Source organism: Prevotella sp. LCP21S3_D2, assembly GCF_052118345.1.
GTDB lineage: Bacteria > Bacteroidota > Bacteroidia > Bacteroidales > Bacteroidaceae > Prevotella.
In genome coordinates this window covers 230,687-288,357 of the sequence record NZ_JBQKHJ010000002.1, presented here as the reverse complement: position 1 = coordinate 288,357, position 57,671 = coordinate 230,687, and the positions used below count along the sequence as shown (strand labels likewise).

54 protein-coding genes, 2 tRNA genes and 2 pseudogenes (1 of these 58 cut by a window edge) are annotated in these 57,671 nt (G+C 43.4%); 35 read left to right on the top strand and 23 right to left on the bottom strand.

Annotated features, from left to right (window positions below):
• The first annotated feature begins 152 nt into the window (after positions 1-152).
• On the top strand, positions 153-1,406 hold the full coding sequence (locus ACTQ16_RS03145; protein ID WP_441936036.1) for a DUF4421 family protein: 1,254 nt from the start codon (positions 153-155) through the stop codon (positions 1,404-1,406).
• A gap of 90 nt (positions 1,407-1,496) precedes the next feature.
• On the opposite strand, the gene ACTQ16_RS03140 is transcribed toward ACTQ16_RS03145, so the two are convergent.
• The gene (locus ACTQ16_RS03140; protein WP_119235770.1) at positions 1,497-1,808 is read right to left on the bottom strand and encodes a HigA family addiction module antitoxin; all 312 of its coding nucleotides are present in this window, start codon (positions 1,806-1,808) and stop codon (positions 1,497-1,499) included.
• Positions 1,809-2,558: 750 nt separating this feature from the next.
• Between ACTQ16_RS03140 and ACTQ16_RS03135 the strand changes: the two genes are divergently transcribed.
• The 24 genes from ACTQ16_RS03135 to ACTQ16_RS03020 all read left to right on the top strand — a co-directional run bounded on the left by ACTQ16_RS03135 (position 2,559) and on the right by ACTQ16_RS03020 (position 23,390).
• A complete protein-coding gene (locus tag ACTQ16_RS03135; RefSeq protein ID WP_040552952.1) occupies positions 2,559-2,780 on the top strand; it encodes a DUF6140 family protein in 222 nt (73 codons plus the stop codon).
• A 15-nt stretch (positions 2,781-2,795) separates the two neighbouring features.
• Complete coding sequence (locus ACTQ16_RS03130; RefSeq protein WP_441936034.1) at positions 2,796-4,088, top strand: hypothetical protein; 1,293 nt, start codon at positions 2,796-2,798, stop codon at positions 4,086-4,088.
• A 173-nt stretch (positions 4,089-4,261) separates the two neighbouring features.
• A complete protein-coding gene (locus ACTQ16_RS03125) occupies positions 4,262-4,396 on the top strand; it encodes a hypothetical protein (protein WP_441936032.1) in 135 nt (44 codons plus the stop codon).
• 90 nt (positions 4,397-4,486) lie between these two features.
• Positions 4,487-5,704 (top strand): hypothetical protein, encoded by a 1,218-nt coding sequence (locus ACTQ16_RS03120; protein WP_441936031.1) that lies wholly within the window; start codon positions 4,487-4,489, stop codon positions 5,702-5,704.
• 48 nt (positions 5,705-5,752) lie between these two features.
• Positions 5,753-8,182, top strand: coding sequence for a GTPase (locus ACTQ16_RS03115; RefSeq protein ID WP_441936029.1), 2,430 nt, complete (start codon positions 5,753-5,755; stop codon positions 8,180-8,182).
• A gap of 1 nt (position 8,183) precedes the next feature.
• Positions 8,184-9,881: a GTPase gene (locus tag ACTQ16_RS03110; protein WP_441936027.1), complete on the top strand. Its 1,698-nt coding sequence runs from the start codon at positions 8,184-8,186 to the stop codon at positions 9,879-9,881.
• A 21-nt stretch (positions 9,882-9,902) separates the two neighbouring features.
• The gene (locus tag ACTQ16_RS03105; RefSeq protein ID WP_256620698.1) at positions 9,903-10,028 is read left to right on the top strand and encodes a hypothetical protein; all 126 of its coding nucleotides are present in this window, start codon (positions 9,903-9,905) and stop codon (positions 10,026-10,028) included.
• Positions 10,029-10,401: 373 nt separating this feature from the next.
• Positions 10,402-10,752, top strand: coding sequence for a hypothetical protein (locus ACTQ16_RS03100; RefSeq protein ID WP_441936026.1), 351 nt, complete (start codon positions 10,402-10,404; stop codon positions 10,750-10,752).
• Positions 10,753-10,756: 4 nt separating this feature from the next.
• Positions 10,757-11,428: a hypothetical protein gene (locus ACTQ16_RS03095; protein ID WP_118201525.1), complete on the top strand. Its 672-nt coding sequence runs from the start codon at positions 10,757-10,759 to the stop codon at positions 11,426-11,428.
• Positions 11,429-11,443: 15 nt separating this feature from the next.
• Positions 11,444-12,538 carry a hypothetical protein gene (locus tag ACTQ16_RS03090; protein ID WP_441936025.1) on the top strand — a complete coding sequence of 365 codons (1,095 nt, stop codon included), beginning with the start codon at positions 11,444-11,446 and terminating at the stop codon, positions 12,536-12,538.
• 11 nt (positions 12,539-12,549) lie between these two features.
• Entirely contained in the window at positions 12,550-14,061 is a 1,512-nt protein-coding gene (locus tag ACTQ16_RS03085; RefSeq protein ID WP_441936023.1) for an AAA family ATPase, read from the top strand.
• Positions 14,062-14,074: 13 nt separating this feature from the next.
• On the top strand, positions 14,075-14,200 hold the full coding sequence (locus ACTQ16_RS03080; protein ID WP_441936022.1) for a hypothetical protein: 126 nt from the start codon (positions 14,075-14,077) through the stop codon (positions 14,198-14,200).
• A 220-nt stretch (positions 14,201-14,420) separates the two neighbouring features.
• Entirely contained in the window at positions 14,421-14,633 is a 213-nt protein-coding gene (locus ACTQ16_RS03075; RefSeq protein ID WP_217745116.1) for a Fic family protein, read from the top strand.
• A 122-nt stretch (positions 14,634-14,755) separates the two neighbouring features.
• The gene (locus ACTQ16_RS03070; RefSeq protein WP_441936021.1) at positions 14,756-15,292 is read left to right on the top strand and encodes a hypothetical protein; all 537 of its coding nucleotides are present in this window, start codon (positions 14,756-14,758) and stop codon (positions 15,290-15,292) included.
• 29 nt (positions 15,293-15,321) lie between these two features.
• Positions 15,322-15,651, top strand: a complete 330-nt coding sequence (locus ACTQ16_RS03065; RefSeq protein WP_441936019.1) for a hypothetical protein — start codon at positions 15,322-15,324, stop codon at positions 15,649-15,651.
• A 24-nt stretch (positions 15,652-15,675) separates the two neighbouring features.
• Positions 15,676-17,850: a hypothetical protein gene (locus ACTQ16_RS03060; protein ID WP_441936017.1), complete on the top strand. Its 2,175-nt coding sequence runs from the start codon at positions 15,676-15,678 to the stop codon at positions 17,848-17,850.
• Between the two features lie 5 nt (positions 17,851-17,855).
• Positions 17,856-18,434 carry a DUF4112 domain-containing protein gene (locus ACTQ16_RS03055; RefSeq protein WP_441936016.1) on the top strand — a complete coding sequence of 193 codons (579 nt, stop codon included), beginning with the start codon at positions 17,856-17,858 and terminating at the stop codon, positions 18,432-18,434.
• A 3-nt stretch (positions 18,435-18,437) separates the two neighbouring features.
• A complete protein-coding gene (locus tag ACTQ16_RS03050; RefSeq protein ID WP_296971564.1) occupies positions 18,438-19,094 on the top strand; it encodes a hypothetical protein in 657 nt (218 codons plus the stop codon).
• 72 nt (positions 19,095-19,166) lie between these two features.
• Positions 19,167-19,340 carry a hypothetical protein gene (locus ACTQ16_RS03045; protein WP_441936014.1) on the top strand — a complete coding sequence of 58 codons (174 nt, stop codon included), beginning with the start codon at positions 19,167-19,169 and terminating at the stop codon, positions 19,338-19,340.
• A 27-nt stretch (positions 19,341-19,367) separates the two neighbouring features.
• Entirely contained in the window at positions 19,368-19,934 is a 567-nt protein-coding gene (locus ACTQ16_RS03040; protein ID WP_441936012.1) for a hypothetical protein, read from the top strand.
• A complete protein-coding gene (locus tag ACTQ16_RS03035; RefSeq protein WP_295025578.1) occupies positions 19,897-20,709 on the top strand; it encodes a hypothetical protein in 813 nt (270 codons plus the stop codon). The genes ACTQ16_RS03040 and ACTQ16_RS03035 overlap by 38 nt, the downstream gene beginning before the upstream one ends.
• Positions 20,681-21,574 (top strand): hypothetical protein, encoded by an 894-nt coding sequence (locus tag ACTQ16_RS03030; RefSeq protein ID WP_441936010.1) that lies wholly within the window; start codon positions 20,681-20,683, stop codon positions 21,572-21,574. The genes ACTQ16_RS03035 and ACTQ16_RS03030 overlap by 29 nt, the downstream gene beginning before the upstream one ends.
• 60 nt (positions 21,575-21,634) lie before the next feature.
• Positions 21,635-22,108, top strand: a complete 474-nt coding sequence (locus ACTQ16_RS03025; protein ID WP_203055486.1) for a DIP1984 family protein — start codon at positions 21,635-21,637, stop codon at positions 22,106-22,108.
• Between the two features lie 298 nt (positions 22,109-22,406).
• A complete protein-coding gene (locus ACTQ16_RS03020) occupies positions 22,407-23,390 on the top strand; it encodes a helix-turn-helix transcriptional regulator (protein WP_441936008.1) in 984 nt (327 codons plus the stop codon).
• Between the two features lie 55 nt (positions 23,391-23,445).
• On the opposite strand, the gene ACTQ16_RS03015 is transcribed toward ACTQ16_RS03020, so the two are convergent.
• The 6 genes and pseudogenes from ACTQ16_RS03015 to ACTQ16_RS02990 form a co-directional block, all read right to left on the bottom strand.
• A complete protein-coding gene (locus ACTQ16_RS03015) occupies positions 23,446-24,651 on the bottom strand; it encodes an ATP-binding protein (protein WP_441936007.1) in 1,206 nt (401 codons plus the stop codon).
• Between the two features lie 146 nt (positions 24,652-24,797).
• Positions 24,798-25,019: a hypothetical protein gene (locus ACTQ16_RS03010; protein WP_441932696.1), complete on the bottom strand. Its 222-nt coding sequence runs from the start codon at positions 25,017-25,019 to the stop codon at positions 24,798-24,800.
• A 157-nt stretch (positions 25,020-25,176) separates the two neighbouring features.
• Entirely contained in the window at positions 25,177-25,587 is a 411-nt protein-coding gene (locus ACTQ16_RS03005; RefSeq protein ID WP_441932695.1) for an FMN-binding protein, read from the bottom strand.
• 99 nt (positions 25,588-25,686) lie between these two features.
• Positions 25,687-26,019, bottom strand: a pseudogene (locus ACTQ16_RS03000) (nitroreductase family protein); the annotation flags it as partial.
• A gap of 103 nt (positions 26,020-26,122) precedes the next feature.
• Positions 26,123-27,217: an FMN-binding protein gene (locus ACTQ16_RS02995; RefSeq protein WP_441936005.1), complete on the bottom strand. Its 1,095-nt coding sequence runs from the start codon at positions 27,215-27,217 to the stop codon at positions 26,123-26,125.
• A gap of 649 nt (positions 27,218-27,866) precedes the next feature.
• Positions 27,867-29,042 (bottom strand): annotated as a pseudogene (locus ACTQ16_RS02990) (glycoside hydrolase family 3 protein); the annotation flags it as partial.
• Between the two features lie 310 nt (positions 29,043-29,352).
• Here ACTQ16_RS02990 and ACTQ16_RS02985 point away from each other — a divergent pair.
• Positions 29,353-29,493 (top strand): glycoside hydrolase family 97 C-terminal domain-containing protein, encoded by a 141-nt coding sequence (locus ACTQ16_RS02985; RefSeq protein WP_441936073.1) that lies wholly within the window; start codon positions 29,353-29,355, stop codon positions 29,491-29,493.
• Positions 29,494-29,559: 66 nt separating this feature from the next.
• Entirely contained in the window at positions 29,560-31,287 is a 1,728-nt protein-coding gene (locus tag ACTQ16_RS02980) for an alpha-amylase family glycosyl hydrolase (protein ID WP_441936071.1), read from the top strand.
• Between the two features lie 256 nt (positions 31,288-31,543).
• On the opposite strand, the gene ACTQ16_RS02975 is transcribed toward ACTQ16_RS02980, so the two are convergent.
• The 3 genes from ACTQ16_RS02975 to alaS form a co-directional block, all read right to left on the bottom strand.
• Entirely contained in the window at positions 31,544-32,053 is a 510-nt protein-coding gene (locus tag ACTQ16_RS02975; protein WP_089544874.1) for a gamma carbonic anhydrase family protein, read from the bottom strand.
• 60 nt (positions 32,054-32,113) lie between these two features.
• Positions 32,114-33,238 carry an AAA family ATPase gene (locus ACTQ16_RS02970; RefSeq protein ID WP_441936003.1) on the bottom strand — a complete coding sequence of 375 codons (1,125 nt, stop codon included), beginning with the start codon at positions 33,236-33,238 and terminating at the stop codon, positions 32,114-32,116.
• Between the two features lie 346 nt (positions 33,239-33,584).
• Positions 33,585-36,248 (bottom strand): alanine--tRNA ligase, encoded by a 2,664-nt coding sequence (gene alaS, locus ACTQ16_RS02965; RefSeq protein ID WP_441936001.1) that lies wholly within the window; start codon positions 36,246-36,248, stop codon positions 33,585-33,587.
• Between the two features lie 109 nt (positions 36,249-36,357).
• Here alaS and ACTQ16_RS02960 point away from each other — a divergent pair, with 109 nt between their 5' ends.
• Positions 36,358-36,705: a MerR family transcriptional regulator gene (locus tag ACTQ16_RS02960; RefSeq protein ID WP_153125424.1), complete on the top strand. Its 348-nt coding sequence runs from the start codon at positions 36,358-36,360 to the stop codon at positions 36,703-36,705.
• A gap of 48 nt (positions 36,706-36,753) precedes the next feature.
• Here the strand turns inward: ACTQ16_RS02960 and ACTQ16_RS02955 are convergent, their stop codons facing one another.
• From ACTQ16_RS02955 to ACTQ16_RS02930, 6 genes are all read right to left on the bottom strand, one after another.
• Complete coding sequence (locus ACTQ16_RS02955) at positions 36,754-37,743, bottom strand: pectinesterase family protein (RefSeq protein ID WP_294970656.1); 990 nt, start codon at positions 37,741-37,743, stop codon at positions 36,754-36,756.
• Positions 37,744-37,832: 89 nt separating this feature from the next.
• On the bottom strand, positions 37,833-40,115 hold the full coding sequence (locus tag ACTQ16_RS02950) for a RelA/SpoT family protein (RefSeq protein ID WP_294970658.1): 2,283 nt from the start codon (positions 40,113-40,115) through the stop codon (positions 37,833-37,835).
• A 21-nt stretch (positions 40,116-40,136) separates the two neighbouring features.
• Entirely contained in the window at positions 40,137-41,501 is a 1,365-nt protein-coding gene (locus tag ACTQ16_RS02945; RefSeq protein ID WP_294970660.1) for a lytic transglycosylase domain-containing protein, read from the bottom strand.
• A 63-nt stretch (positions 41,502-41,564) separates the two neighbouring features.
• Complete coding sequence (locus ACTQ16_RS02940) at positions 41,565-42,293, bottom strand: DUF5683 domain-containing protein (RefSeq protein WP_441936000.1); 729 nt, start codon at positions 42,291-42,293, stop codon at positions 41,565-41,567.
• Positions 42,294-43,205, bottom strand: coding sequence for a ParB/RepB/Spo0J family partition protein (locus ACTQ16_RS02935; protein WP_295346031.1), 912 nt, complete (start codon positions 43,203-43,205; stop codon positions 42,294-42,296).
• Positions 43,206-43,267: 62 nt separating this feature from the next.
• Positions 43,268-44,032, bottom strand: coding sequence for a ParA family protein (locus ACTQ16_RS02930; protein ID WP_153125411.1), 765 nt, complete (start codon positions 44,030-44,032; stop codon positions 43,268-43,270).
• Between the two features lie 99 nt (positions 44,033-44,131).
• On the opposite strand from ACTQ16_RS02930, the gene surE reads away from it, so the two are divergent.
• A complete protein-coding gene (surE, locus tag ACTQ16_RS02925; protein WP_295346030.1) occupies positions 44,132-44,896 on the top strand; it encodes a 5'/3'-nucleotidase SurE in 765 nt (254 codons plus the stop codon).
• 115 nt (positions 44,897-45,011) lie between these two features.
• Complete coding sequence (gene lpxB, locus ACTQ16_RS02920) at positions 45,012-46,319, top strand: lipid-A-disaccharide synthase (RefSeq protein ID WP_441935998.1); 1,308 nt, start codon at positions 45,012-45,014, stop codon at positions 46,317-46,319.
• Between the two features lie 86 nt (positions 46,320-46,405).
• On the opposite strand, the gene ACTQ16_RS02915 is transcribed toward lpxB, so the two are convergent.
• The 3 genes from ACTQ16_RS02915 to rsfS all read right to left on the bottom strand — a co-directional run bounded on the left by ACTQ16_RS02915 (position 46,406) and on the right by rsfS (position 49,820).
• Positions 46,406-47,272, bottom strand: a complete 867-nt coding sequence (locus tag ACTQ16_RS02915; RefSeq protein WP_153125404.1) for a phosphatidate cytidylyltransferase — start codon at positions 47,270-47,272, stop codon at positions 46,406-46,408.
• Positions 47,273-47,283: 11 nt separating this feature from the next.
• A complete protein-coding gene (ftsH, locus tag ACTQ16_RS02910; RefSeq protein ID WP_153125402.1) occupies positions 47,284-49,389 on the bottom strand; it encodes an ATP-dependent zinc metalloprotease FtsH in 2,106 nt (701 codons plus the stop codon).
• A 71-nt stretch (positions 49,390-49,460) separates the two neighbouring features.
• Complete coding sequence (gene rsfS / locus ACTQ16_RS02905) at positions 49,461-49,820, bottom strand: ribosome silencing factor (protein ID WP_153125400.1); 360 nt, start codon at positions 49,818-49,820, stop codon at positions 49,461-49,463.
• Positions 49,821-50,001: 181 nt separating this feature from the next.
• Here rsfS and ACTQ16_RS02900 point away from each other — a divergent pair.
• Both ACTQ16_RS02900 and ACTQ16_RS02895 read left to right on the top strand, forming a co-directional pair.
• A tRNA-Gln gene (locus tag ACTQ16_RS02900) sits at positions 50,002-50,072 on the top strand.
• Positions 50,073-50,107: 35 nt separating this feature from the next.
• Positions 50,108-50,178 (top strand) — tRNA-Gln (locus ACTQ16_RS02895).
• 108 nt (positions 50,179-50,286) lie between these two features.
• Here the strand turns inward: ACTQ16_RS02895 and ACTQ16_RS02890 are convergent.
• From ACTQ16_RS02890 to ACTQ16_RS02875, 4 genes are all read right to left on the bottom strand, one after another.
• On the bottom strand, positions 50,287-52,050 hold the full coding sequence (locus ACTQ16_RS02890; RefSeq protein WP_294970672.1) for a DUF349 domain-containing protein: 1,764 nt from the start codon (positions 52,048-52,050) through the stop codon (positions 50,287-50,289).
• Between the two features lie 147 nt (positions 52,051-52,197).
• A complete protein-coding gene (locus ACTQ16_RS02885) occupies positions 52,198-53,124 on the bottom strand; it encodes a magnesium transporter CorA family protein (RefSeq protein ID WP_153125396.1) in 927 nt (308 codons plus the stop codon).
• 313 nt (positions 53,125-53,437) lie between these two features.
• Entirely contained in the window at positions 53,438-54,901 is a 1,464-nt protein-coding gene (locus ACTQ16_RS02880) for an aminoacyl-histidine dipeptidase (protein WP_294970675.1), read from the bottom strand.
• A 50-nt stretch (positions 54,902-54,951) separates the two neighbouring features.
• Entirely contained in the window at positions 54,952-55,974 is a 1,023-nt protein-coding gene (locus ACTQ16_RS02875) for a lysylphosphatidylglycerol synthase transmembrane domain-containing protein (RefSeq protein ID WP_441932689.1), read from the bottom strand.
• 183 nt (positions 55,975-56,157) lie between these two features.
• Between ACTQ16_RS02875 and rsmA the strand changes: the two genes are divergently transcribed.
• The 3 genes in view from rsmA to rsgA are tightly spaced (at most 39 nt apart) and all read left to right on the top strand, a layout consistent with a single transcriptional unit that may run on beyond the window.
• Positions 56,158-56,967 carry a 16S rRNA (adenine(1518)-N(6)/adenine(1519)-N(6))-dimethyltransferase RsmA gene (gene rsmA / locus ACTQ16_RS02870; RefSeq protein ID WP_153125390.1) on the top strand — a complete coding sequence of 270 codons (810 nt, stop codon included), beginning with the start codon at positions 56,158-56,160 and terminating at the stop codon, positions 56,965-56,967.
• 12 nt (positions 56,968-56,979) lie between these two features.
• Complete coding sequence (gene frr / locus ACTQ16_RS02865) at positions 56,980-57,540, top strand: ribosome recycling factor (RefSeq protein ID WP_294970679.1); 561 nt, start codon at positions 56,980-56,982, stop codon at positions 57,538-57,540.
• 39 nt (positions 57,541-57,579) lie between these two features.
• Positions 57,580-57,671 carry the 5' portion of a ribosome small subunit-dependent GTPase A gene (gene rsgA, locus ACTQ16_RS02860; protein WP_441935997.1) on the top strand. It continues 841 nt past the right edge of the window, so 92 of the gene's 933 nt are visible here — the first part of the coding sequence; it begins with the start codon at positions 57,580-57,582; its stop codon lies off the right edge, out of view.

The following is a 57,671-nucleotide window of genomic DNA, read 5'->3' as shown; positions in this document are numbered from 1 at the left end:
TTTCGGATTCTGATTTTTATCTTCTTTTAAAGTTCTACGAAAAATCAATTCTTTTGATCTTTTCTTTATTTCTTATTTTTTTTGCTTTTTCCTTTTCTGTTTCGAAGTTTTGCCGTACTTTTGTACCGGAATAGGAAAGAAAGATAAATAAGATGAATAGACGAAAAATGAAAACTGGGTCAATGGTGATGGTGAAAGCATCATTTCTTGTGGTGGTATTTTCTATGGGAGTACTTGCTCCTGCTATTGCCCAGAACGGACAGAACAGGAAACCTCGAAAGAAGCTGAAAGAACTACTGATGATGGCAGATAGCCTGCGACTCCAGTTGCGACAGTTTGCTGATAGGGGACGTATGCTCCAATGGGGCGACTCTCTTCTCATGGCAGAATTGGGTAAGAGCAAAATGAGTGAGAAGAAAAAACAAAGGTTCATGAAGCATTATGCCAAGATTCAAAGACAATTGAGCCTATACGACCGCCAATTGTTCAGAGGAGATTCACTGCTGGCAGCCAATTATTACAAGATAAAGTATGATACTACCTACATCTCCCGTCCAAATGCCCGATGGACCATTAAACTAAGAGGCAATCTTTCGGGAGCTGATTTGGAAACTACAGCGAAGACGGATGGAACGGAAACGCATACCAAGGTGATGGCAGACTGCCGTGGAACCCTCTCTATGGCAGTGGCTTACCGGGGATTGGGACTTGGCTTGGCTGTGAACCCAGCCAAGTTGGCTGGCAAGAATCAGGACTACGAGTTCAACCTCAATTCCTATAGCAACCGCTATGGCTTTGATGTGGTCTATCTCTCGTCCAAGACATTCCATGGTCATCAGGAAATGGGAGGTAGCGAGATAGATATCCATAAGGGAGAAATCTCGCAGAAGGCTCTGAATCTTAATTTCTATTATGCCTTCAACTATCGCAAGTTCTCCTTCCCGGCAGCCTTCAGCCAGAGCTACATTCAGAAGCGAAGTGCCGGAAGTTGGATGGTAGGCGCCAGTTTTGATGGTTCCAAGACGAAGGTAAAGGGAATGACCATCCGTCTTAACGAGTTGGCGCTCGGTGCAGGCTATGGATATAATCTCGTTCCATCTTCTCATCTGCTGTTCCATCTGTCAGCCTTGCCAACTATCACGGTGTATTCGCATGACTATACCAAGATGAGGGCTGAAGTAGAGGAGGGGAGTAGTGATACTGAAATCCCAACCGTTCGTAACAGCATGAAATATCATTTTCCGTCTGCCATCATTACCGGTAGAGGTGCAGCCGTGTATTCCTGGCGCAACAAGTTTGCCGGTGCCACTGCGGTTTATAATTTCTCAGTAGCAGGAGATGAGGATCACCTGCAGGTGAAGAGAAACAAATGGCGAGTAAGAATGTTTTTCGGATTCCGGTTCTAGGAACATACTATAGCAAATCGCATAGCAGTTGTTGTGTGGTAACTTTACAAAAACAGAAATGCGGCCGTATTGTGCGGACGCATTTCTGTTTTATAACATGGCTGCAACTCTGCGAATCTGCTTGAGCTTTTCAACCAAAGCATTATCTTTTCGGGCAGTATGCATATTGTATTTCATCTGCAGTTTCAGGAGAGAATCGGCAGGAATATCCAATGCAGCCTCAAACATCAGAGCTGAATTTGTGGTAACAGGACGTTTGCCATTCAGAATTTCGTTAAGTACGGAATATCCCATACCGATGCTTTCCGCAAATTTTCTTTGCGAAATGCCACGCTCCTCTAATTCATCTTTCAAAACCTCACCAGGGTGAGTTGGGTAAAAACCAAAACCTAAGTTTGACATAATCCTATATGTTTTGTTGGTTGCAAAAATAATGCAAACCGAACGCAGAACAACAAGCTTGCTTAATTGTTATGCTGAGGTGCAGCTTATTTTATGCAAAGGTAATACTTTATTATAAACATTCGCTATTTTTGCGAATATTTTAGTCTTTTTTAAGGGATTGAACTTCCTTCTTCATCTTTTCTTCTTTCTATGTCAGTTTTTGACGCATCCGGATTGTAGTTTTGCAGCAGAATTGACAATAACTCTATATAATAAGGTATGAATGCAGAAAGAAAAGGGGTTAGGAGTCCCTGAAAATAAAATATAAGAGGAATCCATAAGATTTCTTGTTAAAAGTTTGGTGGTTCATCAGATTTTTACTAAATTTGCCATTGGATTAGTGACAGGGCAGGGTAAAGTCCTCGCTTGAAGTCGCTATGATGCAGAGAAACAAGATAATCTTGTGGACACGAGCAAACTATTCAGTTCTGTAGGTTGAAATCTGGTAAATTGAAACGTAGAAAGAACGAGAGAAAGTAGGGGTTCGCACCATTTTTTTTCTCTTATGAACCATTATGGACTTGTTTGGTTCGCAGATTTTCCTTATCTTTGCCCCTTGAAAGTAAATGATTTACTGCACTCGGCAATTTGAAAGCAAGCTTTCATTGCGCTCGTTTGCATAATCTTTGCAAAATGAAGTAAACAACTAGCGGTTTCGGCAGAAAAGCAGGAGCAGTTATATATAATGAACTTAAAAACAGAATGCTTATGAGCAAGGTATTTCAAGTAAAGCCTAAGCGCCTTAAACGCTCTAACGGTACAGTCCTCACTCCCGATATGGTAGTGACAGTAACAACCATGCAGCACACCGCCACCCCTTTTTACAATGGAGCCAAGGAGGTGCAAGAAGCCTACATGCGCATCTATGCTTTCGACTATAAGAAAGCATGCTGCAATCCGAATGATTTTGAATTTAAAAAGTTGGACTAAAAACAATATAATATTATGGGTATTATTACAAAAATCGCAACAGATTTTGCAAAAGGCTATGTCAGCGAAAGAGGCGTCAAGGGGACAATGGAAGATGCTGTTAGTCTCATGCAAGGTGTCGGTAAAGTCGGAAAGAAACTCTTTGGTAGCAACGAGGATGAATATGATAGTGACGAGTACGATGAGTATGAAAACGACGAGGCTGAAACGAACTCCTTTGATAAAAAGACATGGAAAGAATTGTGTGATGGAATAGAAGCACTCAAAGAGGAAAGCAACTATGTTGGTGCTTTAAAAATGCTCAATGACTATTATCGTAGATTTCAAGTGGATCTCGATTACTTTTATTTCTACCTCAAAGCTGATATTTTGTTAGCAAAGTATGATGACCCTGGAAGATCGCCTGAAAGCGACTTTAGCTGTAAAACAGAAGTAGATAAAGCTATTGAAGCCTGCGATAAATATGGACTCGAAGCTGATGATGATGAGCTGGAATTAATGACATATGAATTACAGGAAAAATTTGAATCCACTATAGCTAAAGTCAGCTATTGGCGCAAAATGAGATCTCTTCAAGATGAGATAGATGCACTTCGTGATCCCGAGCATGTTGTTACGACCTCCAAGGTAAATGATGTACTAAAGGCTTTGGAATTGGTGGACAATTTCTGGAAAGAAGAGAGTACTGCAGAGGACGGCAGTGTCTACAACATAGACTTTCTCTATCTGTTCAAAGCTCGTATCTATAATGCTTTTTTCTTCTATCTTGCTGAAAACAAGCAAGAATTAGATGCATTGTCAGACGAACAGCTTTCAGAATTTTTTGTGGGCGCTACAGATTGCGCAGATAAAGTTCTTGCTTTCAGCGAATGTGATGATAAGACAGACGAAGAATTTTTGAATAGAAGAATCCCGGAACAAATAGAAGAGTTGAAACAGTTACGCTGTGGGAAAAACACTTCTATGCATTCGTCTTCTTCCGCATCTGTCACATCAGAGGAGCAGGAGTATTTGGAAGAAATAAGAGCATGCCTTGACAATGACGGCGAAATATCAAGCAGAGAACGACGGTTGTTAGACAGGTTGCGCAAGTCTCTTGGTATAACAGAAGCAAGAGCTAAAGAACTCGAAACTTCGGTAAATAATATGAGTGATGATGAAAAAGAATATCAAGAGGAGTTGAAAGCTTGTCTTGAGGATGGGACAATTAGCGACCGCGAACGTCGTCTTTTGGATCGTCTTCGCAAATCCCTTGGAATCAGCGAGGAGCGTGCTAAGGCAATAGAAGACAGACTTCTAAAGCAATAATGCAAATGTTTCTCTATTCCTAATGGCAGGGTAAGAAGAACTGTGCAAAATCACCTTTTATGGTTTGGCACGATTTTGCTTAAATATATACATCTTGCATTCTTGGATTAAGAAATATTATGTTCTTGATTTCAGAAAGAGAACAAATTTTTTAACTTTAAATAAATTCAATTATGGGAAAAATTAAACCGCAAATTAGCAAACTTTCTCAAGGTGAGGCAGACACAATTTCTAATTTTGTAAAATGGGGGTTAGATGTCATTGTAAAGTTGACAGGTGGTAAACCTACTTTTGGAGACAAAAAGTAAAATTACTTTCTTTTAATCATTAGTGTCCCATTAATATCGGGACGCTAATGATTTAGAATATAAAATCTATTATAAGTATAGTATCTGACTATGGGCGTTAATTGGAAGGAAATTAAAAGTATATTGCAGAATTTTAATGCGTTTTATTGGAATTCAGAGATGGTGAATAATATATCTTTGATAAATGATTTACGCCTTTCAACAAACATTCATGAGACAGCACACAGCAGAATTCTATATAAATTGTTATGTGCCCATGGTAAAGAAAAACATCAGTTTTTAAAGATGTTTCTTGAATCTGTGGGGTTGGATATTGAACTTGATATAAATAAGGTTGAGATAAAAGTAGAATCCGAGCATATTGATGTACTTATTTATGATGGGGTGAAATACATCATTGTCGAGAATAAAGTCAATCATGCTTGTGATCAAGATAGGCAATTAGTACGTTATATAGACTCGTTGAACAGCAAAGATATTTATGTTCTTTATCTGGTAAGGTCTGATAATGATAAAGATCCTTCAGAAAATAGTTTGCCAGCAGAAATAAGGCAGGAGCTAGAGGAGAACGGAAAGTATAAAAAAATATCTTATCAAACACATATCTTTAATTGGTTACGTAAGTGTAAAGAAACAGATACAGATAATGAACTCTTAAAATCTGCACTAGTTCAGTATTGTAATTATATAGAGGAATTATTTAAAGGAATGGAAATAATGAATGACAAGGACATTGAAAATTTCGAGAAAGAAGTATTGGATTTTTCTGCAACAATGGACTCCATTGTTAACCCGGTTGCTCTTGTCGAAAAAACTGATGAGCTAAAGCAAAAAATGAAAACCTTAAATGAGGTTATTGAATCTTATGAAAATTATTTGTGTGAACGTTATCTTGAATATTTTAAGGAAAAAACACAAATAACGGAATATCGTTTAAATAGTTCTCGTCAGATAGAATTTTGTATCCAAATAAATGGGGCAAATGTACAATTCATATATGATTTCTTAAAACATTATCAGTACGTTTGGTTTGGAGCTAAATATCCATTGAAAAGATGGAATGGAGAAGAATTTGACTCAAACACAAGTAAAGATATAAAGAAAATCATAGAAGGAAATCTTATGGATGGGTATGGGTTGGATAAGGGCGATAATTACGCGAAGTGTGTAAAAGATGATTTCAAGAATTTTTATAGTGATAAGGATTATTTCTGTAAATACTGTAAAGACAACAAAACTGCAGTTGAAGAAATAAAAAAATATAAAGAAAAGATAAAGTCACTTGGAACAAATAATAATGGGTGTTAATGAAAGCCGTTATCTATTAAAGTCTTGCAGATATCAATAATCAAAGCGATGGATAAAATAGAATATAAAAAGATAGCATATTTGTTAGGATGCTATATGGTAATAGTTGATAAGGAAATCAATCAGATGGAGGTCGATGTCCTTGATAACTATCTGCCATTATCTAAGGAAGATGAACTTTATCATCAGAGAATGCAAATATTCTCTGATGATGAAGAGCGCATGAAGCTTAAAGATTTACTTGACAAGTTGGTTATGGCTAATTGTTCTGCTACTCAGAAAACGGAAATAGTCACCCTTCTTGCTCGAATAGCTTATGGTGACGATTATATGGCAAGTTCAGAATTGGAATTGCTTATTAAGGTTGGTAAACTTTTAAAACTTGATATTGGACAGATAATAGAAGAAACACAGTCTGAGTCAAATAAAAGAATTGACTCTTCTCAACTCTCTTCTTTAAAACGTTTTGTCGGAAAAATGGAGAATACTATCTATCAGAGTTTTGCAAATTCTGATAAGAAAAGTGTTGTAGATATGATGTTGGGTGGTCTTGGTTATTCTGCATCCATAGCGCAAATCACAGAAGATGCTGAGAAGGATCTTGCTCGTGTTACTAGAATAATAGATGACTTGAATAGCATGTTGAATGAAGAGTACAATCATTTAGCAACAATCAAACCTTCTTCGAAGAAAGTCTCTAAGGAAGTTTTGAAGATAGAACAAATTATTCAAGGAATTAGAGGCAGTTTTAATGAAATAATAGATAACAGTTTGACTAGTAATAGAGAGGTATTGGATAAGAAAAGAAGGAATATTCGATACTTTACTATTGCTTTTATGGGTAGGACAAAGGCAGGAAAGAGTACTCTTCATAAAGTCATCACTCAACAGGAAAATGATGATATAGGAGTAGGCAAATTACGTACTACCCGATATAATAGAAGTTGGTATTGGAATAAACTCCGTATTGTTGATACTCCTGGCATTGGTGCGCCTGGTGGTGAAGCCGATACTGAGATTGCCAAATCTATTATAGATGAAGCTGACGTGGTTTGCTATGTTGTGACGAGTGACTCAATTCAAGAAACAGAGTTCGATTTCTTTTCAACTATAAAGGAAAGAAATAAGCCGTTATACATAATCTTAAATGTCAAAAGTAATCTTAATCAAGCCATTCGTTTAAAAAGATTTATAGCAAATCCAAATGATTGGAGACTTGGTGACGGTCCTCAATCTATTAAGGGACATATAGAACGCATTCATGATAAACTTGATGGTAAGTATAACATGGATGCCGTTCGTATTATTCCTATTCATCTGTTAGCTGCGCAAATAGCCCTTTCTGGAGAGCAAGATTCAAAGACTTCTAAGATACTATTTGAGGCTTCTAATATATCTGAGTTTACAAATTCAGTAAAAAAAGAAGTGCAGTTATCAGGTAGTTTGAAGAAAAGTTTGAGCGTTATTGATGGTACTTCTTACCAGATAAATACAATATGGCATAAGATTTATGCTGACTTGAAAAGTCTAAAGGAAGGTAATGAGGTGTTGAAGAAGAAACAATCGAAAAATTATACCTTTTTCAAGAATGAGTTAACTCAAGTTGAACAATACTTAAAGACCATTTTTCAAGTAACAAGAAATGATCTTCATAATCGTGCTTCTGCTTTTGCAAGAGAGCATTATGATGACGAAGATGCAGGAAAAGCATGGAGCAAGGATATGGTTGTGAAGTCTATAAACAAAAGGCTTGAACAACAAATACAGGAGAGATTTAATGATTTAAATGAAAAGATAAAATCAGAATTAGAAGAGATGATTATGGACATGCGTATATCTCTAGCTACAAATAATATCGGTTCTAATGTTTCTGGTGAGTCTGTAACCAATACACGGTTAGCAGCAAATGTGTTTGTTAGTGTAATATCAGCAACTCTATTTGTATGGAATCCGTTAGGTTGGAGCGTTGCTGTGTTAGCTGTTGTTGGAATTATTGGTTCTTTCCTTTCGAGTCTATTTACTTCAAAGTCAGAAAAGATCAGAAAGGCTACAGACAAATTGCGTAAGCAACTATATGATAGTATTGATTCTGGTATTGATAAGAATTTAAAACAAGTTCTTGAGAATACCAGAAAGTCAATAAATGATACATATAAATCTATTGATTCGGTGTTGAAAGCTTATACTAAAAATGCCGACGATATAATAACGGATATGGATAGACTTGTTAAGCAAGTTCAAGAAAAAGAGAATGCGATCAATTCTTTGGTAAGTCTTCGAATTCTTGATTTTGTGGGCAAGAATCCTGTTAAAGAAATAAGTATAAATGAAATGGGTAACCAAGTGTTATGTGATGAATATCCTGTTGAAAGAGATTGGCAAAAGCAATCTATCAAGTTCCTTTATAACACGGGGCTTACAGATAAGAATATTCAAAAGATAGAAAAAGCAACCCAGATGACAATAAAAATAAAATAATATGGCACAACAATTTAATTATGCAGTCTACCAAGAAAGACTTAGTAGATTGGAAGCTAAAACTCGAGCATTGTTGAAAGAAACCAACAATACGGAGTTGACTTGTAAAATGGACTCAGAGCTTGCAGGCTTGCAAGACCGTAAAGAATTACGCTTAGCATTTGTAGGACAGTATAGTTCTGGAAAATCTACCATTATTTCTGCATTGACAGGTAGAAAGGACATCAAGATAGATGCAAATGTCGCTACAGATCATGTATCGGAATATAAATGGAACAACATTGTTCTTATGGACACTCCGGGCATTCTTGCAGGTAAGGTAGAATCGCATGATGAGAGTACTAAGGCTGCTTTAAAAGAATGTGATTTGATATTTTATGTCTTAACCTCCCAACTTTTCGATGATGTGTTATTCAATAATTTCATTGATTTGGCTTACAATCAGCATTTTGCTGACAAGATGTTTATTGTTGTCAATAAGATGGGAATGGAGTCGGGAGAGTTTGACCAACTTGTAGACAACTATACTATCTCGTTGGAAAAAATATTCTCAGAAAGAGGCTATGAACTGAAAAACTTTCCTCTTGCCTTTATTGATGCGGCAGACTATATGGATGGTATTGATGAAAACGACAATGAGTTTGTTCAATTAAGTAATTTTGAACATTTTATAGATATGCTCAACGTCTTTGTCGCTCGCAAGGGAATGATAAAAAAGCAATTTGATACTCCTGTTAGAGTCTTTCAAAGTTATCTTAAGGATATCGCTGTTACTGCCGTAGACAAGACTTTATCTGACATTTTTAATCAGTTTGAGCAGAAATTACGTCATAGTCTGTCTGACCTAAAGCGAGATACAAGAAACGATTTGTCTTCGTTTGCTTCTATGGCTATGAGTAAAGTTATTTCTTTATCTAATGATATTGGAGGCATTGACGAAAATGACTGGAAATATAGGCAAGAGGCATTGAATTCTGAATTGCAGAGCATTATATCTAATACTTCTGCTAAGATAGAAGACACAATCAACTCAAATTATGAGCGATTGATGAATGACGTCAATGATTTCTGTGGTAAGGATTCGTTAGTAAAATACTCAGGAGAAATCGATATGAAATTGGCTTCGCCCAATATCAGCATAGAGGAACAGAAGAATCTGTCTATGCAGAAAAAAGCTTTAGACTTTTTAAAGCGTGGTGGAGTACAGATTGGAAATATGGCTCCTAATGTAACTAAATTAGCAGGTGGTATTAGCCAAGCTTCAGGGTCTGCGCTTCATAAAATGGTGTTAGATGTCGGACATTTCTTTGGAAAGTCCTTCGGACCTTGGCAAGCTGTGAGATGGGCAAGTAATATCGCTAAAGTTGCAAAGTTTGGAATACCGGTAGTTTCTGCTGGTATTGAGATTTGGATGCAGTTTAGAGAAGATTCTAAAGAAAATAAGCGTTTGGAGCAGATAAAAAGCGCAAAGAATCAGTTTGTTTCTACTTATCAGGAAGAAATAAATAAGGTTGCAGAGCAATTTGAAAAGTATTTATTACAGGTATTTGGTAATTATACCAATAAACTTGAAGAGATAAATCACTCTAAGACTGAGTTGATAGAAGCTTCTAATAAGAATGATATTACGATTAAGAAGATCAGTGAGTTGGATGCGGAATATGCAGACTTCATTGAAGCTATAGAAGTAGATGAGTAATTATGTTCAAGTATAATTATTATGGCAAAGAATGAAAATAAAATCTTAGAGGAGTTGAGACGAAGAGGCAAGATTTATGAAGATCCTGCTCCTGAAGTCGGAGGCTTTACTGGCTGGTTGATAAGCTTGTTTACCAAGAAAAAGTAAGCCTCATATACCTTTTTCTTGATGTTCTGTCACCATTTGACACATCTATATAGTTATTTTGCACCCGAAATCGATGTATAACTATATAAGGTAATGTGACAATGGAAAAGAACATCAAGAAACGAGTAGCTAGGGGACGAACGTAGTGTTGGAAATTGTGGCGGATAGTTATTGGTTCTTCTCGGAAGGCTCATGGAATCAGAAGAAGGAGGTTGATAAAAGCTAATGCTTTGACGAAACGAGGTTTTGAGTGGAATGCTACTGTCGAACATTTTCTTATGAATGTGCGGACTAAAGAAACTGTTGTAGGAAATCATTAAAGATTATTTCAACCAGTTGTTTATTTTAAGATTTAATATTGTAAAGATAAAATATGGCAAAGAATTTTGAAGATATTCTAACTTCTATGTTAGAACGATTAGATGAGAATCCAGATCAAGACGTAAATGCCTTGGTTAAGGATGAGTGTGAGAAAATGGGAGTTTCGGAGGAAGGCAAGGCTTTGCTCTCCGAGACTAACGAGTATATTGATGGCTTTGCAGAGAAAATGGCTGCATTGCAAACGGCTAAGGAGGATGGAAAGTCTCGTAAGCAATGGATGCTTGAGGAGATGGACCGAATATTGAAGGGACGTGACGAGCAGGAGAAGGCTGAAATCGTCTCTGCCATTTCTGATGCTGGTGAGAATGTGAACAATGAAACTTTAACTAACGAGGAGGACTAAACTTATGAAGTACACTGAGTATAATGAAGATGCAGGGCGCAATGAGTTTGGTGCTCATTTGGAGAGTGAAAGCAGAAAATATTCTGCCCTTCAATCCTTGTTGGCTGGTAAGCTGTTGGAAAAGGATGAGATAGAGAGTCTTCGAGAGTTTAAGTTTGTTCAGCAATTCTTGGATTCCCCAATTGGTGATGCTTCTGAAGCAAAGTTGAAGAAGGCTTTTGCTGCTGCCGTTATAATGGCACAAGAGCAGGGGACTTTGCCTTTCTCTCTTGCAGACAAAAGTCCAATAGCTATTGCAAGTGCCATTGATGAGGGATTAAATCGTGTTAAGTTTGCATACAAAGTTTCGAAAGAGGAGCTTGATGTCGTTGAGGTGGCGGATAAGTTGATAGATGCTACAGTAGCTCGTGTGGTGACAGTTGCTGACAAAGTGATAGAGAGGGGAGTTCCTGTTGTTTTGGATAAACTTTGTAAAGTAATAGCCAAAGTTTATCCTCCTGCAACAGTTTTTGTTCCTGTTATCAAAGCGGCAGAGAAATATATCGTGCCTATTGCTAAGATGGCGGTAAGAAAGGGATTGTCTGTTGTGGCGGAAGGTGCGAAGTCTTTTATTCGCTCAACGGTTAAAACATTGAAAAATGGGGTTAAGAAGTTTGTTTCTTGGCTGGTGAATTAAAAAGCATTGTTGGTTATGAGAATAATAGCAAAGGCGAAGCCTATACGAATAAGAATAAAGTCTGGTGGGGAGGAACACTCCTCACTTGACTCTTTGCGCCAGAATCTCTGTGTGCAAGACTTGTGGCCTTTGATAACGGATCATCGTTTATCAAGATGGTTGAGGCAGTTGGGTGAAGTGGAATTGGCTCATGATATTGATGCTTTGTCTGAGAGTCAACTTGATTTTCTGACATATTTCAAAGTTTTGGTTATCTTTCTGAAGGATGACCTTGCTGGGCGTCACGTAACGGAACTATATACCTTGTTCTCGTTTTGGCATGATTGCGAAAAGAGAAAGTCCAAGAATTATGATTCTTTGCGTAAGTACTTGCTGAGCACATATGAAGGTGCCAAATTTATATTTAAGCAGTATCCAGAGGAGGTCTCTGATGGTGAATGGTGGGATGTTTTCTGTACATTCGAAAATGTAGTAGATCCTGATTTCTTGTTTGAACAAGGAAAACTTGCATTTGAGGGATTTACTAAAAGTGATGGAAGTAACTTCGACAAAAATCTTGTGCGTGGCAAAAAACTGATAGAAAAGGCAGCAGAGCTTTACAATCAAGAGGCTATAGACTTTGTGAAATCTAATAAATTTGACGTGGCTCGAAAGTTGGCTATGTTGGCTCCTGAAGCAAAAGAAAAAATAGAAAATTTGATTGTTAGATGGAAAGATGAAATGCTTGGCTTTTCAACAAGAAAGACGAACTATGATGAGGAGATAGTACGAGAGGTTAAGCAATTGCTTCAGGAATTTGCATCTTTGAGGAAAACTTACAAAATGTTTAACAGGGAAGCAGTAAGAACTGAAGCTGAGGTAAAATATGAGGTTTTAGACAAATCGAATGTCTTTTACAAGGAACGTAAGTTTGTGTTGGACTTGGCTCAGTATTCTTATGATAAGGAAATACCAGGCTTGTTTGTAGAGTTAGCAGAAGATTACCATTATCCGTTGGCGCAATATATGCTACACCGTCCTGCCGACAATCGAATTGACGGTTTCGCTTTTGCTGCAACCATGTTTCCTAATCAATTAAGGTTTATCGTTGACCATTTGTTTAAATATTAAAACCTTGCGATATGAACAAGAAAGTTATTTCTGATTTTCAGAAGATGATAGATGTCAATACACCTATCATCTATATCAACGACTATGATTTTGTACGTATAGACGAAATTATAGTTGAGATAGTGGGCAATAGTAAGGTATTTGAATGGAATCCTGCAACAGGCACAACCAACTTTAAAACGAAAGAAAGTCAAGGCTTGGGAGAGAATGATACACTGGAGCAATTCTTGCGTGATAAATATACTGTTGATGTCAACCTAAAGGAAAAGTTCTTGGTGTTGAAGGATATTCAAGATTTTATTGAAGAGCCGGCAATCAAGTCATTGCTTCAGTTGATAGCTCAACGTAAGTTGTATGATAGGGATTATAATACAACAGTCATTATAGTTTCCTCTGTTCTTAAAGTACCGCAAGAATTGGAGAAGTATGTGTCCTACTTGGATATTCCAATCCCTGAAGAAAAAGAAATCAATCAGCTTATAGACGAGCATGTAGAGGTGAACTGCTATGACAATTTCAAAGATGAGGACAGAAAGAAACTAATGCCATCTTTGAAGGGTATGACGAGCTTTGAGATAGACCGAATGCTTGATGTGGCGATGAGCAGCAATGGCTCGTTGAGTGCAGAGGATACTGAAATGATACTTCAACAGAAGAAGGCGATGGTTAAAAAGTCTGGACTGCTGGAGCTGATAGATACACCTGAAAAAATGGATGGCATCGGAGGTATGAAAGCTCTTAAGGAATATCTGAAGAATAAGTCGAAAGTGATTTCTGACCTGCCTAAGGCTATGGAATTTGGCGTGTCAATACCTAAAGGCGTATTTATTGTTGGTATGCCAGGCTGTGGTAAGTCGCTTTGTGCGAAGGCATCTGCTGCACTGTTTAATTCTCCTTTGTTGAAACTCGACATGGGAAGTATGATGGGAAAGTATGTGGGTGAGAGCGAAGGCAACTTACGTAAGGCTATTAAGATTGCAGAAGCTGCAGCTCCTTGTGTGCTATGGATAGACGAGATAGAGAAGGCGTTTTCTGGAGTTGGAGGAAATAATGATATTATGACACGAATGTTTGGTTATTTTTTGTCGTGGATGCAAGAAAAGCAGACTAGTGTTTATGTTATCGCTACTGCCAACAATGCCGACAATTTGCCACCAGAGTTAAAACGTAAGGGACGGTTTGATGAAATATTTTGTGTAAACCTTCCTGATAAGGAGGAGCGCAAGGATATATTCAAGATTCATCTGGAGAAAAAGAAAAAGTCTTTGGACGATGCATCCTTGAATAGTATCTGTCAAATAACGGATGGATTTAATGGTGCCGATATTGAATCGGTTGTTAATGAAGCGGTGGAGGAGTGTTTCTTGTCGGGAGTGAGAGAACTGAGCAAAAATGTCTTGGAAGATATTGCTCGTCAGACGATAAGCATCTCTAAATCTTGCAAGAAACAGATTGATAATATGAAAAAAGCATTCAAGGAGAATAACTTCAAGGATGCAACAACTGGTGATATAACAACTTAAAAAATGAAGCATTATGGTAAAGAATGAAAATAAAATCTTAGAGGAGTTGAGACGAAGAGGCAAGATTTATGAAGATCCTGCTCCTGAAGTCGGAGGCTTTACTGGCTGGTTGATAAGCTTGTTTACCAATAAAAAGTAAGCCTCATATACTTTTTTCTTGATGTTCTATCACCATTTGACACACCTGTATAGTTATTTCGCAGCCGAAATCAAATGTATAACTATATAAGGTAATGTAACAATGGAATGAAAAGAACATCAGGAAAAGAGTGTGTATAACTGTGATGGTGTTAATCTACAGTTGGTAAATAGCAATCCAACAAGTACCCAACAAGTACCCAACAAGTACCCAACAAGTATTGGAACTTGTCGGAATATTGAAGGATGGAGAGTATTCTGTTAGAGAAATCATGTCTTTTTTAATGTTGAAGGATAGGGTGAATTTCTTGTATAAATACTTAACACCAGCATTGGAAGAAGGATTGGTTTCCATGAAATATCCTGATAATCCAAAGCACCCAAAGCAGAAGTATATGCTAACAGAAAAAGGACGAAAGATATTGGAAAAATAGAATGAATAGCAGTAATCCATGTGTTTTATACTTTTTTCTTGATGTTCTGTCACCATTTGACATATCTATATAGTTATTTCGCAGCCGAAATCAAATGTATAACTATATAAGGTAATGTAACAATGGAAAAGAACATCAAGAAAAGAGTATGTAGGTTGGTTGCGGTATTGAGTGCCGTGCTGGTAGTATTATTTGGCTATTGGTTCTTCTTGAACCCTCATGGCTATTGGCAAAAGGAGAAGGAGGCTGAGAAGAATGAATATATGGATAAGAGGATGCTTTGGCGGAAGTCGGAGAAAATGACCATGCAACAGATGCTGTCGGACATGACGCTAATGGCTAAGGGGGATTCGGTCCTGGTTTGTTGGCTAACTGGTCTCTCGCTTCCCGTTTATCGTGACTTCATTCATGGTACTGCGCAACCTACAAGGAATGCTTGGGCTGAGACGAGATATTGGTATATGTCTTCTCTCGCTAAAGGCAGAGAATGGATGGAGGAGCGTGCCAAGACGAGGATTCACAAGAGCCTGATCTTTGTGGAAACGAGTAGATTTCAGGTGCAGAAGGATTCCTTGAAGGATTATCGTAAAGAGAAACTTACTCCAACTGAGATTAGAAACAACAAGATGTATCTAAAAGATAATTGTCTGTATAGATGAAATCATAGCATAAATAAAGTGTAATGAAAATGAATAAAATTATAGGGTTTCTTGTAATGGTTTTCATGTTCCTACCCTGGCGACCAATCGTTGCTATAGTGGCAGCAGTATTGTTTGTCAACATCAATGGTACGGAATTGTATGGATGGCAAGCTGGTTTGGCGCATGGATTGTTCTTCCTGCCTAATCTGGTGAGGCATCTCTTTGACGGCGATGTCCTTTTCAAGGCTACCAATTGTACTACAGGTTATCTTGTTGCCTGGTGGATAGCTACAGTCGGTTCGTGCATCGGTTGGCTCGTTGATGCAACCTTCTCTTTTATGAAGGCATCGGCATTTGTAGGTAGTGATAAAGAATAAATTAATATAAATACGATGAATAGTATGGCTGATAATCAAAAAGTATATCAGGCAATCAAGACGATTGCTGATGAACTCTGCAAGGAGAACAAGACGTATCTTCGTGCAGATTTGGCTTTTGAACTGAAAAAGTATGGTATAGCTTCCGATTCCTCGGAGGTGAGTAAGCTGGTATTTGATGCCTACAGATATTTCCATGATAATGGCAATATCGCCATTGCTTTTGTTTCCAATAATTCACGTACAACCCTTGTGGCTGAATACAAGTTGAATGACAGCCTGGAACAGGGCAACAAGGAGGAGGCTTTGAAGATTGCCGAGACGGAACTGGCGTTGTCTTCATCTGCTTTGGAGCAGTTGAAAGAGCAAGTGGAATTGAACCTTAACCTGGTTCTTGCTAAGGGAACGTCGAAGATGGCTGATATTGTCATGGGTACGAATGGCGTGAAAGATGTAAGAAGCAAGGCGTCTACCATGTTTGATAAATATACCAAGATGGTGGAGGCTTATCACTATGCTGAGGATAGCGTTCGTGGAAACATCGAAGATTTTACCTCCTTGCGTAGTGATATCGGGACGGTTTATCGTGATTATGCCCTGAAACTGATTGATATCTATGGCGACTCCATCAAGATGGTTTCACCAGACTTGTTCGACTTCAAGCGAATAGAGTGGCTGGATGTGGACGAGATGCTTAAGTATGTGGAGCTGGAATATAATAAGCTCACGGAAAAATGTACAGCTCTGATTGGTGAAATTTCTGTTAGTTTCCGTACTTCCTTGCAGGGTTCTTTGCAGGCTTATAAGTCTTTGTCGAACGGCAACAAGTCATTGGGATTGGCGATGGCAGGACTGACCATGCTCGAACACTATATGGGAGCAAGTGAACGCGCTAATCGTTTGAAGTCTGATTTATCAGTTTTCCAGATGAGCGTGAAGCATGATGCCACTCGCATCAAGGCTGATATGGGACGATTGTTGGTAATCTGCAAAACGCTCAATGATGTGGTAATCCCGAAGGCGAATGTGTTCTTGCGTTATGGAGAAAAACTGTTGGCTTCTGACTTGAAGGCGACGCTTGATGCTTTGTATGCGGATGAGACTATTCGTCCATTGGAGGAGCAACGAAAATGTCTGCTTCAGCAGATGAAGGCGCTGGACATGGAAATGAACGACCATCTTCAGAACATCGATGTCTATACCTCGCTGATTAATGACATCACCGCCACCTTGGAGTCTAAGCAGGGAAGCTATATGGAAGCGAAGGCGAAGAAGCCTTCCAAGCCTTTCTTCCTCGTCAACTGGATCACCTTTGGTATGGCCAACAAGAACTACTATCGCGACTTTGCTGAATGGAATGCGGTATGCTTCCCTCTTGTGAGAGAATACGAGAGCTATCAGGTAGATTTGAAGTTGGATAAGGAGGAATTGGAATCGCATCGTGAGGAACAAACCCGCATCAAAAATGAGTATGCCAAACTTTCCAGTGAACTGGATAAAGTTTCTCAGGAAATCAGAAGCAAGATAGTTTGCTCTGACGACTTGAAGCTGAAGATGCTGAAACATCTTCGTGATATGGTTGCCATGCTGAAACTCGGACGTGAAATCATGGAGAGCAAGATTGATGAGAAGTTGGTGCATACGGTCGATATTCCTGATTATAGGGAGGCAGCCAAACTTCCTGCTGATGTGGAGCAGAACCTTTCTCTGTTTACAGGAATGTTGGCAGATAATCTTCATGCCGACAAGGATATGGCTAAGAATTTGCTCGATGGAGTGGAAGCATACACGAAAGACCATAAGAAGATAGAGGGCAAGACCGCACAACAGAACAAACTTGCTGAGTATAGCGAGGAAGACTTGGCGCAGTTAACTGGTGCTATGGAACAATCCTTACAGAAAGGTATTGCTCTGTTTGATAGTTTCGCTAAGCTCAAAGCGCAGCAGCTCAACGGTAGCTTGGCTTCGGCTGCATACGATAAGGAGTTGAAGAAACATGCTGATGAGTTTAAGCGTGAAATGGCTAAGATAGACAACAAGAGTGCTTATCTTCGTGAGGTGTTCAAGCGTATCAATCTGGCTGGTAGTGAGGAGGAACGTAAGCAAGCTATGGAGTTGATGAGCGACTTGAGCGGTTTCTCTCTTTCGGAACAGGAGTTCATGGAATTTATAAATGGTAAGAAACAAATAGAATTATAAGGCGTATGGAAAGTTCAAGAAGACAGCAGGCCCAGGCTGATTTGGGCATGGATTTCGCAAAAGAAGATCAAAAGCGAGAGGCGGCTCTTGCCAAAGAACAGGCGAGGGCTGATAAAAAAGCTGCAAAGCGTGAGAAGATGATGAACATGCCATCTTATCGTCTGATGGTAGGTACGGCGAAGTATATGGACAAGTGGTTCTTGGATCCTATCCTTGGTTTCATCCTTCCTGCCGGTATCGGTGATGCTTTGACGAGCGTGTTTGCATTCCCATTTATCTATTACAGTCTTTGTGTGGTTAAGTCTATTCCGCTGACTTTGGCTGTCATCTATAATATCTTGATGGATGTGCTGATTGGTGCCATACCTTTCTATATAGGTGATGTGCTGGATGTATTCAAACGTTCGTATGTAGAGAACCTGAGATTGGTTACCGGGTATATCGAGGATGATAAGGAGATTATCAATAAGGTGAATAAGAAGGCCTTCTGGACGGCTGTGTTCATCGTCGTGCTTTGCTGGTTGATTTTTGTGGTGATTTCGTGGGCCATTCGCTTGGGAAATTGGATTGTTTCATTATTTTAAAATATGAATAGCAACATTTTCTTTCAGCCTTTCGTTGGCAAGGATTATGCCAACGGGGGGATATTCGGCAAGCGAATCATGATATTGGGCGAGAGTCATTATTGTGATGAGAGTTGTACGGATTGTGGCGACTGCCAGCTACATCGGGAGTGTATGAACTTTACGCAGCAGGTGCTTGATGATTATCTCAATGAGAACAAGGAACGGCAAAACTGGATGCGGACTTTCTTGAAGTTTGAGCGTTCGTTAGTGGGAGAGGAGACCAATCAAGCAATGAGGCTGAAGATCTGGAATTCGGTCATCTTCTTCAACTATCTGCAAGTGGCGATGGGTGGCCCTCGCGAGGCTGGCACTGCCGAGCAATATCACCAGGCTGGGAAGGCTTTCTTTGAGGTCATCGAAAAGTATCAGCCTCAGTACATCATTGTATGGGGTAAGAGGCTTTGGAACAATTTACCTGGCGGTCACTGGCGCCAAGAGCAAATTTCTGATGTTCACTGGGTGGATTGCAATGACATGGAAGTGGAAGGCACTTGGGTGCCTAATGGCTTCTACATGATGCCTGGTGGCAAGCATGTTAAGGCTCTTGTGGTGAATCATCCTTCCGTAGGCTATTCCTGGGACTATTGGTACAAGGTGATACAAAGATTTTTGAGATAATTTTCTCGCTTGCGTCACGATTTGACACACCTGACCTGTACCTTTGCAGCTGTAAACATAAAACAAGGAATTATGGCACAGATTACAATCAATATCCAGACTTTGGACTGGACAATGGGGGAAACCGTAGGCTTGCACTTGATGTTGAAGAAAGGCAGCAAGGCAAGAATCGCTTGGGGCGATGGAAGGGTACAGGTCGTGACAGGTAAACAGAAACCTGCTTCCGAAAAGTTGGCTTGGGTGTAGGCAGGTCATTCCTATCCTGAGAAGGGCATGTACTACACCATTACCATCTGTTCGGAAGAGGAGGATGCCATTATCGGATTTAATGGATGTGGCATGTTCGAGGTGAAAACCTTAGATGTGATTCTCACGGAATGTCCTAACTTGCGTATCTTGGGTTATTCTGGGTATGGCGAGGAGAAACTCGACGTGAGCAAGAATCCTTTGCTGGAGTTCATCGACTTCCACGAGATAAGAAACGAGAAGTTGGATTTCTCTGCTAATCCACTCTTGGAGGAGTTGCATATTGATGGATCCGAAGATTTGGTGTCTTTGGATTTGAGTAAGAACGACAAGTTGCGTCGCTTGGACATCTTCATGTGTCACAATCTTCAGCATCTCGCTTTGAGCAATCAGTCGCAACTGAATGAGGTGGATTTCGCTCTCACTCATCTCCGTCCCAAGGACCTGGAGTATTTGGAGAAGACGTTGAAGCGAAACTCTCCTTACAAGGTACGGGGCGGAAGTTTTGGCGACGATAAGATAATAGAAGTTAGTAATGGTGAAATCGTAGGTGAAGATGAAGGAAAATTGGATTCAACTTATCGATACAATTGAGAAAGATCCGTTTGAAACGGAGGCTTTCTTCGCTTTGATGGAGTATGTGGGCGAAGCGTCGGATGAGGACAAACGCAGAGTTGTACAAGAAGTAGAGCGTCGCATCAAGATGATTGCCCGTTATGATGCGGACAAGAGTTTCCGCTTCCGTAAGTTCAGTGAACAGGAGCGGGAGGTGCTTGATTCCCTTTGGAGTACTCGGGTAAAGATTCTCAATGTGATGATGCTTCATCCTACAGATGCTGAAATCGCACGACTGGGACATCAGAATGACAAACTCCGTGAGTTGTCGAAGGATGCTTTTGCGCAAGGGCGCAACCTATGGCAGTCTTTACTGCATTCTCCTCATCTGAAAGCTGACGACGACCGCTATGATGTAGAAGAACACGTAGGTTTCTGTTATAATGATGAGGATTCCGTCCTCAAGATGGATAATGATGACTATTATGGCTCAGACTTCGAGTATATGCTCCATTTTCATTGCAATTTTAGGGATAGTGGGCGGTATTATGTGGGTGAACCTTTGGTGGCTGATGATGGGACCAACTGGAATTTGGATTATCTCGACAATCAGGCTTTCGACAGATTTTGTATCTGCCATCTCTTGCACTCGTTACATAGTCATGAATATTATTCGTTGCCAGACATTCTCCGCATGGATGACTTCTATGTACATGTCTGGCTGCAGTATGAGCGAGAGGTGTATCAATGGAAAAAAGGAAACGTAATCTTTAAAGAGGAAGTAAATGGAAAAGGAATGGAAAAAACTGATTGATGAAGTTGAGAACAACCGTAGCTATAGTTCGGAGCCTAACTTCAAATTTGTAGACTTTATAAGAGAAAAGTCTACGATAGAGGATAAGCGTGCCATCATACAAGATGTGGAACGTCGTATCAAGAAGGTGGTGAATTGTGAGGATAATAATCCAGGTTGGTTCTTCCGTAACTTCAGTGATACGGAGCGGGATTTGCTGGACGATTTGCTCGGGCTTCGTGAGGTGACGCTCGACGAGATGATGCTTCATCCTACTGCTGCCGAGGTGGAACGATTGAGCAAGTTGAACGACAAACTCTACAAGCTCACCTTGGAGTGTTTTGAGCAGTGCCGTAACCTTTGGCTTACGCTCTACCGTTCGCCATACAAGGTGGACGACCGTTTCTGCTACGACTTGGACAGTACGCTTCGATTCGAGTATGCTGACAAAGACTCGGTCTTGCATCTGGAGAATGATGACTATTACGGTTCCGACTTCGACTATATGATTCATCTGATAGATGAGTTGCTCAGTACAGGACATTGCAAGATGGATACCATCGTGAATGGTGCGTCTGCCAACTTTTTCGGCAACGAAGAGGATACGTTGAGAGAGTTGACTGATACGCTCGACGATGGCACGTCGTGGGCGGAAGGCTATCTGCACAACAAGGCGTACGACCATTTGTGTATCTGTTATGCGATGCATGCCTTGCATACTCATGAGCCTTGGTGCCTGCCAGACATTCTTCGTATGGATGATTTCACTATTAATGTGAAATTGAATTATGAGCGCAGCGTGTCAGAGCAGCGAGATATTCATTATCCTGATGTAAACGAGAATGACCCTCATTGGCCTGAGGGTGTGCCTTGTTTGGAAAGGTGAAAAATAATTTGTGATGCAATAAAAATAAAATTAGAACGTCATATATAAAAATAGAAAATTATGAAGTTAGCAGAAGCATTGAGCATCAGAGCCGATTTGCAGAAGAAAGTGGCTCAACTGAAAGAACGTATCAAGGAGAGCGCCAAGGTACAGGAGGGCGATGAACCTTGCGATAACGTGGAGGAACTGTACAAGGAACTGGATGACGTACTCGTTCAGTTGGAAGATCTGGTTTATCGTATTAACATCACCAACGTTCAGATAGTTCAGGACGGAGACTCCTTGACTCGATTGATAGCCAAGAGAGACGTCTTGTCGATGCGTGTCAAGGCATTGAAAGAGGTGGTGAACTACGTAGCTGCCAACGATACTCGCTTTGGCAGAAACGAACTGAAATATGTTAGAACCATAGATATAAAGGCTCTTCGTAAGGAGGCTGATACCTATGCCAAGCAGTATCGGGAACTCGACCTGAAAATTCAGAGTTTGAACTGGACTGTAGATTTGGTAGATTTGCAAGACTTGCCCCGATAATGGAGCGAGGATTGAAATTTTCATTGAGTAGATCAAAATTTTCGGAGAAAAGATAGAGGCAGCAAGAAACTGACATCAGGCAATAGGTCTGTGTTAGCATTATTAAAAATTCATGTGTTTCATGCAAAGAGACGAGTTTGTTCACAGTTCATTTCAAGCATCGGGCACAAGTGTATCGCGCATTGGTATATGACAAAAGTCAGAAACGCCAGCATTTAGCATTACCATTTTGTTGGCTATCTTTTCTCCTTTTCTTTTTAGGCATTTCTCGTAAATATTCATTAGATTTTTAGAGATTATGGACAATCGTGTAAAATTCTATAGTTGGCTGATAGGCCTCTTGGATCGTAAGCATCTTACCTTTGAGGAGATTGCTAATGAGTGGCGTGATGCCAACGCTAATCAGGATGAGGATGAGCTGGACAAACGTACCTTTCATCGTTATCGTGAAAATATCCAGTCGCAGTTTGGTATTACTGTGGAATGCGACAAGAGCGACGGCTATCGGTATTATCTGAAGCGTGATCCGATCGCTAATGATGATGTGACGGAATGGATGCTGAGTTCCCTGCGGTTGGCTTCGTTAGGTGATATGCTGAAGTTTCACAATAAGGTGATGCTCGATACACCGCCATACAACACGGAATATCTGGATGATATTCTTGCAGCGATAGATAAGCAATATCTGCTGAAGTTTAAATACGTTTCGGGGTTCGGGGCAGAGAGCGATATCGTGCTACAACCGGCTTTCGTGAGATACTTCAAACAACGGTGGTACGTTGTGGGAGTGAAGAAACAACGTTCGGCGTCCGAAGGGAAAGCCAATTCAAGTGCTGAACAGGATGAGAAGAAGCTTGTTCGGGTTCTTCCTTTCGACCGCATCAGTTTTCTGAAGCTTATTTGCGAGAAGCATCCGTTGTCGGCAAAGATGAAGAAGTTCCTGACTCCAGAGAATTATTATGAAGATTGCTTTGGCATCTATCGGATGGAAAATGTGCCCGTGGAGAAAATCCGCATCCGTGCCTTCTATCCGGAATACAATTATATCGAGGAGGTTCCGCTGCACGAGAGTCAGCAGAAAGTAAAGGAGTCGAAAGACGGAATGTATCGGGAATATACCCTCACCGTTCGCCCCAGCCGTGATTTCCTTCAGGAACTGTTATGGCATGGCAGAAATATCATTGTACTGAAGCCCGAGAGCTTGAGGCAGGAGATGATTGATATCTTAAAGGATATGACGAAGAGTTATGAGACGGGCGAATGCCTGAATGGGGAGGAATAAAAGAATCCTCAGATCGGGAACACACTGTGTGCCCAATCTGAGAAATTCCTGTTATTTATATTCCTTCTGTCAGGAATTTGCGTAGATGCAGGTGCGTGATGCCGTCATCATCATTTTTGGTGAGCAGAGGGGTCATGGAGATAACGTACTTCGGATAGTTGTCCTTGATAGCACGGAGATTACCAAACTCACGCTCTCTGGTTGCATCGTCGGCTATGATGTAGGAAGCTTGCACGTAGATGCGTTCGCCGCCTGGTTTGGTACATACAAAGTCGATTTCTCCAGCTTGCAGTTGTCCTACATAAACTTGATAGCCCAAGCGTATGAGGTTCTGATATATGATATTCTCTATCACTTTCTCGATGTCTCCTTCACGTGTTCCCCCGGCAATGGCATTTCTAATGCCGTTGTCTTCAAAATAAAACTTATCGTTGGTTTCAAAGATACGTTTGCCGCGGATGTCATAGCGGTTCACCTTGTGCAGGATATAGGCTTCGCAAAGGAAGGATATGTAATTGATGATAGCTGTGGACGTTATAGATTCGCCTTGTGATTTCATATATTTGGCGATACTGTTGGCGGAAATCAACTTACCGGTGTTGTCTGCGAGGAAACGTACTAAATTCTCTAAGAATGGCACGTTTCTTATCTGGTTGCGCATAATGACATCCTTAAGTAAGACGGTATGGTAAATATCCATCTGGTATTCACGTGCATCATCCTCTTCCAGTCCTATCTTTGCCAGACCAGGCAGGCCACCATACAGAATGTACAGAGCAAGTGCTTCGTCATTATCTGATAGTTGATGAAATTCCAAAAACTCGTTATAGCTCAGCGATTGGATATAGATTTCCTTATATCTGCCACCGATGAGAGTGCTCAGTTCATTGCTCAGCATGCGAGCATTGCTACCTGTGATAATAATGTCGGTGTTGGGTTCTGTACGATAACTTCGGATGGAGCGTTCAAATTCCCTGATGTCTTGTATCTCATCGATAAGGATATAGTTATGTTTATCAGATAAAAAGTGCTCTCCGATATAGTCGTTGAGATCCTGATAGGTCTGAATGTTGTCAAACTCTCTTTTCTCCTTATCTATAAAGATGATATTGTTGCTGTCATCTGCCTTCTTGCGGTCACGAATCATTTTCATCATGCAGCTTTTACCTACACGACGTTGACCTACTAATACGATGATGGTCTCCTTTCCAAGATACTTTTCTATCTTGTCGATATATGATTGACGAATAATAGTTGCCATATTTTTATCACTTATAAATGAAATTTTCTGCAAATATACGATTTTTATCTTTTATAAAGGATGAAAATCCTAAATATTTTGCTTTTATCTTCTATAAAAGATAAAAAATGGCGTTTTATTCTCATTTTATGATAATCATAAAGTGATTATTTATCTTCCTTAAGATACCAGCCTTTGATGTATCCGGAATAATGCTTGGCAAACTCCTCGGCTTGTCCGGGTGCGCAAGCCTTCACCTTCTTGGCTGGAATACCTGCCCAAATCTCATGTGCAGGAACCTTTTTCTCGAAACTTTTTGTTAACTTTGCAGCAGAATCTTCAACTGCATCTTTAAAGATATCCATATATTGGTCAAGTCCTGTATTCATGTAATATTGTATTTGTTGTGATTTACAAAGTTACTGAAAATCAGCGACTTGACCAACTTTTAATAGTTAAGTTTTCATAAGCATTTCTTAATATAAGTTATTGATTTACAGACGATTAAATGTTAATTTAACGCAGTATTGTCACCTAATCCTTTCCCTACTTATGCTTCTGGTAATAAGCAATGCCACGCTTTACATTTTCCTTTACGGCTTTGCTGGAGAAGGTGGCACCCGTAACGCCATCTACCTGGACAGTAGCAGCCTTGCTGACCTTCATGCCATTCCATTTGTTGAGCAAACCCTGTTTTACCTTATTGAAGAAGTTGGGAGTCTCCTTGTTGGCAAGCGGCTTAATCTCTACTATTTTTCCTTTCTTGATATAGATAGAAAGGGGCGTATTGCCACGAAATCCTTTTACGTCTTTACACAGCGTGGTGGTATTGATGATGTAAGTACCATCAGCTTCCTTGGTCATTACCTCAGAGTGTGAGCTTCTGGTTGTTGCAATCATGCTGCTAACCATTCCCATACTTAATATTGCTGCTAAAAACAATGTTCTTTTCTTCATAATTATATTTGTTATATCCTTGATAATATTGCGCAAAATTACAAAATAATTCTGTAACAGACAAAGCCGCTTTCAAAAATCATCATTTTTAGGTATTCCCTAGTTCGGTTTTCCGTAGGTAATCTTCTTGGTGTCCCACTTATCCTTTGGCTGCTCCGGCTCGTCAGGATAACCGATGATGATGCCATTCAGCGGAATCAGATTGCCAGGCAAATTCAATGTTCTGGAAATGCCATTCACTTTCTTCTGGATAGGATAGATGGTTGTCCAGCAGGCTCCCAATCCCATGGCATGAGCTGCCAGGAGAATATTCTCGGAAACTGCCGACAAATCCTGTACCCAGAGTTCCTTGCCCTGTCCCTCTGCCATACGGGTGGTATCAGCGCAGACAAAGATGAAGAGAGGTGTCTTCTTGATATCCTCTGCATGATACTTATTGGATTCTGCATATTTTTGATTTTTGAAAGTTCATACCAAGCAAAAACCGGCCGTCAGAATGCATCGTTTATCATGCGTTCTAATGACCGGTTTATTTCTATTTCTTTTTCTTTAAAATAGAATATTGACTGTATTTCAAGAGCGAACCTGTAGGACAGACAAAGCGACAGTATGGTCGCATGATTACCGTTGAGAGTGCCACGAAGGTTATGGCAATGGCAATGACCACCCATGATGCCGATTGGAATACAAAGGCTGAAAAGGGCTCATAATCAATCCAGTCGAACCATATACCTGTCCACAAGCATAGCATGAGTATGGCCCAGAGAATCTGGCGGAACATATCCAGTCGTCTGGCTGTCGTTGGTTTCATTCTGACTTTATATCCAACGCATTTTCCTGCAAGTTCCTGCAAAGAACCGAAGGGACACACATGCGTACAATAGTATGATTTCTTGCCGAAGAGAGGATATACGAATGCCGTGATTAGCATGATGACCGGCACTATCAATGCCACTACGTTCATGCCATTTGACATATAGCTGATGATTGATGTATAGTTCAGAAAAGAACCGCACCAGAATCCAAGCACTATGACATTCAGGATTTGCTGAGCTATCCTATATCGTCTGTTCTTAATGAAAAGCGGTACGATGGCTGCCATGAGCACAACAATTAGTCCGGCTATAGCCTTGGCAGAGAAATCAAACTCTGACCATACTGATGTCTTTACAGGATTCTTGGCTGCATACTGAAGACCTCGCTGCACGTTTCCGATGATTGCCTTTGAAGAGAACGTCGCACCAGACACGGCGTCCACCTTCATCTTTTGTGCATCTTCTATAGTCTGCCCATTCCATTTAGTAAGAAGGGCAGAAGCCTCAGTAAAGAAATCGGGAGTCTCAGAATTGGCAAGTGCTCTGATACTCTTTACCCTGCCATTCTGCAAGGTAATCTCCAATGGTACAGTGCCTCCGTAGCCTACAATGTCTTTTCCTAGTTCTGTAGTATTCAATCGTACAGAACCATCTTCAAGCACAGCCATTGGCTCTGTCTTTGGCGCTACCGTCTGTTGCTGATTCACATAGCATCCGGTCACCTTGCCGTCTCTTCGGATACTGACAGCCGCAATCATCAGCACACATGCCAGCAGGCAAAGTAGTTGTTGCAGTTTCTCTGAATAATTTCTCATAAAATTTTTCATCGGATTTTCTCCTGTTATTCTTATTATTAATTTTTATACCCAATAAGTATGACACTAAAATGGAATTAATTCGACACGAAGTGAGTCATGGTTTCTACCAAAACCATCATTTGGACTTCTAAAATCCGAGATGGTTTATTGTATTAACGGTATTTAACAGCAAAAAAGAATGACATTGTTTTGCAAAAGTAATAAAAACTGGAGCCCACATAGGATAAAGGGTGAAAAAATGGATTAGTTTTTCTGCTAATGAAGGAAATTATTTGATAATGAGATGGTTATGGTTTGATGTGCGAGATAAAAAAGTGGATGTAAAATAGTGGGAAAAGGTAAAATATTATCCTTAAGTTTTGGCGTTATCTGAAAAAATGATAATATTTGCATCGGCATTCTGAAAAGAAAGTCCAAAAGTTGAAAATGATAAAAAAAAATCAAACCTATATACAAATTCTTAAAGCGTAACAAATAATGAAGAATAGATGGTTCTTACTGATATGCTTGTTGCTGTTGACGCATATAGCCAATGCTGCAAAGTATAATTTAGATTCTCTTTATCTATGTCTGTATGAAGCCATCCTGCAGTCGCCTCGTTATGTGGCAGTGCGTGAGGGACGTATAGCCAAACTTGCAAGTCAACTGAATCTCCTACTACCAAAACACGTTGTGCTTTCTGGGTATTGATGGGAAGCACATGGTTCTTGTTCTGGAGCAGTACGATGCCTTCTTCGGTAATCTGTCTGGCTGCTGCATAGTGGCTGTCAGAACAGAGGAAACCATGAGGACGGTTCGGATTCATGGTGGTGCGATAGAAGAGGCGCAATACGCGGCGCACCTTTTCATCCAATTCCTTGGTGGTGTATTTACCTTCCTGGATACCTTTTATATATGGTACGGCAAGGTAGTAATTATCGTAGGCATTGCTGGCACCCATGGTCAATCCGTTCGTCCATGTGCCGAACTCTATGTCGAGCCCGTTCTTCACGGCTTGGTCGGTATCGTGTGCGCCTCCCCAGTCGCTTACCACTACGCCGTCATATTTCCAGTCGCCCTTCAGAATCTTGTTCAGTGTCCACTGGTTGTGGCAGTTGTGTTCGTTCTTGTAAAGATTATAAGCACCCATGATTCCCCAAGTCTTTCCTTTCTCTACAGCAGCCTTGAAGGCTGGGAGATAGATTTCATGGAGGGCACGGTCGCTCATGATGACGTTTACCTGATGACGGTATTCCTCGTCGTTATTGAGGCAGTAATGCTTTACGCAGGCTGATATTCCCTTAGACTGTAATCCTTGGATATAAGGTACAACCATGATGCTTGCCAGGTAAGGATCTTCACCCATATATTCGAAGTTGCGTCCGTTCAATGGGGTGCGATAGATGTTCACGCCAGGACCTAGAATCATGTCTTTTCCTCGATACAGTGCCTCTTCGCCTAATGCTTCTCCATAGATTCTGCTCATCTGTGGGTTCCAGGATGCTGCCAGGCAGGTGAGGGCAGGAAAGGCTACGCAGGAGTCATTGGTCTGTCCAGCCTGCTCCCATTCGTCCCACAGTACATCAGGGCGAACACCATGAGGACCGTCATCTGTCCAGAAGTCTGGAAATCCCAAACGGGGAACTCCTGCAGAGGAAAACTTACTCTGTGCATGAATGATGCGAATCTTCTCTTGAAGTGTCATTCGGGCAATGGCATCGTCGATGCGTTGTTCTACAGGTTTGGTGTTGTCGAGATAGACGGGCAACTGACCTGTTTGTTGTGCGCTGGAGGTGGCTATAGCCGCCATCGACAGTGCGCAGGATAGAATGAAGTGTTTCATGTTTCTTGTGAATATTATTTCTTATGAAAATTAAATTGTTAGTTATGAAAATGCGTATCTGTCATTTTCGGATGCAAAGTTACTAAATAATAAGGTATAAACCAAGTGCTTGCAAAGGAAAAGTGGAAAAATATCATCTGTGATTTTTATAAGTGCCTGATAAATAGTGTTGTATGTTTATTCCATCCACTTTCAATGGTATGGAAGATTATGAAAACCTTTTGTTAATGAGGCTGTTATTGCGTTCTAGGGTTGTTTTCGTTCCACTATTCTATTAATGGGGTTAGGAAAGTTCGAAAAAAACTATTAAATTTGCAATCGCAAAAATGCCAACTACAAGACCAATTCTCAGGCTTATGTCATCACCAAGAAGACTGTGACCAGCAAGTCTGTCTTGAAGTTGAACTCTGTTGCAGATGGCGGATTTGCAATTAGCATTCTTGCACAATAAAATGCAGAATTTTGAGTTATTATGAAAGAAAGTTTTTTTGAATTAATAATGTTGCTTATGAAAAGAATGAATAAAATGCTGTTGGTTGCTGCTTTGGCGGCAACCACACTTTCTGTTCAGGCAGAACAGAAGAAGGGACCGGCTTGGTTGAGTGATGCACTTTTCTATCAGATTTATCCATCTTCCTATATGGATACTGATGGCAACGGTATTGGCGATCTGCCGGGTATCACTTCCAAGTTGGATTACATCAAGTCGCTGGGTGTGAACGCCCTCTGGCTCAATCCAATCTTTGAGTCGGGATGGTTTGATGGTGGCTATGATGTCATCGATTTCTACAAGGTGGATCCTCGATTCGGTACCAATACCGATTTGGTTACTTTGGTCAATGAGGCCCATAAGCGTGGCATCAAGGTTTGTCTCGACCTGGTGGCAGGACATTCCAGCACCAAGTGTTCGTGGTTTAAGGAGTCTTCCGAGAAAGATCCTAACCAGCGTTACAGCGACTATTATATCTGGATGAATGATATCCCTGAGAGTGAGAAGAAAGAAATAGAAGCTCGTCATCAGGAGGCAAGTCCGGAGTCTAGTACCCGAGGCAGATATGTGGAGGCTAATGCTCCTCGTGCCAAGTATTATGAGAAGAATTTCTTCGAGTGCCAGCCTGCCTTGAACTATGGTTTTGCTCATCCAGATCCAAATCATCCTTGGGAGCAGGGCGTAGATGCTCCAGGACCACAGGCTGTCCGCAGGGAAATACGTAACATTATGGCTTTCTGGTTTGATAAGGGTGTGGATGGCTTCCGTGTAGATATGGCGTCATCGCTTATCAAGAACGACCCCGACAAGAAGGAGGTTTCCAACCTCTGGAAGGAGATGCGTGCCTGGAAGGATAAGTATTATCCAGAGACCGTCTTGATTTCTGAGTGGGCTAATCCGCAGCAAGCCATTCCTGCCGGCTTCAACATCGATTTCTACATCCATTTCGGTCTCAAGGGATATGCCTCTCTGTTCTTCGACCGCAAGACTCCATGGGGCAAGTGGGAGCAGAGTTACCAGAACTGCTATTTTGACAAGCAGGGCAAGGGTTCGCTTAAGGAATTTAGCGTGAACTATACCAAGGCATATAATGCCACCAAGAATCTCGGCTACATCGCTGTTCCATCTGCCAACCACGATTACCAGCGTCCTAACATCGGTACCCGCAACACGCCAGACCAGCTGAAGGTAGCGATGACCTTCTTCCTCACCATGCCAGGTATTCCGTTTATCTATTATGGTGATGAGATTGGTATGAAGTATCAGATGAATCTCCCTAACAAGGAGGGTAGCAATGAGCGTTCGGGTACCCGTACTCCGATGCAGTGGACCAAGGGCAAGAATGCCGGATTCTCTACGAGTGCACCCGATAAGCTTTACTTTCCTGTAGATACGGAAAACGGAAAGTTGACCGTTGAAGCTCAGCAGGGAGATCAGAATTCTCTGTTGTCATATACCCGTAAGTTGACCGCTTTGCGTCATTCTGCAAAGGCTCTTGACAATGAGGGTGATTGGAAGCTTCTGAACCAGAAGGGGCAGGAATATCCGATGGTATATGAGCGTACTTTGGGTGAGGAGAAGTATGTTGTTGTCGTGAATCCTGGTGTCAAGGCAGCCTCTCTCAATATCAGCTCCGTAGGTGGTAAGTCTGTTTCTGTTCTTTCCACAGGAAAGGTTGTGTATAAATCAGGAAGAAAGACTGATGTGATTAAAGCTTCAGGCATAAGTGCCGCCATATTCAAGGTGGAAAGATAGAACTCTATCTTCTATGGGAGTGCTTTCTCCTGCCATCGCCTAGAACAAACAGAACAGGAAGCCTCGAAAGAAGTTGAAGAAGGGAGTATCACTGCTGTTCTGCTGTTGGTGGTAATTTTATAAAAACAGAAATGCGTCCGTATTGTGCGGGCGCATTTTTGTTTTACGGTCACGAATCATCTTCATCATGCAGCTTTTACTACACGTCGTTAACCTACTAATACGATGATAGTCTCCTTGCCAAGATACCTTTCTATCAATCTTCCTTCAGATACCAGTCCTTGATATATCCGGAATAATGCTTGGCAAACTCCTCGGCTTGGCCGGGAGCACAGGCCTTTACTTTCCTGGCTGGAATACCCGCCCAAATCTCATGTGCAGGAACCTTGGTGCCATGGGTAACTACAGCACCTGCAGCAATAATAGCCCCTTCTCCAATGTCAGCCTTGTCAAGCACAGTGGCATTCATACCGATGAGTGCGCCTTTTCTGACTGTGGCTCCGTGGACGATGGCACCATGTCCCACAGATACATCATCCTCCAGGATGCAAGGCATCGTACCGGTTTGATGGATGCAGGCGCAATCCTGCACATTTACCCTGTTTCCACATCTGATGGCATCCACGTCAGAGCGCAATACTGCACTATACCAGATGCTGCAGTCATCACCAAGAATGCAGTCACCGGTCAGTACGGCATTCTCAGCGATAAAACAATTCTTTCCCCAACGGGGAGTCTTTCCCTCTACTGTCTTTATGATAGCCATATTGAATATATATTTAAATTTGGGTGCAAAGGTAGCAAAAAATATTGGAATCACCTTATACTATTTCAGATACTTCTTCAGCCACAAATCGAAGAACTGGTCATATACCACGTAGGCATCATCCTGCTGGGTGATGAAATCCTTCTCCAGCAATCCCTTCAGAGCGGAATTTACGGAGCTTGGCGACGGGAGATGATATTTCTTTGCGAAGGCTCCGCTCTTTACGCTTCTGGCTTCGCCTTCTGCAGAGATGGCGATGAAGACATTGCGCTGCTTTTCCGGCATCTGGCGCAGAAGGGTCTCGTAGGTGTCTGATGCCATGTTGAGATTGTAGTTGATGGCGTCATCTACCATATCCAGAGTACAGGTACCCTGCTCGGGAGTCTTGAGGAAGAGAACATTCATTACTCGCTGGATGTATGAAGTGACACCACCGAAACGGGCGAAGAGTTCTCCGATAATGGCAGTATCTAGATGTTTGTTGCGCTCCTCGAACTTGGCTGTGGCAAACTCCTTGTATTTCTCCACATCCAGAGGCTTCAGGTTCATCAGCGTCACGCTCTGATAGAATGGGCGGGCAGGAGATGTGAACATTTCTGCCATCAGATGGCGGTGAGAACCCGAGAAGATGAAGTGGGCATTGGTGCAACGCTGAATGTAGGTACGGAGTAAAGCTTCTATGCGGTTGTCGGCATAGTTGGTGATTTGCTGAAACTCGTCGATGGCAACAAGACATGGCTTGTCGGCTTGGTTGAGATAAGAGAATATCTCATCAAGCGTAATTTCGGGATTTACTATGTTGCCGATGCCTATTCCCCAAACTGGAGCCCCGTTGATATCGAAAGAGATTTCTGAACGGAGAGAAGAGAGTGCTATCAGGAATTTCTCCCAAGCGCTTCTGCCTTTAGGGCGAAGTTCATCAATAATGGCTTTGCCGAACATATTGACCAGGTCGCTGACGGAATTGGTTGAATAGATGTCTATGATGAAAGTATAATAATCTTTTTGGATGACTGGCTGGGCAAAGCAATGGTGAATCAGCTCTGTCTTTCCGATACGTCGAGGGGAAATCAGAGCCATATTATTCTCATTGGTCAGCATCTCTGTGATGTGCAGGGTTTCTTCCACACGGTCGCAGAAGTATTCCGGACCGGCGTAACCATTTGTTACAAAAGGATTCTTCATTACCATATTTATACCTTATTATATATTCAACGTTTGCAATTCTTTTGCAAAGATAATGCAAACGAGCGCAATGTAAGCTTGCTTACAAATTGCCGAGTGTAGCTTATCTTCTGCAAAGATACAACTTTTATTCCGATTATCATAAAGTGATTATCATAAAATGATAATGAAATAAGGAATTTTATCATTTGATGATTATCATAAATTGATAATTATGACATGGAGACTCCTCTAATGTCAATAGAAAAAGGGTTGCAATCCTCGAAAAGATGGATTGCAACCCTTTATACCTTATTATATATAAGAGTTAAGATAACTCTATCAAATATTCATTTGTGGAAGCTGATTACAGCTGAGCCAACTCTACAACCTTATCTACTGCAGCGCTCAAGCCGTCCTTGTTCTTACCGCCAGCCTGAGCATAGTGAGGCTGACCGCCACCGCCACCCTGAATCAACTTGGCAGCTTCGCGAATCATCTTGCCAGCGTTCAAGCCGTGATCCTTAACCATATCATCGCTGAACATTACGCTGAGCATAGGCTTGTCGTTATAAACAGAACCTACCACGCAGATCATGTTCTCAGGCAATGCCTCGCGAACCTTGAATACCAAATCCTTGGCAGCTGATGGCTCCATTGGCAATACGGCTGTAACAACCTTCACACCGTTGATTTCTTTTGCATTCTCTACAAGCTTATCCTTGGCACGCTCCACAGCCTGAGCCTGGAACTTCTCAACATCCTTCTTCAAGGCATCGTGCTCGTCGATGTACTTTCTGATGACACCCTCAAGATCCTTGGCGTTGTTGAACAAGCCCTTCAAGGCTACGATGGTATCCTGCAAACCGTAGATAGCCTCCTCGCAAGCCTTGCCAGTCAAAGCCTCGATACGGCGGATGCCGGCTGCTACGCTGCTCTCAGAGATAATCTTGAAGAAACCAATCTTACCAGTGCTCTTGGCGTGAATACCACCACAGAACTCAGCAGATGGACCGAAGCGAACCACACGAACCTTGTCGCCATACTTCTCGCCGAAGAGGGCGATAGCGCCAAGCTCCTTAGCCTCCTCAATAGGAGTATCGCGGTGCTCATCCAGTGCGTAGTCGGCACGGATCATCTTGTTTACCATGTGCTCTACCTTGCGGAGCTCCTCATCAGTTACCTTCTGGAAGTGAGAGAAGTCGAAACGTAAGGTGTCCTTATCTACATAAGAACCCTTCTGCTCTACGTGCTCGCCCAAAACCTGCTTCAGGCAGTAGTCGAGCAAGTGGGTAGCTGTATGGTTGGCAGCGCTTCCCTCGCGGCTTTCGATATCAACGCAAGCCATGAAATCAGCGTTTACATCCTTTGGCAACTCCTTTACGATGTGGATGCTCTGGTTGTTCTCGCGCTTGGTGTCGATAACCTGGATGGTCTCATCCTCGTTAACGAGTACACCCTTGTCGCCAACCTGTCCACCCATCTCACCATAGAATGGAGTGTTGTCGAGTACCAACTCATAGAAAGAGTTCTTCTTCTGAGTCACCTTGCGGTAGCGCAGGATGTGGCACTCATATTCTGTATAGTCGTAACCCACAAAGTTCTGGTCGCCTTCCTTCAAAACCTCCCAGTCGCCATTCTCTACGGCAGCAGCATTGCGGGCACGCTCTTTCTGCTTCTTCATCTCCTCGTCGAAGCCTGCAGCATCTACTGTGTAACCATTCTCACGGCAGATAAGCTCTGTCAGGTCGAGAGGGAAACCGTAGGTATCGAAGAGGCGGAATGCGCTCACGCCGTCAAGCTGAGTCTCGCCATGAGCCTTGAGCTCGTCCATATCGCCATTGAGGAGGTTGATACCCTTCTCCAAGGTGCGGAGGAATGAATCCTCTTCCTCTTTCATCACACGGGTGATGAGCTCCTGCTGAGCTGGCAACTCTGGGAAGGCTGCACCCATCTGCTCTACCAAAACATTGACGAGCTTGTACATGAATGCCTGCTTCTGACCGAGGAATGTGTAAGCGTAACGTACGGCACGGCGCAAGATACGGCGGATTACGTAACCAGCCTTGGCATTGCTTGGCAACTGACCGTCGGCGATAGAGAAGGCTACGGCACGGAGGTGGTCGGCGCAAACACGCATAGCGATGTCGATCTTCTCCTGCTCATCCTTACCCTCACCATTCTCACCAGTAGGAGTAGTGAAGCCATACTTCTTGCCAGAGATAGCCTCGATTTCCTTGATGATTGGCTGGAAGATATCTGTATCATAGTTAGAGTGCTTGTCCTGCAACATGCGAACCAAGCGCTCGAAGCCCATACCTGTATCGATAACGTGCATTGGGAGTGGTTCGAGAGAACCATCAGCCTTGCGGTTGTACTGCATGAACACGATGTTCCAGATTTCGATGACCTGTGGGTTATCCTTGTTCACCAATTCGCGGCCAGGCACCTGAGCCTTCTCCTCTGGAGTACGTGAATCCACGTGAATCTCTGAGCAAGGACCGCAAGGACCTGTATCGCCCATCTCCCAGAAGTTGTCGTGCTTGTTACCATTGATGATGTGGTCGGCTGGCACGTGCTTAGCCCAGTAACCAGCTGCCTCGTTGTCGCGTTCCAGACCTTCCTCCTTGCTACCCTCGAATACGGTAACATAGAGGTCGGCAGGGTTGAGTTTCAACACTCCGGTCAGGTATTCCCAAGCCATATCGATGGCGCCTTCCTTGAAGTAGTCGCCAAAGCTCCAGTTACCGAGCATCTCGAACATGGTGTGGTGGTAAGTATCGTGACCCACCTCTTCGAGGTCGTTGTGCTTACCGCTTACACGGAGACATTTTTGAGTATCAACACGACGAACATCCTTGCCTGGGTCTTTCGTACCGAGGATGATGTCTTTCCACTGGTTCATACCAGCGTTTGTAAACATCAGCGTTGGGTCATCCTTGATAACCATAGGTGCTGATGGAACAATTTTGTGGCCCTTACCTTCGAAGAATTTCTTGAAGGATTCGCGCACTTCATTAGCTGTCATCATATTATTTTTGTCTTGATCTTTATTTTTTTTCGAAATTCTTTGCAAAGATAAGAAGAATTGTTTAATTTTGCAACTAAATTAATTATTTTTGAAATTAAAGACGGAAAAAATGGCTATAAATTCAGATAAACCAGCAAAATTATACTATTCAATCAAGGAAGTGGCAGAAGAAATAGGTGTTAATGAATCTTCTTTGAGATATTGGGAGAAGGAGTTCCCTTTTCTGAAACCAAAGGTTTCCGGAAACAAGGTTCGTCAATATACCGAGAAGGATATTGAACAGGTAAAGCTGATCTATAACCTCATTAAGGTGAAGGGATTGAAGATTGCTGCGGCACGTAAGTATCTGAGTCAAAACAGAGCGGGTGCCGAGAAGTCATCTGACGTTCTCGACACCCTTATATCTGTGAGAGATCAGCTCAAGGAACTCAAAAAGCAGCTCGATGGGCTGGTGTAGTACTTTGAATTTTGAACATTGAGCATTGAACTTTATGATTAGCTAGGGTTACCACGCTTCTTCACCGAAGACATTCTTGATGGTAACTTTAGCTGCTTCTTTCTTGGTGAGCTGATGGCTCCAGGCTACTCTGCCCTTGGTTGCTGCACCAGCACCATGGTTGTTGTACTCGCTGTAGCGGGCTGTCTGTTCGTTGCTCTGCTTGCCCCAGTTGTGCCATCCTTCAGGACGGATGTGACTACCCATTTCGCAATTCATGAAGAGGGTAGCTGCATAAGGGCGCCATGGTCTGCCCAGATAAACCTTGTCTACGCCTGGCTCGGCGGTAAGTTTGCACTTGTTGAATACATAGCCAAATTCCTGACCGGCTGGGCTAGAGGCAGCAGTGATGTAGCTGTTGGCCTTGCTGCGAATCTCACAATTCTCAAACCATGCTCTTCCCGGACCAAAGATGAAATCGGTGGTTCCCTCAATATAGCAATCGTAGAAAGCTGAACGGTTGTTGGCTATACCTGTATAAACGGTATCCTGATTGCCCAGCAGACGGCAGTTCTGAACGAGGATATGATCGCCTTCAAGATGCAGGGAGACTGCTTGTCCCAGTTTGGCAGCATTGTTCTCAATCGTGATGTTCTTCAGGGTGATGTAACTGCCCTGTACCTTCAGGGTATAAGTGCGGAATGTACCCATCGGTTTGCCCTTTACTGCAGATTCTGAATCGAGTCCACCTGCAGGCATCTTGATGTTGGCATGATCGTCCCATGTGATGATGGTTTGGTCACGGTCTTCACCGCAGATGATGATGTTGGTGAGCCATGAAGGGATGATGAGCTTTTCCTTATAAACTCCTTTCTTTACATAGATTACCTTGGTGTATTCCATGAAGGCACGACAAACTTCGATAGCTTCGTCGATGGTGCGGAATTCGCCGGTACCATCACGAGATACTACAATCGTGTCGGGATTATCATACTTGTTGGCTGCTGCCAAAGGCAATAGGGTCAACATCATCAAAAATGATAAGAATAATTTTTTCATTGTTTTTAAGTTTGTTGTTTATGATTAAATATGATGGAAGTTAGAAGCTGGAAGTGAAAACTTCCAACTCCTAACTTCTAACTATCTGATTATCGGATTCTCTGTACTTCCTGCAAGTCCTCAATCTTTTTGAGCTGATCCATGATGATCTTTACCTCCTCACGATCGTGGATGCGGAGTTCTATGGTACCATCAAAGATACCATTGTCGCTACTGATAGTGAGCTTATGGATATTGATGCCGAGCTGGTCGCTGATAACCTTGCTCACATCAAGCAGCATACCCTTGCGGTCGATACCCTTGATTTCAATGGTTGCATCGAAGAGCAGCTTCTTGTGCATATCCCATTTTGCATCAACGATGCGGTTGCCGTAGCTGGACTTCAGTTTTGCAGCCACAGAGCATGAGCGTTTGTGTATCTCGATGCGGTTCTTGTTGTCAATGTACCCCATGATATCATCACCTGGAATGGCATGGCAACAGTCTGTGAAGATAAACTGATTGATGTTCTCTTCTGTAATGATGAGCGGTTTCTTCTTATTGAAATCCTTGCCTACAATAAACAACTCTTGCGGCTTGACAGTTCCTTCAGCTTGTTCCTTGTCTTTGGTTTTGCCAAGGAATGGAATATAGTTGCGCCAGCTGGAGGTTTGCTTTGGCTTTTTGTTTTTTCCTAAGAGCTCATCCAAATCCTTGTAGCCCAAAATGATGCAATGGTCGCCAAGAGACTGGAAAAAGGTTTCATGCTTCTGGATATTATGGTATTCGCAGAGACGGTCGATGACCGATGTTGTCATTTCCATGCCGTTCTTGTTCAGCCAATCCAGGAGAATGCCTTCGCCCTTTTTCTGGATTTCTCTGGAATCGCGGCGCAGGATAGCTTGAATCTTGCTCTTTGCCTTGGCTGTGCTGACAAAATTGACCCATGCCTGCTGTACATGCTGACTCTTGGATGTGAGGATTTCTATCTGGTCTCCACTTTGCAGCTTGTGGCTCAATGGCACCAGCTTGTGGTTTACCTTGGCTCCTATACAGTGGCTTCCCAGGAAGGTATGTATCTGGAAGGCAAAGTCGAGCGCCGTACATCCAGCCGGCATTGTCTTGATTTCTCCCTTAGGAGTAAATACGAAGATTTCCGAAGCATAGAGGTTCAGCTTGATGGCATCGAGGAAGTCCATGGCGTCTGGTTGCGGATCGTCCAGAATCTCCTTGATGGTGCTCAGCCAGTCGTTCAATTCGTTCTCGTCCTCGGTATATTCACCACCTTCCTTGTACTTCCAGTGAGCAGCAAAGCCTTTCTCTGCCACCTCGTCCATGCGGTCGCTCCTGATCTGCACTTCAATCCATCTACCCAGTTTGCTCATCAGGGTAACGTGAAGCGCCTGATAGCCGTTTGCCTTTGGATGGTTGAGCCAGTCGCGGAGACGGTCCGGATGACTCTTGTATATCTTGCTGATGGCAACATAGACATTGAAGCATTCGTTTACTTCGTTGGCTCTGTTCTTTGGTGTCACGATGATGCGAACCGCAAGAATATCGTAGATTTCATCGAAGGATACGTGCTTGTTCTGCATCTTGTTCCAGATGGAATACGGACTCTTTACACGTGCCTTGATCTTGTATTCTACACCCAGTTTGTCAAGCTCTTCACGGATAGGATGGGTAAAATTATCGAAGAGAATATCTCGTTGTGCTTCTGTATCCGCAAGCTTATGCTCTATGTTGGCATATTCCTGTGGATGGTCGTATCTGAAGCTGAGATCTTCCAACTCGGTTTTAATCTTGTTCAGTCCCAAACGGTTGGCGAGTGGTGCATATATATATAAGGTCTCGCCCGCAATCTTGTACTGCTTGTTGGCTGGCTGCGACTGGAGGGTGCGCATATTGTGCAGACGGTCGCAAATCTTGATGAGGATAACGCGGATGTCATCGCTCATGGTAAGCAGCAGTTTCTTGAAGTTTTCTGCCTGTGCAGAAGCCTTGTCGCCGAAGATTCCACCACTGATCTTGGTGAGTCCATCAACGATCTGGGCTATTTTGGTGCCAAAGATATTGGCGATGTCTTCTACCGTATAGTCTGTGTCTTCCACTACGTCATGCAGCAGGGCTGCACAGATACTGGTAGAGCCCAATCCCATTTCTTCGCAAGCGATCTGTGCCACTGCGATAGGGTGCATGATATATGGCTCGCCCGATAATCGGCGCACCCCTTTGTGCGCCTGGCGGGCGAAATTGAACGCCTTGGTTACAATATCTACCTTTTTTCTGTGTCTTGAACTGAGGTAGGTGTTGAGCAGATGTTGAAAGGCATTGCCTATCAATTCATTATCAGCTTGCTCTCTTTCTAGGTCTTTCAAGTTCTGGTCATCCATAATGTACCCTCCCTATAATTATTATTTTACTTTGAGTTTCTTTCCGGCACGAATATGATTGCCGCTAATTTTGTTAAGCTTGCGCAACTTCTTAACGGTAGTTCCATTGCGTGCTGCTATTTCTGAAAGGGTGTCTCCGTTTCTGATGGTTACACTCTTTGTTCTTGTCTTTTTCTTGTTCTTTCCCTTCTTGCTGCGGCTGCTGCGTGAAGAGCGGGATGAACTGCTGCTACTGCGACGGCTATAGCTGCTGCGTGAGCGGCTGACTGATGGCTCGGCGTCGTTTATATCTACAAATGTACGCTTCAGGAACAGTTCGTCTGCCTTGTATGCACAGATGGAATCTTCCTGGTCGATGAAAGAACCAATCAGTGTAGATGGCAATCTTAGCGCCATTGGCTTATTGAGACCGTTGATGATGTCACGACGGTACTGTGGGTTGAGATTGCGGAGATGCTCGATGTTGATGTTGAGAACCTGGGCAATCTGTTCCAGGTGAATATCCTTGTTGACCAGTACGGTATCTGTCTTTACTGGCAATTCTGTTACCATTGGGCAGATATTGTGGTCGCAATAGTAGTTCATGATGTAGTTGGCTGCAATGAATGCTGGGACATATCCACGAGTCTCTTTTGGAAGATATGGATAGATGTTCCAGTAATCAGCATTACCCTTAGCGCGATGGATAGCCTTGTTGACATTGGTTGGACCGCAGTTGTATGCAGCAATGACAAGACTCCAGTCGTCGAATATCTTGTAGAGGTCGCTCAGATAGTGTGCTGCAGCGTATGATGCCTTCACCGGATCGCGGCGCTCATCTACCAATGTGTTCACTTCCAGTCCATATCTCTTGCCTGTTGGCAACATAAACTGCCATAAACCTGTGGCTCCTACGCGTGATATTGCCATAGGATTGAGGGCTGATTCGATGACAGGGAGATATTTCAACTCCAGTGGAAGATTGTATGCTTCAAGCGCTTCCTCAAAGATAGGCATGTAGAAATTGCTGGCTCCCAACATGAAGCTTACCGATCTGCGCAGCTTACCGCTGTAGCGGTCGATGAATTTCTGTACCACTTCATTGTATGGCATTTCAATGATGGTAGGCATTCTCTTCAAGCGGTCTACGTATACCTCTTTATCGAATACGGGATTGATGTCCTGATAGTTGCAGGAAGTATCCGGCATGAGATATGTCTGTGTATTGTAAAGATGTAAGAGGCTGTCGAGGTTGTCTTCCATTCCTTCTGGAATTTCAATTTCCTCTGATTTTCCGTCTTTATCAGTTACGGTGATGATGTCGTCGTTTTCTTCGTTTTCTGTTTGAGCATTCATGCCCTGCAATCCCAAAAGCAAGGCGGCTGCCATGATTATAATCTTCTTCATTTCTTTTTTTCTGTTCTATTTTCTCGTCATTATTTTGTTGTAAGAGATATTTTGTTCATTTTGCTAAAATTTGAGTGAGCATTGTAAGCCGAGCGATGCTGACTTGAACGGATTGTTGGTTCGCTTGTCGTTCATGACCGTAGGCTCCACTCTAAGTGTCAAATCGTCTGAAATGTCAAATTCAGACAGCGATGCGTCTACATAGGCATCAATGACAGAGAATGCGTATACACCAATCATGACAAATACTCCCATATCTCTCCATCTGCGGAATTTATCTTTTCTTTTGCGGAATATTTCCTTGTAACGATCGATGTTTGAAGCGTCAATGGTTGCTCCTAAGTGCAAGAACTGGTTATAGCTTTGCGTGTTAGGATCATCGTCCATGATGTCAAGGTAGGCTTGCGAATAGTCGTGATACATCTGGTTATTCCAGGTGATGGCGTATGCGCAACCTACGAAACCGCCGTATATGATAGGCAGTTTCCAATACTTACGATTGTATATTTGGCCTGCTCCCGGCAAGACGAGCGCCATCCACATAGCTCTTTTTGCTTCTGGGTGCCAGGTGCTCCAGTCGCGTTTTTTCTTAACTGGTTTGAGCGATTGGTTGAGCTTTGCCAGGTTGCTGCTGTCTTGCGCAGTGAGAACAGAGTCGACAGGCATCTTTACCGAGTCGACAGAGGCGATGGCAGGTACGTTGACATCGGTCTTCTCTCTGTTTTTCTGTGCGTAAGAAAGCGTAGAGCTAACCAGCAGTAAAGCCGTGATACCGATATTTTCTAATCTCATTTATTCTTGTTTCAATTGGTCGAAAACTTTCATGATGCGTTCCAGTTCTTCTTCATTGGCGAACGGAATGCTAATTTTTCCTTTTCCCTTTGACGAGCAGGTGAATTGAACCTTAGTTGCAAGAAACTGTGACAAGCGGTTCTTGATGGCAGTGAATTCCTCAGGCAACTGAGCTTTTGCTGCTATCGTTTTCTTGCCGCTTTCGATGTCTTCACCGTTTTTCAGGTGCTGTACCATTTCTTCCACTTTGCGCACGGAATAGCCGTTTTTCTGAATCTCCTTGAAGAGCTTGATCTGTAGAGACGGACTGTCAAGTGCGAGCAAGGCTCTGCAGTGTCCCATGTCTATTTCTTTCTTCTGGAGTGCCATCTGTACCTGTGCCGGCAACTTGAGTAATCGGAGATAGTTGGCAATGGCTGCTCGGCTTTTGCCTACTCTTTCAGAAATCTTTTCCTGTGTCATTCCTTCGTTCTCCAGGAGATGCTCGTATGCCAGGGCGATTTCTATAGCATTGAGGTCCTGGCGCTGGATGTTCTCTACGAGCGCCATTTCCATCACGTTCTCATCGCTGATGGTGCGGATGTAAGCAGGAATGGCGGTCAGTCCTGCCAACTGCGAAGCTCTCCAGCGGCGCTCACCTGCTATAATCTGGAAGTGGTTTTCTGCAACTTGGCGTAGGGTGATGGGCTGAATGATGCCTATTGCCTTGATGCTTTCTGCCAGTTCGTGCAAAGCCTCTTCGTCAAATTCGCGTCGTGGCTGGTTGGGATTAGCCTCGATCTGATCGATGGCTATTTCATTGATTGTGCTGCTGCCTTGGGTGCGAACGCCCTCTGTGGATATGAGGGCATCGAGACCGCGGCCAAGCGCATTGCTTTTTGTTCCGTTGTTATATTTCTTGTGTACTGCCATTTTTTAGTTTGAACTTTGAATTTTGAATATTGAACTTTCTTGAAGGGTTCAATTTCCAAATCTTAACTATTCTTGTTGATAATTTCCTTGGCCAATGCCAGATGGTTCTTTGCACCATTGCTTTCTGCATCGTAAAGGATGACAGGCAGACCGTGGCTAGGGCTCTCGCTCAATTTCACATTGCGCTGGATTACGGTTTTGAATACCAGCTCCTGGAAATGTCGCTTTACCTCATCGTAAATCTGGTTGGCAAGGCGAAGACGGCTGTCGTACATCGTCAGCAAGAAGCCTTCGATCTCTAATTTCGGATTGAGTTTACTCTTGATGATTTTGATGGTGTTGAGCAATTTGCTAATTCCTTCAAGAGCGAAATATTCACATTGCACAGGGATAATTACGCTGTCAGCTGCTGTAAGCGAGTTGACGGTGATGAGACCCAGTGATGGGGAACAATCGATGAGTATAAAATCATATTCGTCGCGGATAGGTTCCAGAAGATTTTTGATAACCTTCTCGCGATTCTTAAGATTCAGCATTTCTATCTCTGCTCCCACCAAGTCGATATGGCTAGGAATGATATCCAGGCCATTGATGTCGGTGGTGTAGATGGCATCACGGACATCCGTGTGGTCGATGATGCACTCATAGATAGAGCAATCAACCTCGCTGATATCTACTCCCAATCCACTGGATGCGTTGGCCTGTGGGTCAGCGTCAACCACTAGAACGGTCTTCTCGAGAGTGGCCAATGATGCAGCCAAATTTATCGTGGTGGTAGTCTTGCCGACACCGCCTTTTTGATTAGCTAATGCGATTATCTTTCCCATTTTCTTAGTAAATTTTCGGCAAAGATACAAAAATAATGTGAGAATTGTGTTACTTTAAAGGTTTTTTCGTACTTTTGCACCAAAAAGAAAGATATTTTTATGGAAAATAGGAAACCGTTAGTATTAATTTCGAATGATGATGGCTATCATGCCAATGGAATCAAGACACTGGTCAGCTTCTTGAAGGACTGGTGTGAACTCTTAGTTGTGGCTCCGGAAAGTGCCCGTTCCGGATTCGCCTGTGCCTTTTCGGCTACTACTCCCTTGCGTCTCAAGCGACGTCATAACATGGGCGATGATGTGGTGGTATGGTCGTGTAGCGGAACACCGGTCGACTGTGTGAAACTGGCTTTGGATCAGTTGCTTGATGGTCGCAGACCCGATCTCGTTATCGGCGGTATTAATCATGGGGATAATTCGAGTGTCAACAATCATTATTCCGGCACGATGGGGGTAGCGAAAGAGGGTTGCATGCAGCATATTCCAAGCATCGCCTTCAGTAGTTGCAACTATGATGAAAATGCTGACTTAATGCCTTTGCGTGATGGCGTGCTGAAGGTGGTTAAAATGGTGTTGGAGAAAGGCTTGCCTAAGTATACCTGTCTGAATGTCAATTTTCCAGCCATGCCTCCTTTCAAGGGCTTCAAGGCTTGCCGGATGACGCATGGCTCATGGATCAATGAGGTGGTTCACCGTACGCATCCTCACGGATATGATTACTATTGGATGGTAGGAGAATACCGTAATGACGAGCCTGAGGCTACGGATACCGATCAGTGGGCTGTAAACAATGGATATATAGCCATCACTCCAACTAAGATTGATGTCACGGATTATGATTGGATCAAAAACTTTGAACATTGAATATTGAACTTTATGATGTGCTTTTGCTAGAAAATGACCTTTCATTTATAGCAAGAAAACTAATCATAAAGTTCAATGTTCAAATCTCAAAGTTCAAAGTAAAAAAATAAGTATCATGAAGTATTATTTGATAGTAGGTGAGGCGAGTGGTGATCTGCATGCCAGTAGGTTGATGCGCTCACTGAAAAAAGTGGATGAATTTGCTGAGTTCAGGTTCTTCGGAGGCGATTTGATGGCTGCCGAGGGAGGTACTCGTGTGAAGCATTATAAAGAACTGGCTTATATGGGCTTCGTTCCCGTTCTGTTGCATCTGGGAACCATCTTTTCCAACATGAAGATGTGTAAGGATGATATCGTGAAATGGAAACCTGATGTAGTTATCCTGGTGGATTATCCCGGCTTTAATCTCAATATCGCTAAGTTCTTGAAAAAGAATACGAATATCCCGGCTTATTATTATATTTCTCCTAAGATATGGGCTTGGAAGGAATGGCGAATCCGTAGCATTCGGAGAGACATTGCCGAGATGTTCTCTATCCTGCCTTTCGAGGTGCCTTTCTATGAGAAAAAGCATCACTATCCGATACATTATGTAGGTAATCCTACTGCGCAAGAGGTGAATGAATTCCGTGTCGGATATCAGCAGCCATTTGAGGAGTTCTGTACAGAGAATCAGCTTGATATTCATAGACCAATCCTGGCTTTGTTGGCGGGTAGCAGGTTGCAGGAAATCAAGGATAATCTGCCTGCCATGATTGAGGTAGCTGAACGGTTTGAGGATTTTCAGATGGTTTTGGCTGGTGCGCCTTCCATTGAGGATAAGTATTATGAGCAGTTTGTCAAGGGAACGCCTGTCAAGATGGTGCATAACAAGACCTATCAGTTGCTTTCTCATTCTACGGCAGCTCTGGTAACGAGTGGTACGGCTACGCTGGAAACGGCTCTTTTCAACGTGCCTCAGGTGGTTTGCTACGAGACTCCATTGCCTCGTCTTGTCCGCTTTGCGTTTGATCATATCATGTCGTGCAAGTACATCTCGCTGGTTAATCTGATAGCCGATAAGGAAGTGGTGCAGGAAATGTTTGCCGACCGTTTCAAGATAGATGCCATTGCCGACCAGCTTTATCAGCTGTTGCCAGGTAAAGAGGGTAGAGAACGTATGCTGGCAGAATATCAGGTGGTGCGCGAACGTCTTGGCAGTCAGATGGCTCCTGACGAAGCAGCAACCATCATGCATGGCTTGTTGGTTAAGCGCAGAGAGCGACTCCTCCGCCTTGCCAAGGAAAGAGCTGAGGCCGAGGCTGCTGCTGAGGCTGCAAGAAAAAAAGCGGAGGAAGCGAAAAGATTGGCTGAAGAGGAGGCGAAACGTGCTAAACAGGCTGCTGAGCAACTCAGCCAGACGCAGAAGGAAGAAATGGAATAATTGATAGAAAACAAAAAATCCAAGTTAGAGCAAATCTAGCTTGGATTTTTTTCTTTTATATCGAAAACTTTTGTTGTCTCAAAAACTTATCCGAAAAGCTGCAAGGTATAGAGATAGATTACAGCTGCAGGGATTGCCATGAGGGAGGAGTCGAAACGGTCTAGCATGCCACCATGTCCCGGAAGAATGGTGCCACTGTCCTTCACTCCCAGGGTACGTTTGAAGAGACTTTCTACCAAATCGCCCCAGGTGCCGAAGAACGTAACTACCAATCCCAAGCCTACCCATCCTGGAATGCTCAGGCGATGAGCTGCACCGTCGTTTGCCAGATAGCCGATGATGATGGCTGCAATGATGACGAAGATGCCACCTCCGATACTGCCTTCCCAACTCTTGGCTGGACTGATACGTGGAAACAGCTTGTGTTTGCCGAAGAGCGAACCGCTACAGTAGGCACCCGTATCGTTGGTCCAGAGGAAGATGAAGATGCTCAAAGGCAAGAGCATGTCATAATGTATCTGTCCGTCGAATGTGGATGTCTCAAACGCCAGTACGTTAATCATTGAGAATGGCAGGGCGATATACATCTGCGAAAGCATGGTATATGCCCAGTCGTTGATGGCGTCCTTGTTGCCCGTGTAAAGTTCTGCAATGAAGAGATAAACGATGGTGAGCAGGTAAGGCACGAAAACGATGAAGTTTGTCACGATGCCGGTACGGAAACCTGCCACGGCAAGAAAGAGATATACGCCTGCCACGGTGGTGATGAAGCGGTTGACAGTTACGTCTTCCTTTCCGTTTACCAGTCCGCAATACTCCCAGATGCTAAGTCCTGTAATGAGGGCGAAGAGAAATACCATCGCTCTAGGATTCAGGAAGCAAGAAACCATACAGGCGACGAAGAGTACGCCTGTAATGGATCTTATCACTAGATTTTTCTGTTTGTCAGTCATGGTTCTGATTATTATTCGTTATTTTTCCCGTTGTTATTCTCACTAGGATTCTCCTTGTCGCTTTCGTTCTCTGGAGTTTCCTCAGAATCGTCAGCGTTCTTCTTAGCCGCTTCGTGCTCTTTGATGGCAGCCTGTACTTCCGGCAGTTCCTTTACTGCATCGTCAATCTTTGGCTGCTCGTCTTCCATGATTTCCTGTGAACGGCTCAACCATGGTCGCTTGCCGAAGATATGCTCTACGTCTTCTGCCATGATTACTTCCTTCTGAATCAGTAGCTCGGCGAGGGCGTTGTGACCTTCCTTGTGCTCCATCAGGATGTTCTTGGCACGGGTATACTGCTCGTTCACCATCTTGAGTACCTCTTCGTCTATCTCGCGGGCTGTTGTCTCTGAGTATGGACGCTGGAATGAATACTCGTTCCGGTTGTAGAAGCAGATATTTGGCAAAGTCTTGCTCATACCCAGGTAGGCTACCATGCCGTATGCACTCTTGGTGGCACGCTCCAGGTCGTTCATCGCTCCTGATGAAATGTGACCCGTGAAGAGTTCCTCGGCGGCACGTCCACCCATCAGTGAGCACATCTCGTCGAGCATCTGCTCCTTGGTGGTAATCTGGCGCTCTTCAGGGAGATACCACGCTGCTCCAAGAGCCTGGCCGCGAGGAACGATGGTTACCTTGATGAGAGGGTTGGCATATTGGCAGAACCATGAGATAGTAGCATGACCAGCCTCATGAAGGGCGATGCTGCGCTTCTCATCGGCAGTCATCACCTTGGTCTTCTTCTCTAATCCGCCTACGATACGGTCTACGGCATCCAGGAAATCCTGTTTGCAGACAGCTTTCTTGTCGTGGCGGGCTGCGATAAGGGCAGCCTCGTTACATACATTGGCGATGTCGGCACCAGAAAAACCTGGAGTCTGACGTGCCAGAAGGTCTACATCTACCGTCTCGTCAATCTTGATAGGCTTGAGGTGAACCAGGAAGATAGCTTTACGCTCGTTCAAACCTGGGAGATCTACGTGGATTTCTCTGTCGAAACGACCCGCACGAAGCAGGGCGCTGTCGAGCATGTCTACGCGGTTGGTGGCTGCCAGGATGATGACACCGCTGTTGGTGCCGAATCCGTCCATCTCGGTAAGGAGGGCATTCAGGGTATTCTCACGTTCATCATTGCCACCCATAGCTGGGTTTTTGCTTCTGGCACGGCCCACGGCATCAATCTCATCGATGAAGATGATGCTAGGTGATTTCTCCTTTGCCTGACGGAAGAGGTCGCGGACACGTGATGCGCCCACACCAACGAACATTTCTACGAAGTCGGAACCGCTCATAGAGAAGAAAGGTACGCCTGCTTCGCCTGCTACAGCCTTTGCCAGAAGAGTCTTACCGGTTCCCGGAGGGCCTACGAGAAGGGCGCCCTTAGGAATCTTACCGCCCAGGTCGGTATATTTTTTAGGGTTCTTGAGGAAGTCAACGATTTCCTGTACTTCCTGCTTGGCTCCTTCCTGTCCGGCAACGTCCTTGAAGGTGATGCCGATGGCATTACCCTTCTCGTACATCTTTGCCTTGCTCTTTCCGACGTTGAAGATTCCGCCACCCATGTTGCTCATGCCGCTGCCCATTCTGCCCGACATCCAATAGATGAAGAGGAAGAAGAGAAGCAGTGGAGCCAGGCTGATAATCAGGTTCCAGAAGTCGTTGTCTTTCTTGTTGTCATAACTGAAAGAACGGATTTTCTTCTCCTTGACCATCTGGTTGCCATACCGGTCTACTTCGTCCACAGAACCGAATTGTACTTTTACGTATGGGTTCGGTCCCACGTTCTGTGCGCTCATTTTATATACATCGCGAGTATATTTCGGGTTGATGTATATTTTAAGCGTATTTTCTGTTTTGTTAGCCACTACGCTCAGTACATAGCCTTTGTCAACATACTGTTTGAATTCTGTGTACGTTGCTTCTTTGGCAGCACCTCCGCCTAGGGCATCACCACCACCACTAAAAAACAAAGCTATCAGAGCAATGAGAATAATGGTGTAAAGCCAGTTCATGTTAAATCTAGGCATCTTAGGTCCCTTGCCTCCGCCTTGATTGTTGAAGTTGTTGCTTTGTTCCATATATTAATATGCTTATTATAATAATGTATATCTTTATCCTTGCTTGTACTTATCCTGCAAGCCTGTTCCTCTTAGTCAAGGTTTGGCACATGGGTAAGCTTGGCGTCTGCCCAAAGGTGCTCCAGATCGTAATAGGCTCTCACCTCCGGCAGGAAGATGTGAACCAGTACGTCCACGAAGTCCATGGCTACCCACTGGTCGTTGCCGAGTCCTGCCACGTTGACTGGCTTTTCGCCCAAGTTCTTGCGGCAGATGTCGCCCACTGATTCTGCGATGGCTTCTACCTGGGTAGGGGAGCCACCCTGACAGATGATGAAGTATTTGGCAATGCTGCCATCTATTTCACTGAGGTCTGCGATTACGATATCTTGACCTTTTTTCTCTTGTATACCTTCTTTAATTGTCTCTACGAGTTGCTTAATTGTGTTCATTTATATTTTTACTTGTTGTTTTAATGCTACAAAGATACGCTAATTACATGAAAAATCACTCAAAATCGATAAAAATTGAGTTTTTTTAGAAAAAAGTGGGGAAAAATTTTGGAGATACAAAAAAATGTTGTACCTTTGCAACCGCAAATGAAATCATAACCGATTCTTTTGCTAAGCATATTGGGATATGGTGTAATGGTAACACTACAGATTCTGGTCCTGTCATTCCTGGTTCGAGTCCGGGTATCCCAACTTCGCTTACTTAAGATGGTTTTAATAGAATTTATTGGGATATGGTGTAATGGTAACACTACAGATTCTGGTCCTGTCATTCCTGGTTCGAGTCCGGGTATCCCAACAGGTTAGCATCTTTCAGAAATGGAAGATGCTTTTTTGTTTATAATCCTTGCATGCGAAACTTGGATAAACAATAAAACCCAGGGCAAGCGCCCTGGGTTTTGTTGTTTTATTTGTTCTCGGCATCAATAGCCTTGATCTTCTGCTTGATAATCTCGAGGTCTGCCTTGAGTTTTTCTACCTTACGGTTCATTTCCTCTACGAGGCTGTTGCCCTTCTTGCTGGCTGCATTGAGGAAGCCGAGGTTATTCTCATAGGTAGTAATCTCGTTTCTCAGCTGGTCGTAGCGACGCAACAACTTGCCACGCTCGTTGTCCAAGGCATTAGTGCCCTGCTCTGCAACATTCTTCAGATTGTTCTTGAAGTTGTTGAGATGACGCTTGCCGTTGCTGATGCGCAACTCCTTGTATACCTTGTTCAGTACGCTGTGGTATTCTTCGTACAGCTTGTCTTTCTCCTTGAAAGGAACATGACCAACGGCATTGTATTGTGCGGTCAACTCCTGAACTTTCTTCTGGAAGCCTTCGCCTGCATTTTCGATGAGTTCCTTGAGTTGCGCGATGATGGCACGCTTCTTCTCCAGGTTGGTATGTTCCTCGCTGCGTGTACCGGCATTCTGCTTGTTGCGGGCATCGAAGAACTTGTTGCAGGCAGTCAGGAACTCTTTCCACAGAACGTCGCCCTGCTTGCGAGGTACGACACCTGTTTTCTTCCATTCCTTTTGCAGTGAGATGAGTTTGTCGCCGGTCTTCTTCCACTCGGTGCTGTCGGCTAAAGCTTTAGCCTTTTCCACGAGCTCCTGCTTCTTGGCGATATTGCTGGCATATAGATCCTTCAGTCCCTTGAAGAATTCTGCCTTGTTGCTGAAGAAAGTATCGTTGGCGATACGGAAACGCTCAAAGATCTTCACGTTCATTTTCTGTGGAGCAAAACCAATCTTCTTCCATTCGTTCTGTAACTCAATCACTTCCTTTGTAGCATTCTCCCAGTCAGACGCCTGCTTGTATTCTGTCTGGTTGATGGCCTCAACCTTTTCGCAAAGTGCGGTCTTGTCAGCAAGGTTCTTTTCCTCCTTGGCTCTCAAGTCCTCGAAGTGCTGCTGATGCTTCTTGTTGATGATGGTGCTGGCTGCCTTGAAGCGAGCCCAGATTTCCTCTCTCAGTTCTTTTGCTACAGGACCGATTTCACGATACTGCTGATGGAGATCCTGCAACTGGTGGAAGGCTGAGATGACATCGGTGTCTTCTGCCAGTTTTTCTGCAGCTTCGCACAACTTAGTCTTGGCTTCAAGATTCTTCTTGAAGTCATATTCGCGTGCTTCATTGTTGAGCTTCAGAAGATCGTAGAACTGCTCCACGTAGAGTTGGTAGTTCTTCCATACTTCGTTAGCTTTGTCAGCAGGGATAGCCTTGATTTCCTTCCATTCCTGCTGCAGTGCCTTGAAGTCCTGGTATGATTTGTTAACCTCTTCAGGTGAAGTAGTCATTGCCTTAATCTTCTCGATAATCTCAAGTTTTTTAGCTAAGTTTTCTTGCTTTTCTTCTTCTTGAGCAAGGAAAATCTTAGCTCTTTTTTCCTTGATAATCTGCATTTCTGCCTTAAAGGCTTCTTCAGTATCATCTGGAAGAAGTACATATTTCTCCGGGTCGCCACCTTTTGCGAGATACTCTTTCATCTGAGCATCTCTTTCTGCAAGGTGCAACTTGTAGAAAACTGTCTTTAATAAATCAAGCTCTTCTTTCACAGGAGCTTCTGCACTACGTGCGATTTCTTTTACTCTTTCGAGTACTTCCTGCTTGGAAGAGTATATCTTCTTGGCAGGTTCTTCCATGGTGCCCTGCTGCAGCAGAGCGTTTTCTAGAGAGTCCATCATTTCACTTTGTTTAGTTTATGATTCGAGTTTCTTTGCCGGTAGTCGTTTTCTAAAAAGCGATTCGGCCACACATTGTTATTATTAATAATTTGCAAACTTAAATAAAAAAATCGAATATCTTTGTAAGACATTCGATTTTTTATATTTTTATAACAGTCGCTTATATCTCAGGAAGCCCCACGAGAGACCTGATACTACGAATGAGAGAACCAGGGCGAAGGCGAAGCCGTATGGGCTTTCTTCCATTCCGTTAATCAGGTTCATACCGAAGAGAGAGGAAATCAGAGTTGGCAACATCATGACGATACTGATACTGGTCAAGGTACGCATCGTGGTATTCATGTTGTTGTTGATGATGCTGGAGTAGGTGTCCATGGTTGATTCCAGAATGTCGGAATAGATGCTGGTCGTCTCTCTCGCCTGTGTCATCTCGATGTTGACATCTTCAATCAAATCGGCATCCAACTCGTCCACCTGCAACTTGAACTTCAGCTTTGAAAGAAGGTTTTCATTGCCGCGGATTGAAGTGTTGAAGTAGGTGAGAGAGTCTTGCAGGCGGCTGAGTCCTATCAAGCTCTCGTTGTTTACTCCGTGGTCCAGATTGCGCTTGGCTTTCTCGATGAGCGAGTTGATTTGTTTCAATCGTTTCAGATACCATACGGCAGAGGAGAGAAAGAGACGGAATATCATGTCTACATAATCGGTGAATCCCTCGTTGCGCTTCTGCTGATAGCTAACGAAGTCTATCATCATATTGGTCTCGTAATAGCACACGGTTATGGTCACATCGCGCTTGTGGATGATACCCAGAGGCACGGTGGTATACGGCGTACGGCTTCGGATTTCCTTCACGTAAGGGATACGCAGGATGATGAGCATCCAGCCGTCGTCATATTCGTAGCGGGCACGCTCGTCAGTATCGCTGATGTCCGAGAGGAAATAATCAGGAATCTTGAATTCTTCTTCCAGCAGGCGCTGGTCTTCGTCGGTTGGACATGTTACTTGTATCCAGCAATTTGGCTGCCACTCGTTGAGCACAGTCAGTTTCTTGTCTATATTCCAAAAAGTCTTCATTGTTTGCTATTCTCCACAAAATAAAAGGTTTAGGTATGGAGATTAGCCTGAGGAATCGCCTTGGTGCGATCTTTATGGTTGCTGAATCTCCACGCCTTACTGATTATTGAAATTCTCCGCGTGATAATCGTCCATTTTTGTTAATAATTAATTGAAACTTGTGCAAGGTCGTTGTAACGTATATTACTACGGTATGACAAGCCTCGCGAAATCGCCTGCAAAGTTAATGATTTTAATTGAGAAAAGGGACAAAAAAGCCGAGAAATTTCTTTCCCGGCTTTCTTTTTTAATCTTTTTGTAATTTTCTGCTTGCTTATTTTGCTGGAATTTCAGCCAACAGCTGCTTCATCAGGTTCCAGAAAGGAGCCACGCAGCTAATCTGACAGCGCTCGTTTGCAGTATGAGGGCTGAGCAATGTAGGACCGAAGGAAACCACATCAAGGTGAGGATACTTGCCCAGGATGATAGAGCACTCCAAACCAGCGTGAACAGCCTGAACTACGCCGTCCTTGCCGTTCTGCTCCTTGTAAACCTTCAGTACGTGCTCCAGGATGTCACTCTTAGGGTTAGGGTTCCAGCCGCCGTATGCACCGCTGAATTCAACCTTCATGCCTGCCATGTTGAAGCAGCTCTCCATCATGGTTGCGAGATACATCTTGTAGTACTCGTGGCTGGAACGAGCCAGAATCTTGATGGCTGCCTTGCCTTCGCCAATCTCGATGATGGCGAGGTTTGAAGAGGTTTCTACGATGCCTGGCATAGATGGAGCCATACGCAGTACGCCGTCGTGACAAGCAAAGATGGCATCTACCAGGTTGTCCTGAATCTCCTGAGGAACCTCCTTGGCAGGAGTCTCTACGTTCTCTGTGAAGAACTCTATGTTCTCTGCTACCTCGATACCCTGGAACTCGTCGATGAGTTCATCCTTCCAGTCGGCTACCATGTCGTTCAAAGCCTCTATGTTCTCCTTCGGCAAGGTCAATACTACCTGTGCCTGGAATGGGATGGCATTGCGCATGTTGCCGCCCTGCCATGAAGCCAGACGTGCATCAAGCTCTGAGATAGCCTCACGTACGAAGCGAACCATGCACTTGTTGGCGTTGGCTCTGCCCTCGTTGATCTCGATGCCTGAGTGACCGCCCTTCAAGCCCTTCAGGGTAACCTTAACGGCTGCGTCGTCCTTGTCAGTCTCTACCTCCTGATAGTCGAGTGTTGCTGTGATGTCGATACCGCCAGCGCTGCCGATGACGAACTCGCCCCAAACCTCTGTGTCAAGGTTCAGGAGGATATCGCCGTTCAGCTCGCCCTCAGGAAGACCGTTGGCACCAAACATGCCTGTCTCTTCGTCAGCGGTGATAAGACCCTCTACCGGACCGTGCTGCAAATCCTTAGCTTCCATGACTGCCATGATGGTAGCCACGCCGAGACCGTCGTCGCTTCCGAGGGTAGTATGATTAGCACGAACCCAGTCGCCATCGATGATGGTTTCGATAGGGTCGTTTTCAAAGTCGTGATTGCTCTCAGGTGCTTTCTGAGGAACCATGTCCATGTGAGCCTGGAGGATAACGCCCTTGCGGTTCTCCATACCAGGAGTGGCAGGCTTGCGCATTACGATGTTGCCCGCAGCATCCTGGAATGCCTCTACACCTGCTTCCTTTGCCCAGTTGAGCAAATAAGCTTGAATTTTCCCCAAATGTCCTGATGGACGTGGAACTTGTGTTAACTTGTCGAAGTTGCGCCAGATTTCAACTGGACTCAGATTCTTAATGTCAGCCATAATATTTTTATTTTAATGTTAAATGTTTCATGTTTAATTGGACATACGCCCTAAAGCAAGAGAATTCTTTGCTCTTCACTCTTCGCTTTTAGCTTCTTCGTAAACGCCAGGGCAATCCAGGCATAGATACCCAGAAAGATGACGAGCAGTGTCTGCACCGAGTGGACGATGAGTACGAAGAAGAGGGCATCGTTCTGCTGGATGCCGTAGAGAATGAGCATAGTCTTCACGGCAAAGTGCCACGGACCTGCTCCGTTGGGAGTCGGTACGATGACTGCGATGCTGCCCACGATGAAGGTTACCAGTCCACACATCAGACTGAGATGCGATGTCGCCTCAAAGCACTGGAACGTGAGATAATAGTGGAAGAAGTAACTCAGCCAGATGCCCAGCGTGAGGGCTATATAGAGAGGTACGTTTTTCACGCCCTTCAGTGAGATAATGCCCTGCCACAGTCCGCTCAGCGTAGCTTTTACCTTATTATATATAGCGAGTTTCTTCAGCAGGAAGTGCAGCAGGATGAGTACAGCGATGCCGCAGACTACCGTTACGAAATAGCCCGTGGCGGTGAATTTTCCCAGGATGCTGTCCATGCTGGTACCTGTCTTGTCAAAGAAGTTCAGGAATACTGGTATCTGCATCAGAAACACCATTCCGGTGATGAGAAGTATCAGCAGCGAGTCTATGGCTCGCTCCGTAACCACCGTTCCCAGAGCTTTAGGGAAGGATACGCCGTCATATCGTTTCAGCACGGCACATCGTGCAAATTCTCCCGATCTTGGGATGACGAGACTCAGTGCATATGATAGAAAGATGGAGTTCACGCTTACATGTGTGCGTGCTTTTTCGCCCAGTGGCTCCAATGACTGTTTCCATCTCCATCCCCTGAACAGCTGCGCTGTAATGCCAAAGGGGAACGACAGCAGCATCCAGGTCCAGCTCATCTTGTGGAGCACCACGTCCTCCACCTGCTTGAAGTCGAAACCCCGATACATCCAATAAAGGATGGCACCACCCAGTACGAGCGATAGCCCCACCTTCCAAATGTTGTTTGCTATCTTCTTTATATCCATAATTAGATGCAAAGTTAATACTTTTCTTGTCAATATCGCACGAAAGTGCATATTTTTAGCATAAATAAACGCTTGCCCCTCATTTCTTTCCCTCTTTTTTCTATAAAAGTTTAAAAAAAATGTATTCAATGGGCTATTTCTCGAAAAATAATCGTATTTTTGCAAAAAATATATTTGTAACGTATGAAAGCTGTAAAGCCAAAGAAAAATCTAGGTCAGCACTTCCTTACTGATCTCAACATAGCCAAGCGCATCGCTGATACGGTGGATGCCTGCCCTAATATACCTGTTCTGGAAATCGGACCGGGTATGGGCGTTCTTACCCAATATCTCGTAGAAAAGCCTCGCCCCGTAAAGGCAGTGGAAATCGACTCTGAGTCGGTGGCCTATTTACATGAGAATTTCCCGACGCTCAAGGATAACATCATCGGAGAGGACTTCCTGCGTATGGATCTCAACCAAATATTCGATGGAAAACAGTTTGTGCTCACGGGCAATTATCCTTACGACATCTCCTCGCAGATCTTCTTCAAGATGCTCGACTACAAGGATCTCATTCCTTGCTGTACGGGTATGATACAGCGCGAGGTGGCACTCCGCATGGCTTCCGAGCCGGGCAACAAGGCATATGGCATCCTCAGCGTGCTCATTCAGGCATGGTATGATGTAGAGTATCTCTTCACCGTAGACGAGGGTGTGTTCAATCCGCCGCCAAAGGTGAAGAGTGCAGTAATCCGTATGACTCGCAACGAGGTGACCGATCTTGGTTGTGATGAGAAACTCTTCAAGCGATTGGTGAAGACCGTGTTCAACCAGCGCCGCAAGATGTTGCGTGTGAGTCTCAAGCAGATGTTCCCTGGTGTAACACCACGTGAGGATTTCTACACCACCGACATCATGACCAAGCGTCCGGAACAGCTTACTATCCAGCAGTTCGTAGAACTGACCAACTATGTGGGCGAAGAATTGAAAAGATTAGAATTAATAAAATAAAAACATATTATTATGATAGACGTAAAAGAAACTTTGAATTCTGCAGGTGAGCGTATGGAGATGGCAGCAATGTATCTCGCAGAAGAGCTCTCGCATATTCGTGCAGGTCGCGCTAACGTGGCTATCCTCGACGGCGTGCGTGTTAACAGCTATGGCAGTATGGTTCCTCTGAACCAGGTGGCTACCGTAACCACTCCTGATGCCCGTACCATCGCCATTCGCCCTTGGGACAAGAAGGCCATCAAGGACATCGAAAAGGCAATCATGGATAGTGGTGTAGGAATCACTCCTGAGAACAATGGTGAAATCGTACGCCTTGGTATCCCTCAGCCTACAGGTGAGCGCCGTAAGGAACTCGTTAAGCAGTGCAACAAGATTGCTGAGCGTGCCAAGATTGAGGTTCGCAATGTACGACAGGATATCAAGGAAAAACTGAAGAAGGCCATCAAGGACGGTCTTTCTGAGGACTTGGAGAAGGATGCTGAGAACGATTTGCAGAAGCTTCACGACAAGTACATCAAGCAGCTCGAAGGTTTGATGGACGAGAAGGAAAAGGAAATCATGACAGTCTAAAAAATAGCTTTTTTAGGCTAACATTATTAATAAATGATAATGAGAGGACTCGTTATTAAGAATACAGGCAGCTGGTACACCGTCAAGACTGACGATGGCCAGCTGATTGAAAGTAAAATTAAAGGCAATTT

Coding starts and splice junctions, on each gene's coding strand:
- ACTQ16_RS03145 (WP_441936036.1), top strand. CDS start 153: ATGAATAGACGAAAAATGAAAACTGGGTCAATGGTGATGGTGAAAGCA.
- ACTQ16_RS03140 (WP_119235770.1), bottom strand. CDS start 1,808: ATGTCAAACTTAGGTTTTGGTTTTTACCCAACTCACCCTGGTGAGGTT.
- ACTQ16_RS03135 (WP_040552952.1), top strand. CDS start 2,559: ATGAGCAAGGTATTTCAAGTAAAGCCTAAGCGCCTTAAACGCTCTAAC.
- ACTQ16_RS03130 (WP_441936034.1), top strand. CDS start 2,796: ATGGGTATTATTACAAAAATCGCAACAGATTTTGCAAAAGGCTATGTC.
- ACTQ16_RS03125 (WP_441936032.1), top strand. CDS start 4,262: ATGGGAAAAATTAAACCGCAAATTAGCAAACTTTCTCAAGGTGAGGCA.
- ACTQ16_RS03120 (WP_441936031.1), top strand. CDS start 4,487: ATGGGCGTTAATTGGAAGGAAATTAAAAGTATATTGCAGAATTTTAAT.
- ACTQ16_RS03115 (WP_441936029.1), top strand. CDS start 5,753: ATGGATAAAATAGAATATAAAAAGATAGCATATTTGTTAGGATGCTAT.
- ACTQ16_RS03110 (WP_441936027.1), top strand. CDS start 8,184: ATGGCACAACAATTTAATTATGCAGTCTACCAAGAAAGACTTAGTAGA.
- ACTQ16_RS03105 (WP_256620698.1), top strand. CDS start 9,903: ATGGCAAAGAATGAAAATAAAATCTTAGAGGAGTTGAGACGAAGAGGC.
- ACTQ16_RS03100 (WP_441936026.1), top strand. CDS start 10,402: ATGGCAAAGAATTTTGAAGATATTCTAACTTCTATGTTAGAACGATTA.
- ACTQ16_RS03095 (WP_118201525.1), top strand. CDS start 10,757: ATGAAGTACACTGAGTATAATGAAGATGCAGGGCGCAATGAGTTTGGT.
- ACTQ16_RS03090 (WP_441936025.1), top strand. CDS start 11,444: ATGAGAATAATAGCAAAGGCGAAGCCTATACGAATAAGAATAAAGTCT.
- ACTQ16_RS03085 (WP_441936023.1), top strand. CDS start 12,550: ATGAACAAGAAAGTTATTTCTGATTTTCAGAAGATGATAGATGTCAAT.
- ACTQ16_RS03080 (WP_441936022.1), top strand. CDS start 14,075: ATGGTAAAGAATGAAAATAAAATCTTAGAGGAGTTGAGACGAAGAGGC.
- ACTQ16_RS03070 (WP_441936021.1), top strand. CDS start 14,756: ATGGAAAAGAACATCAAGAAAAGAGTATGTAGGTTGGTTGCGGTATTG.
- ACTQ16_RS03065 (WP_441936019.1), top strand. CDS start 15,322: ATGAATAAAATTATAGGGTTTCTTGTAATGGTTTTCATGTTCCTACCC.
- ACTQ16_RS03060 (WP_441936017.1), top strand. CDS start 15,676: ATGGCTGATAATCAAAAAGTATATCAGGCAATCAAGACGATTGCTGAT.
- ACTQ16_RS03055 (WP_441936016.1), top strand. CDS start 17,856: ATGGAAAGTTCAAGAAGACAGCAGGCCCAGGCTGATTTGGGCATGGAT.
- ACTQ16_RS03050 (WP_296971564.1), top strand. CDS start 18,438: ATGAATAGCAACATTTTCTTTCAGCCTTTCGTTGGCAAGGATTATGCC.
- ACTQ16_RS03045 (WP_441936014.1), top strand. CDS start 19,167: ATGGCACAGATTACAATCAATATCCAGACTTTGGACTGGACAATGGGG.
- ACTQ16_RS03040 (WP_441936012.1), top strand. CDS start 19,368: ATGTACTACACCATTACCATCTGTTCGGAAGAGGAGGATGCCATTATC.
- ACTQ16_RS03035 (WP_295025578.1), top strand. CDS start 19,897: ATGAAGGAAAATTGGATTCAACTTATCGATACAATTGAGAAAGATCCG.
- ACTQ16_RS03030 (WP_441936010.1), top strand. CDS start 20,681: ATGGAAAAGGAATGGAAAAAACTGATTGATGAAGTTGAGAACAACCGT.
- ACTQ16_RS03025 (WP_203055486.1), top strand. CDS start 21,635: ATGAAGTTAGCAGAAGCATTGAGCATCAGAGCCGATTTGCAGAAGAAA.
- ACTQ16_RS03020 (WP_441936008.1), top strand. CDS start 22,407: ATGGACAATCGTGTAAAATTCTATAGTTGGCTGATAGGCCTCTTGGAT.
- ACTQ16_RS03015 (WP_441936007.1), bottom strand. CDS start 24,651: ATGGCAACTATTATTCGTCAATCATATATCGACAAGATAGAAAAGTAT.
- ACTQ16_RS03010 (WP_441932696.1), bottom strand. CDS start 25,019: ATGAATACAGGACTTGACCAATATATGGATATCTTTAAAGATGCAGTT.
- ACTQ16_RS03005 (WP_441932695.1), bottom strand. CDS start 25,587: ATGAAGAAAAGAACATTGTTTTTAGCAGCAATATTAAGTATGGGAATG.
- ACTQ16_RS02995 (WP_441936005.1), bottom strand. CDS start 27,217: ATGAGAAATTATTCAGAGAAACTGCAACAACTACTTTGCCTGCTGGCA.
- ACTQ16_RS02980 (WP_441936071.1), top strand. CDS start 29,560: ATGAATAAAATGCTGTTGGTTGCTGCTTTGGCGGCAACCACACTTTCT.
- ACTQ16_RS02975 (WP_089544874.1), bottom strand. CDS start 32,053: ATGGCTATCATAAAGACAGTAGAGGGAAAGACTCCCCGTTGGGGAAAG.
- ACTQ16_RS02970 (WP_441936003.1), bottom strand. CDS start 33,238: ATGAAGAATCCTTTTGTAACAAATGGTTACGCCGGTCCGGAATACTTC.
- alaS (WP_441936001.1), bottom strand. CDS start 36,248: ATGATGACAGCTAATGAAGTGCGCGAATCCTTCAAGAAATTCTTCGAA.
- ACTQ16_RS02960 (WP_153125424.1), top strand. CDS start 36,358: ATGGCTATAAATTCAGATAAACCAGCAAAATTATACTATTCAATCAAG.
- ACTQ16_RS02955 (WP_294970656.1), bottom strand. CDS start 37,743: ATGAAAAAATTATTCTTATCATTTTTGATGATGTTGACCCTATTGCCT.
- ACTQ16_RS02950 (WP_294970658.1), bottom strand. CDS start 40,115: ATGGATGACCAGAACTTGAAAGACCTAGAAAGAGAGCAAGCTGATAAT.
- ACTQ16_RS02945 (WP_294970660.1), bottom strand. CDS start 41,501: ATGAAGAAGATTATAATCATGGCAGCCGCCTTGCTTTTGGGATTGCAG.
- ACTQ16_RS02940 (WP_441936000.1), bottom strand. CDS start 42,293: ATGAGATTAGAAAATATCGGTATCACGGCTTTACTGCTGGTTAGCTCT.
- ACTQ16_RS02935 (WP_295346031.1), bottom strand. CDS start 43,205: ATGGCAGTACACAAGAAATATAACAACGGAACAAAAAGCAATGCGCTT.
- ACTQ16_RS02930 (WP_153125411.1), bottom strand. CDS start 44,032: ATGGGAAAGATAATCGCATTAGCTAATCAAAAAGGCGGTGTCGGCAAG.
- surE (WP_295346030.1), top strand. CDS start 44,132: ATGGAAAATAGGAAACCGTTAGTATTAATTTCGAATGATGATGGCTAT.
- lpxB (WP_441935998.1), top strand. CDS start 45,012: ATGAAGTATTATTTGATAGTAGGTGAGGCGAGTGGTGATCTGCATGCC.
- ACTQ16_RS02915 (WP_153125404.1), bottom strand. CDS start 47,272: ATGACTGACAAACAGAAAAATCTAGTGATAAGATCCATTACAGGCGTA.
- ftsH (WP_153125402.1), bottom strand. CDS start 49,389: ATGGAACAAAGCAACAACTTCAACAATCAAGGCGGAGGCAAGGGACCT.
- rsfS (WP_153125400.1), bottom strand. CDS start 49,820: ATGAACACAATTAAGCAACTCGTAGAGACAATTAAAGAAGGTATACAA.
- ACTQ16_RS02890 (WP_294970672.1), bottom strand. CDS start 52,050: ATGATGGACTCTCTAGAAAACGCTCTGCTGCAGCAGGGCACCATGGAA.
- ACTQ16_RS02885 (WP_153125396.1), bottom strand. CDS start 53,124: ATGAAGACTTTTTGGAATATAGACAAGAAACTGACTGTGCTCAACGAG.
- ACTQ16_RS02880 (WP_294970675.1), bottom strand. CDS start 54,901: ATGGCTGACATTAAGAATCTGAGTCCAGTTGAAATCTGGCGCAACTTC.
- ACTQ16_RS02875 (WP_441932689.1), bottom strand. CDS start 55,974: ATGGATATAAAGAAGATAGCAAACAACATTTGGAAGGTGGGGCTATCG.
- rsmA (WP_153125390.1), top strand. CDS start 56,158: ATGAAAGCTGTAAAGCCAAAGAAAAATCTAGGTCAGCACTTCCTTACT.
- frr (WP_294970679.1), top strand. CDS start 56,980: ATGATAGACGTAAAAGAAACTTTGAATTCTGCAGGTGAGCGTATGGAG.